The following is a 56,345-nucleotide window of genomic DNA, read 5'->3' as shown; positions in this document are numbered from 1 at the left end:
TCGCACCATCGCGGGCGCCCCGGTCGCCCGTGACGCCGCCCACGGGCTGCTCGCGAACGACCAGGGCACCGGCCTGACCGCCGCCCTCGACCGCCGGCCGGCCCACGGCGCGGTCCGCGTGCAGCCGAACGGCGCGTACGTCTACACCCCCGCCGACGGCTTCACCGGCAAGGACACGTTCACCTACACGGTGACGGACGCCTCGGGGCAGACCACGACCGCCACCGCGACCATCACGGTCGTCGCCGCGGCCGTCGCCGCGGACGACGAGGTGACCGGCAGCGCCGGCAAGCCGGTCAGGGTGCAGCCGCTCGACAACGACCACGGCACCGGCGGCGCCGCCTTCGACACGGCGACGCTCCACCTGCTCGACCCGCGGACGGGCCGGCCGGTCGACCGGGTCACGGTCGACGGCGAGGGCACCTGGACCGTCCGCGACGGCTCGGTCGTCTTCACCCCCGCCGAGGGCCACACCGGCACGCTGTTCATCGGGTACACGGTGACGGACACCGAGGGGCAGTCGGTCCAGGCGACCATCACGGTCACCTACCCGACGGGCATCGCCGCGGTGGTGCACGACGCCGAGCTCGCCTTCACCGGCACCACCGGCCTCGTCGGTCTCGGCCTGGGCGCGCTCGCGCTCGTCCTGGCCGGTGTGCTGCTCGCCTCGCGGCGACGATTCACCGTCGAGCAGGCGCCCGGCATCCGACGCAGCCCGCGACCGTAGGGAGCGAGGGGACGGACAGGAGGCCCGGACCACGTCAGCCGATCGGCGGACGTGGTCCGGGCCTCCTGTCCGTCCGGGGCCGCTGCGCGGCCGCTGCGGCCGCTACGCGACCGGTTCGACGAGGTGCGGTCCGTCGTTGCGCACGTTGTTCACCGTGCGGGCCACCTCGTACTGCTCGAGCCCGGCCGCCACGGTGAGCGACTCGGCGTCGAGCAGCGACAGCAGGTCACCGGCGGGGCGGTCCCCGTCGAGCCAGGTGTCGTAGCCGTCCGGCGTCAGGAACGCGGGCATCCGGTCGTGCACCTCGCCGGGGGCGACGTGTGCGTCGCGGGTGATGATCGCGAGCGACAGCCGCCACTTGTCGGGATCACCCTCGGGCTTCGTCGGGTCCGGCCAGGCGCTCACGACGCCGGCCATCGCCAGGGCACCACCGGGCTCGTGCACGAAGTGCGGTTCCTTGCCGTCCTCGCGCACCACCCACTCGTAGTAGCCCTGCGCGGGGACGATGCAGCGGTTCGACGCGAACGCCCGCCGGAACATGCCGCTCGTCGCCACGGTCTCGATCCGGGCGTTGATCGGCTTCGGCCGCTGCGTCCGGAAGTCCTTCGCCCAGCTCGGCACGAACCCCCAGCTGATCCGGGGGAGCTCGCGCTCGCCGTGACGCTGCCGCACCGCGTACACGGGGTCGGTCGGAGCGACGTTCCAGCTCGGGGCGAGGCCGGGGTGCACCTCGCCGGTGTCCTCGTCGACGTGCTCGGTGCGGTCGGCGAGCTCGCCGATCAGCTCGGGCAACAGATCGGCCGTGGTGTCGGAGACGACGAACCTTCCACACATGCCGTCCAGTGTGCCCCTCGGAGCGGGTGCGGTCCGGTTGCTGGTGCTGGTGCTGGTGCTGGTGCTGGTGCTCCTGTTCAGTGAGCGGTCCGCGCCTCGGGTGGTCCGGCGGGGTCGGAGGCCTCGGCGGCCTCGGCGGCGCGGCGGGCGCGTTCGGAACGCCCGAGTCGCACGAGCGCTTCGGGGACCTGCCCGACCCAGACCGCGGCCCAGGCCAGGTACCACCACCGGAGTTGACCGAGCGCGACGAGCGCACCGACCGCGGCGACCACCGACAGGACGGCCGGGGCCGCGCGGCGCAGCGTGCCGATCAGGCTCCGGCGCAGCAGGACGGTGTCGGTGCGGACGACCTCGCGGTCCTCGGGCCGGACGGGGCGCGGCCGTCGCAGCAGGTACGGTTCCACCGCCGCCCGCACCGCGGCGCGCTCCGTCGGCCACACCTGGCGGCCGTTGATCGTCGACGACGGGTCCGGCGGGCGCCTCGTCGGCAGACAGGCGAACACGATCAGCCCGACGCCGACCGCCAGCAGGGCGACGCCGACCGTGCTGCTGGCCGGACCGGTCCCCGTCCAGCCGAGTCGTACCTGCAGCACCGTCATCACGGCCGCGGCGACCACCGCGGTGCCGGCCGACCACAGGCCCGCCCGGCGGACGCGGCGGCGGTCCAGCACGTCGAAGGCATGCCGGCGGAACACCTGCCACCCGAGCGCGAGCACGGTCACTCCCCGGGCAGCGCGAGCTTGCTGCCGCTCGGCGTACCGGGTCGGCCGCGGGCCGGCGGGGGCGGTGGGACGGGCGGCAGGGCCTCGGCCTCGACGCGCAGCTGCTCCTGCCGGCCGAGCAGGCGGACGCCGCCGATCGCCGGGTACGACGACAGCACGGGTATCAGGAAGTACACCGGGATGAACCCGGTGAAGGTGTCGCCCGCCGAGAGCGTGAACACGTTGAGCAGCACGGTCCCGAGCAACCCGACGCCCCAGCCGGCGAGCAACAGGTTGCCGCGGAAGACCACACGCACGATCATGTCGCGGGTCTCGGGCATGCCCTGCAGCACGGCGTCGCGGTGCTCCGGGGCGACCGGGGGTGGGTTCCTGCGGTGGTAGCGGGCGATCGCCTCCTGCGTGCGCCAACCGATCCGCGGCACCGGCGGCAGTTCCCACCCCTTCGGGCCGATGGGCACCAGCCCTGCTCCGAAGCAGCCGAGCGCCACGGCGAGCAGCAGGGCGACGACGATGCCGGCGACGGGCGGCAGGTCCTCGCCGACGTCGGTCAGCAGGCCGAGCAGGAGCAGGCCGACGAACGCGACCGCACCGACGACGACGCCGACGAGCCGGACCCGGCGACGCATGCGGTCGTCGACGAGCACCGGGAGGCGCTCCCGGTACACCTGCCTGCCGATGGTGAACACACGTCATGTCTAATGGACCGGCCTGGTCGACGCCCTGCTCCCGTCCGGGTACCGCGCCCTGCTCCCGTCCGGGTACCGCGCCCTGCTCCCGTTCGGGTACCGTGCGGACGTGATCACGGACGCGACCCGGTGCCCCTGCCTGAGCGGCAACCCCTACGGCGAGTGCTGCGGGCCCCTGCACACCGGCGCCGCGGCCCCCACGGCCGAACGGCTCATGCGCTCCCGGTTCAGCGCGTTCGCCCTCGGGCTGCCGGAGTACCTGCTGCGCACCTGGCACCCGCGCACACGACCGAGCGACCTCGAGCTCGACCCGCAGCAGCGATGGACCCGGCTCGACGTCCTGTCGACGAGTGCGGGAGGCCCGTTCGACACGACCGGCACCGTCGCGTTCCGCGCGTGGTGGCGGAGCGACGACGACCGCGGCACGCTCGAGGAGACGAGCACGTTCGTGCGCGAACACGGGCGCTGGTCCTACGTCGACGGGGTGGTCGGCTGACCTCGTCCCCTGCTCGGTCCGGTCAGCTGATCGTGGCGGGGAGCCCGACGGCGGTGCGCATCGCACGGCGGACCGTGGCCTCGTCCGGCAGCAGCTCGTCCTCGTCGCCGGTCAGGAAGAAGCGGATCTGGCCGACGGCCTGCTCGGCGAGCATGTCGAGGCCGTTGAGCACCCGCCCGCCCGCCGCCGACCAGCGGGTCGACGCCGCGGTCGGCCAGGGTTCGTAGGCGACGTCGAACAGCACGGCGTCCGGACCCGACGGCACGAGGTCGAGCTCGTCCGCCGCTCCGCCGGGCAGGGTCGAGACGACGAAGCCGTGCCGGGTGCCGGCCAGGTCGTCGAGGGGCAGGACCTCGAGCGAGACGCCGAGCCGCACGGCCAGGTCGACGAGCGGGCCGGCCTTCGCGGTGTCGCGCAGGAACACCCGCACGAGCTCGGCCCCGAGCCGGACCGCGGCCGTCAGGGCGCTCGTCGCGGTCGCACCGCCGCCGAGGACCGTCGCCTCGCCGGGCAGGTGGCCGAGCGCCTCGACCGGGCGCACGAGTCCCTGCACGTCGGTGTTCGCCCCGCAGCGAAGCACCGTGTCGCCGACCGTCCGGAACGCGACCGTGTTCGCCACGCCGAGCTCGTCGACGAGCGGGGTCGTCCGGTCGAGCAGCGGCAGGACCTCGCGCTTGAGTGGCATCGTGAGGCTCAGTCCGCGCCACTCCGGACCCAGCCCCGCGACGAATGCGTCGAGCCCACCGGAGGCGACCTCGTGCCTCCCGTACGTCCAGGACAGGCCGAGTGCGTCGTAGGCCGCAGCGTGCAACGTGGGCGAGAGCGAGTGTGCGATGGGGGAGCCGAGCACCGCGAGGTGCGTGCGGCCGGGATCAGTGGGCGCCACGTGCTCGAGGGTACTCGGTGGTGCTGTTTAGGTTAGGCTACCCTTCGTGAATCGTTCTCCCCTCCGCTTCCGACGCGTGCTCGCCGCGGCCGGCGCCGTCGTCGCCGCGTCCCTCGTCCTCGCCGGGTGCGCCTCCGGCTCCGACTCGTCGACGGACACCTCGTCGTCGGGCTCGTCCGACGCGGCCTTCCCCGTGTCCATCACCACCGCCCTCGGGACGACGACCATCGAGTCGCAGCCGAAGCGTGTCGTCGCGCTCGGCTGGGGTGACGCCGAGACGGCGCTCGAGCTCGGCGTGCAGCCCGTCGGTGCGAGCGACTGGCTCGCGTTCGGCGGCGACGGCGTCGGCCCGTGGCTCAAGGGTGCGTACACGAAGTCGCCGAAGATCATCCAGACGCTCGAGCCGAGCTACGAGGACATCCTCAAGCTCGACCCGGACCTGATCCTCGACGTGAAGTCGTCGGGCGACAAGGACCGCTACGACAAGCTGTCCGCCATCGCGCCGACCGTGGCGATCCCGAAGGGTGGCGAGAACTACCTGACGACGACCGAGCAGCAGACCACGATGATCGCGAAGGCGCTCGGCAAGGAGTCCGAGGGCAAGAAGCTGCTCACCGGTCTCGACGACGCGTACGCAGCCGCCCGCAAGGCGCACCCGGACTTCGAGGGCAAGACCGCCGTCGTCGGCGCCTACACGTCCGAGGGCTTCGGTGCCTACGCCTCGGCCGACAGCCGCTCGCAGTTCATGGAGAACCTCGGCTTCACGATCCCGTCGGCGATCGACGATGAGGCCGGCAAGGCCTTCTCGGTCTCGCTGTCCGACGAGAACCTCGACCTGCTCGACGCCGACCTCACGCTGATCCTGCCGATCTACGTCGACGCGTCGAAGGCGGAGTCCGACAAGCTCTTCCAGAAGGTGCCGTCGGTCGAGGCCGGCCACTCGATCGTCTTCGACGACGCGGACGTGTCCTCGGCGTTCTCGATGGGCACCACGGCCGCGATCGAGTGGGCGCTCGACAAGCTGCCCGCCCAGTTCGAGGAGAAGCTCGGCTAGGACGAGCTCGCCTGCGACGAGCCTGCCTGCTCCGAGCCTGCCTGCTCCGAGCCTGCTTGCTCCGAGCCTGCCTGCTCCGACGACGAACGCGCACGGCCGACCGGGAGACCGGTCGGCCGTGCGCGTTCGTGTGGGTGCGTGCGCTCGCGCGCCGGCGTCAGACGCCGATCGTCGAGCCGAGCAGCGCGAACACCAGGGCGATGAACGGCAGCGTGCCCTGCTTGAACGCCGAGTTGAGGTACCGACGACCGGTGCCCGCCAGGATCACCGCGGCGCCGAGCATGCTCGCCGTCGAGAACACCACGAGCGTCCACCCGCTCGTCGTGCTGCCCGCGACGACGAGCACGACACCGAGCAGCGCGCCGATCGCCAGGAACAGGTTGTAGAAGCCCTGGTTGAACGCGAGGGTGCGCGTGGCCTGCAGGTCGTTCTCCGACGCGATGCCGAACGTCCGGCGTGCCCGCGGACTGGTCCACGCCACCGATTCCAGGAAGAAGATGTACACGTGGACGAGGCCGGCGAGCACCGCGAACACGCCCGAGATCACGAGCAGGACTGACATGCACTCATTCTCGCAGGCGCGCGGGGCAGCCGGGCACGCCCGCGACGCGACGCGCGGTCCCTGGTGCGCTGAGACGGGGCTGAGACGGGCGCTGGGACGTGCGCTGACACGTGCGGTGTGCGGGTGCGCCGCGGCCCGTCGGGCGTGCTGCGGGCGGCCAGTGTGCGCCAGTAGGCTCGGGCCATGAACGACGACGTCTCCACGCCTTCGGCCACGACTCCGCCATCGCCCGCGAGCGACGCGTCGGCGGCCGCGGTCGCCGAACTGCGGAGCATCCGGCAGAGCATCGACAACATCGACGCCGCCGTGATCCACATGCTCGCGGAGCGGTTCAAGTACACGCAGCGGGTGGGGCACCTCAAGGCCGAGTCGGGCATGCCCGCCGCCGACCCGGAGCGCGAGCAGATCCAGGTCGCGCGACTCCGGTCGCTCGCCGGTGAGTCCCATCTCGACCCGGCCTTCGCGGAGAAGTTCCTGAACTTCATCGTCGCCGAGGTGATCCACCACCACGAGCGCATCGCCGGGCGCGACGAGTGAGCGTCGACCTGCCGACCCTGCTCGTCGGCTCCTACACCGCGACCGGTGGCGGCACCGCGACCGGCATCTCGATCGTCGACGACGGAGCGGCCCGCACGGTCGCCGTGCTCGACGACCCCTCGTTCCTCGCGGTCGACGGTGACCGGGTCTACGCCGTCTCGGAGGTCGCCGACGGCAGCGTCTCGGCGTTCCGCCTGGAGCACGGCGCCCTCGAGCACCTCTGGGACGCCCCGGCCGGCGGGGACGCCCCGTGCCACGTCCGGGTCGACCCCTCCGGCACGATCGTCGTCACGAACTACGTCTCCGGCACGGTCACGGCCGTCGGGCTGGCCGCCGCCGAGGCGGGAACCGGCGCTGCCGTCCCGGACGACGCGGTCGCCGTCGCGGTGCTGCCGGACACCACCGGCCCGGTCGAGGACCGGCAGGAGGGTCCGCACGCCCACCAGTCGATCGGCACCCCGGACGGCACCGTGCTCGTCGCCGACCTCGGCGGGGACGCCCTGCACGAGTTCCGCGTCGCCGTCTCGACCGACGGCACACCGACCATCGACCCCCTGCACGTGCACCACGTCGCACCCGGCGTCGGACCGCGGCACATGGCGTGGCACGACGGCGACCTCATCGTCGCCGGCGAGCTCGACGGCCAGGTGCACCGCCTCCGCCGCGACGACACCGGGTCCTTCCGGGTCATCGCGTCCACGCCCACCTTCGACGGCGCGGTCGGCGAGTCCCTGCTGAGCCACCTCGAGGTCGACGACGCCGGACGCGTCGTCGTCGCCGTCCGTGGTCGTGACGTCGTCGTCGTGCTCGACGCCGCCGACGGCGGCCTGACGGTCATCGGCTCGGCGCCCTGCGGCGGGGTCTGGCCGCGACACTTCGCCCGGGTTCCTGGCTACCTGCTCGTCGCGAACCAGATGTCGGACGCGATCGCGGTCCTGCCGCTCGGCGACGACGGCGTGCCCGGCCCTGCGGTGGAACAGATCGCGGTCGGCACGCCGGCCTGCATCGTCGCGGTCTGACGCTCGTCCTGGCGCTCGTCCTCGCGACGGCTGGCCATGGCCGTGCCGCCGTTTGTCCCGCGGAAGCGTCCGTGTGCCGCCGATGGTTCGCGGGACAGTGACGCTTTCGCGCCCTGGCGACCGGACCGCGGTCGGGTCGCGCCCGACCGTACGGTCACAAGTCGATCAGGTTCTCGAACGGGCGACCCTCGGCCAGCGCGGCGACCTGCCGGCGCATCAGGTCGACGGACCGCGGGACGCTCAGGTCCGTGTTGCCCCCGACGTGCGGCGTGAGCACCGTGTTCGGCGTCGTCCACAGCGGGTGGCCGGAGGGCAGGGGCTCGGGGTCGGTGACGTCGAGTGCCGCGAACAGCCGCTCGGACTGCAGTTCCGCCACCAGCGCGTCGGTGTCGACGACCTTGCCCCGCGCCACGTTCACGACCAGGGCCCCGTCGGGCAGGGCGGCGAGCAGTCCGGCGTCCACCAGCCCCTCGGTCTCGTCGGTGAGCGGTGCGATGAGCACGAGCACGTCGGTGGTCGCCGCGAGCTCGCGCAGCGCACCGAAGGCATGCACCTGGCGCCCGTCCTGCTCGCGAGCGGTCCGGGCCACCACGGTCACCTCGGTGCGGAACGCCTCGAACCGGGTGGCGATCGCCGAACCGATCGCGCCGTAGCCGACGACCGTGACGCGTCGGTCGGCGAGCGAGCGGGTTTCACGCGCGTCCCAGACGCCGTTCGCCCGGTCGGCCTGGAACGCCGCGATCTCGCGGAGCGAGGTCAGCGCCAGGCCGACCGCCAGCTCGGCGGTCTCGTCGTCGTGGATCCCGCGACCGTTCGCGAGCTTCGCGTGCCCGGGGACGTGCGGCACCGCGTGCTCGTAGCCGGCGCTCGGCAGCTGCAGGAGCTCGAGCGCCGGCAGGTCGTGCACGAACTGCCACCGGTGCCGTCCGGCGAAGTAGAACGGCAGGAACGTGATGGCGACGTCGTCGGGCCGTCCGTACGGCGCCTCGACGTCCCAGACGTCCAGCTCGATGCCGTCCGGCACGGGGCCGAACCGGTCGACGAGCTCGGCGAAGGGCAGGGTGACGATCGGCATCCCGGGTCGCTCGCGGGGCCTAGGCGTCCGTGCGCGGCGAGAACGCGCCGTCGGAGTCGAGCGGCCCGCGGCCGACGTACCCCTCGGTGACGTCCTCGACGATCACGTCGCCGAAGCGGGACGGCAGCGTGGCACGGTGCGTGCCCCGGAGCTCGTCCACCGACGCCTCGAACGCGCCCTGGACCTCGAGCGCGTCCGACGTGGCGTCGGTCACGCCGATGCGCAGCACCGGGAAGCCCCGGCCGTCGCACAGACCCTGGAACCGGACGTCGTCCTCGCGACGGACGGTCACGATCACACGACCCGTCGACTCCGAGAACAACGCCGTGGCGGTGTCGACACCGTCGCGGGACTCGAGCTCGTCCAGCACCACGCGCGCGCCGATGCCGAAGCGCAGCACTGACTCGGCGAGGGACTGGCCGAGGCCGCCGTCCGCCAGGTCGTGGGCGCTCGTCAGGAGCTGCTCGCTCGTCGCGGCCTGCAGCAGGTCGGCGAGCGCCTTCTCGCGGCCCAGGTCGACCGCCGGCGGACGGCCACCGAGGTGGCCGTGCACGGTGCCGGCCCACGCCGACCCGTCGAGCTCGAGCGAGGTGGTGCCGAGCAGGTAGATGTTGTGGCCGTCGTCCTGCCAGCCCGAGGGGACGCGCTTCGCGACGTCGTCGATGATGCCGAGCACGCCGACGACGGGCGTCGGGTGGATCGGGGTCGTGCCCGTCTGGTTGTAGAACGAGACGTTGCCGCCGGTGACCGGGATGCCGAGCTCCATGCAGCCGTCGGCGAGCCCCTCGACCGCCTCGGAGAACTGCCACATGACCTCGGGGTTCTCGGGGGAGCCGAAGTTCAGGCAGTCGGTGACCGCGGCGGGGACGGCGCCGGTGACGGCGACGTTGCGGTACGCCTCGGCGAGGGCCAGGCGGGCACCCTGCTTCGGGTCGAGCTGGCAGTAGCGGCCGTTGGCGTCGGTGGCGATCGCGACACCGAGGCCGGTCTCCTCGTCGACGCGGATCATGCCGCCGTCGTCGGGGAACGAGAGCGCGGTGTTGCCGAGCACGTAGGTGTCGTACTGGTTCGTGACCCAGTTCTTCGACGCCAGGTTCGGCGAGCCGAGCAGGCTGAGGAACTGCGCCTTGATCGCCGGGCCGTCGACCGGTCGGTCGAGCGAAGCGGCGGTGTCGGCCTGCAGCGCGTCGATCCACGTCGGGTAGGCGACCGGGCGGTCGTAGACCGGGCCGTCGACGGCGACGGTGCGCGGGTCGACGTTCACGATCTCCTGGCCCTGCCAGTCGATGACGAGCCGGCCGGTGCCGGTGACCTCGCCGAGGACGCTGGTCTCGACCTCCCACTTGCCGACGACGCGCAGGAACTCGTCGAGCTTGTCGGGGCGGACGACCGCCATCATGCGCTCCTGGCTCTCCGACATCAGGATCTCTTCGGCGGTGAGCGTGGGGTCGCGCAGCAGGACGTCGTCGAGCGAGATGTGCATGCCGCCGTCGCCGTTGCTCGCCAGCTCGGACGTCGCGCAGGAGATGCCCGCGGCGCCGAGGTCCTGGATGCCCTCGACGAGTTCCTGCTGGAACAGCTCGAGGCAGCACTCGATGAGGACCTTCTCGGCGAAGGGGTCGCCGACCTGCACGGCGGGGCGCTTGGTCGGGCCGCCCTCGGTGAAGGTGTCCGACGCCAGGATCGAGGCGCCGCCGATGCCGTCGCCACCGGTGCGGGCACCGAACAGGACGACCTTGTTGCCGGCACCGGACGCGTTGGCCAGGTGCAGGTCCTCGTGGCGCAGGACGCCCACTGCCAGGGCGTTCACCAGCGGGTTGCCCTGGTACACCGGGTCGAAGTAGGTCTCGCCGCCGATGTTCGGCAGGCCGAGGCAGTTGCCGTAGAACGAGATGCCGCCGACGACACCGTGCACGACGCGCGCGGTGTCCTCGTGGTCGATCGCACCGAAGCGCAGCTGGTCCATCACGGCGACCGGACGGGCGCCCATCGAGATGATGTCGCGGACGATGCCGCCGACACCGGTGGCCGCGCCCTGGTAGGGCTCGACGTAGGACGGGTGGTTGTGCGACTCGACCTTGAAGGTGACGGCCCACCCGTTGCCGACGTCGACGACCCCGGCGTTCTCGCCCATGCCGACCATCAGGTTCTTCGTCATCTCCGGCGTGACCTTCTTGCCGAACTGACGGAGGTAGTTCTTCGAGGACTTGTAGGAGCAGTGCTCGCTCCACATCACCGAGTACATCGCCAGCTCGCCCGAGGTGGGGCGGCGGCCGAGGATCTCCTTGATGCGGGCGTACTCGTCGGGCTTCAGCCCCAGCGCGTCGTACGGCTGTTCCTTGTCGGGGGTCGCTGCCGCGTCCTGCACGGTGTCGGGCTTCGGGCGAACGGAGGTCGTCACGGTGTCGTTGTTCCCTGTCACTGGAGTCGCGGTCACTTGACCAGCGTGGACTCGATCACGGAGGTGAAGAAGGTGAGGCCGTCGGTGCCGGAGGCCATCGCGGCGGGGGTGTCCGGACCGAAGCCGGCCTCCGTCGCGTGCTCGGGGTGCGGCATGAGCCCGACGACGTTGCCGCGCTCGTTCGAGACGCCGGCGATGTCGTCGATCGACCCGTTCGGGTTGACGCCCACGTACCGGAACACGACCTGGCCGTTGTCCTCGATGCGCTTGATCTCGTCGGCGTCGGCGACGAAGCGGCCGTCGGCGTTCTTGAGCGGGATCGTGATCTCCTGTTCGGGCGCGAAGCCCGAGGTCCACGCCGTCGAGGTGGTCTCGACCCGGAGCTTCTGGTCGCGGCGGATGAACTGCTGGTGCGCGTTGCGGGTGTGCGCGCCGGGGACCAGACGGGCCTCGGCCAGCATCTGGAACCCGTTGCAGATGCCGAGGACGGGCATGCCCTTGCCGGCGGCGTCGATGACCTCGGCCATGATCGGGGCCTTGGCCGCGATGGCACCGGCCCGCAGGTAGTCGCCGTACGAGAACCCGCCGGGCAGCACGATCGCGTCGACGCCCTGCAGGTCGTGGTCGCCGTGCCAGAGGGCGACGGGGTCGGCGCCGGCGAGACGGACGGCGCGCTGGGCGTCGCGGTCGTCGAGCGAGCCGGGGAAGGTGATGACGCCGATGCGCATCCGGGTCACTGGCCTTCGACCGTCACGGAGACGACGTCCTCGATCACGGCGTTCGAGAAGACGTCGACCGCGATGTCGCGGACCTCGGCGAGCTTCGCGTCGTCGACGGGGCCGTCGACGGTCACCTCGAAACGCTTGCCGATGCGGACGTTGGTCAGGTCGGACTTGCCGAGCCGCGCGAGGGCGTTGCCCACCGCCTTGCCCTGGGGGTCGAGGATCTCGGCCTTCGGCATGACCTCGACGACGATCGTTGGCACGTGTTCTCTCCAGCACTTCAGGGGTGGGGGGACGCGACCAGTCTACGGGGCGGCGGCGGCCCGCCGGGCCGGACCCGGGCCTCCTGTGGAGAGTGTGCTGTGCGTTTGCTCACCTGTGTTCCACTCCGTATATTCGAAGTCGAATAGTCCAGTCGGAACATCATCGCCATCGATCGGTCAGGAGGCCCGGGTGACGCCGCTCACGCCGCTCGCGTTCGCCGCGCTCGACCTGCTCAACGAGGCACCGATGCACCCGTACGAGATGTTCCAGACGATGGTCCACCGGCAGCAGGAACGGAACGTCAAGGTCCGGCCGGGCACCCTGTACCACCAGGTCGGCCGGCTGGCCGAGCTGGGCTTCGCCGAGGTCGTCGGCACCGACCGCGACGGCAACCGACCGGAGCGCACGACCTACACGATCACCGACGCCGGTCGTGCGGCGCTGGCCGACGGCCTCCGCGGCATGGTCGCCGAACCCGCCGACGAGTACCCGCAGTTCCACCTGGCGCTCTCGGTGGTCGAGAACCTGTCGCGGACCGAGGCGGTCGATGCCGTCCGGGCCCGGATCGTCGCGCTCGAGCAGGAGCGCGACGACTACGACGCAGCCGTCGGGCGCGTGCACGCCAAGCAGTTGGCCGAGCGGTACTGGCTCGACGTGTCGTACGTCCGTGCGATGCTCACCGCGCAGATCGAGTGGCTCAGCACCACGGTCGACCGCATCGAGAGCGGCGACCTCACCTGGGACGGCCCGGCCGTCCCCGCAGACACCCCCACGAACAGCAAGGAACCCACTCGATGACCACCGCAACGCCCCCGCGGACGACCGAGAAGAAGCCCTGGCCCGCACTCTGGGCCCTCGTCGTCGGCTTCTTCATGATCCTCGTCGACTCCACGATCGTCTCGGTCGCGACGCCCACCATCGCGCAGGCGCTCGACGCCGACATCAACGCGGTGATCTGGGTCACGAGCGCCTACCTGCTCGCCTACGCCGTGCCGCTGCTCATCACGGGCCGCCTCGGTGACCGCTTCGGCCCGAAGGTCATGTACCAGATCGGCCTCGTCGTCTTCACGCTCGCCAGCCTGTGGTGCGGTCTCGCCGGTTCGATCGAGGTGCTCATCGTGGCCCGCGTCGTGCAGGGCCTCGGCGCCGCGATGATGAGCCCGCAGACGATGTCCGTCATCACGCGCATCTTCCCGCCGCAGAAGCGCGGCGCGGCCATGGGCCTCTGGGGCGCCGTCGCCGGTGTCGCCTCGCTCGTCGGCCCGATCGTCGGCGGCCTGCTCGTCGACGGCTTCGGCTGGGAGTGGATCTTCTTCGTGAACGTCCCCGTCGGCGTCGTCGCGTTCGTCCTCGCGCAGCGCTTCGTGCCCTCGTTCGACCGCCACGGCCACCGCTTCGACTACCTCGGCATCTTCCTGTCGGCTGCCGGGCTGTTCCTGCTCGTCTTCGGCATCCAGGAGGGCGAGACCTACGACTGGGGCACCATCACGGGGATCATCTCGGTCTGGATGCTCATCATCGTCGGCCTCGTCGTGCTGGCCGCCTTCGTGGTCTGGCAGGGCGTGCAGAAGGGGGAGCCGCTCCTGCCGCTCGGCCTGTTCAAGGACCGCAACTTCACGCTCGCCAACGTCGCCATCACGGCCGTCGGTGTCGCCATCGCCTCGTTCGCGCTGCCGATCATGCTCTGGGCGCAGGACGTCCTGCGCTTCTCGCCGACCCAGGCGGCGCTGCTCCTCGTGCCGCAGGCCGTGCTGTCCGCGGCGCTCGCCCCGCTCGTGGGCAAGAACCTGAACCGCTGGAACCCGCGCTGGGTGGCCGCCTTCGGGCTCGCGTGCTTCTCGGGCGGGCTGTTCTGGTTCGGCGGCCTGCTGTCGACCGGTGCCGACTGGGGGTGGGTGCTCCTGCCGAGCGCGCTGCTCGGGCTCGCGAACGCCTGCATGTGGGGCCCGCTGTCCGTCTCGGCGACGCGCAACCTGCCGCCGAAGCTCGCCGGTGCCGGCTCGGGTGTCTACAACACCACGCGTCAGATCGGTGCGGTCCTCGGTTCGGCCGGCATCGCGGCCCTGATGGAGGCCCGGATCACGGCGAACTTCCCGTCCTCGAGCGGGGGCGTGTCCGCCGGCGGCGCGGAGCAGCAGGTCGGTGCGCTGCCCGGCCCCCTGCTCGAGCCGTTCTCGCGCGCCATGGGCGAGTCGCTCTTCCTGCCGGCGATCGTGCTCGTCGCCGCGATCGTGGCGGCGCTGTTCCTGGCGAAGCCGAAGCAGACCGTGCAGTGGGAGAAGACCGGCGACGTGACCACGCAGCCCGGCGGCGAGGGGCAGTCGTCCGACCAGGGCACGGAGCCGACCGAGCAGGGCGCGAAGGCGTCCGAGCACGGTGTGCACGCCGCGGCTGCCGCTCCGGCGACGCCCGAGGACGAGCTCGCGGCGATCGACCACCACGGCAAGCACGCCGACGCCTGACCAGCGCCGTCCACCCGGGCCCCGGGCTGCTCACACGAGCGGCCCGGGGCCCGGGTGCGTCCGGGGCGGTGGTGCAGGCGTCGCGTCCGCGGGGGAGCGACACGACGGGTGCGGCCGACGACGTGCGACGTCATCGACGTCGTACGACCGCGACGATGTCGACTCACGTCGGCGACGTTGCCCGCAGGCCCCGGTCCCCGCCGCCGGCCCCTCCGCGGCCCGCTCAGCCCCGGCGCTCCAGGTGGGCGCGGGTCATCGCCTCCACCTGCTCGTCCGTCAGGGCGTCGACGTCCCGGGCCTCGCGGCGGTCGGTCCGCTGCCACCGCACGAAGAGGGCGATGAGCACGGGGACGTCCGCGACCTCGGCGATGAACCACAGCAGGTCGCCGGCCAGGTGCTGGTCCTGCAGCGGCGACGGTGACCACGGTCTGCCGGTCACCGCCACCACCGACCCGTCGAGGACGTGGTTCGTGATCCGGAGCACGATCCCGGGGACCGCGTCGAGGACGAGTTCCACGAAGGCGAGCAGGAACTCGGCGGTGACGAACGTCGACGAGCGGAGCACCCCCGGCTCGGACAGGGGTGCGAGCAGTGCGAACCCCAGCGCCGGCAGTCCTGCGGTGAGCGCGACGGCCCAGCCCTCGGAGCCGCGGACGACCGCCGACAGCGGGGTGATCAGGACGCCGAACAGCACGAGGGCGACCACCGGCGCGACGATCGCGTTCCCGAGCAGTCGCACCGGACGCGAGCGCATCGTCGCGTCGGCGGCGCGTGCGAGGCGAGCCGGGCCTCCTGTCCGGAGCAACGGGACGGGCGCGCCCAGCGCAGCGAACGCGGGGACCGCGAAGAAGAGCAGGGCCGCGCGCAGGACGAACGCCCACCGGAGCTGCTGGTCGTACACGCCGACGATGCCGAACTGCAGGACGACGAACAGTCCGAGCGCCAGGGCGAAGGCCAGTGTGCGCCACCACGGCCACCGGGTCCCGCGCCTGGCGGCACCGACCACCCACCGCCCGTAGGCCACGGCGGCGACCAGGACGAGGACCGCGGCGAGAGGATCGAACCGCCAGGTGCTCCAGAACTCGGGTGTCGACGGCGTCGGGTGCCTCCTGCGGCGGTGGGACCGACGTGGACCGTCCGGCTGGCGGTCATCGTGCGGCGCTCCTCATCCTCCGCCCGTCGCCCCTCCGTGCAGGGCGTCTGCCGGTGAGAACCGGTTCAGATCTGCCGGACGCTCCGCGCCGGGGCCGTGCGGGAGAGCAGCCACACCCCGATCGGCACGCCCACCGCGCCGACGACGGCGACGCCGAACGACAGGTGCGCCTGCATCACCAGGAAGGCCGGACCGATCGTGCACACCGCCGCCACCGCGACGACCGGCCACGCCGGCCGGTCGGTGGTCGGCACGAGGCGGGGGAGCGGGCGGTCGAACCAGCGGAGCGCGCGGGCGATGCCGAGCGACACGGCGAGCAGCACCACCAGGGCGACCGGTCGTGTCGCCCACCACACGCCGGATCCCGGTTCGGGGAAGGGGGCGCCGAGGAGCAGGGCGACACCGTTCAGGGCGATGAAGAGCGGCAGGTGCCAGAGGTAGATCGTCATGCCGTCGCGGCCGAGCACGAAGACGGTGCCGAGTGCCGCCCTCGTGCGCATGAGCCGGGTGAGCGGAGCGTGCACGAGCTGGACCAGGCACGCCTGCGCGATCGCGAGGAACGCCAGCGGCAGCATCGGCGGGTTGAGGTCCTGCAGCATGTCCGGCGCCCACAGCCCGATCGAGGTCATCGGCACGAGCAGTGCGTAGGCCGCAGCCGCGACCGCGAGGAGCAGCGCCTTCGGACGGCGGGCGAACCAGCCGTCGGCCCACAGGAACCCGAGCTGCTGCGCGAACAGCCAGACCGGACCGAGGTTGAGCAGCCCGACCTCGGCGGTGCCGGTGGCGAGGCGCACGGCGTCGACCGCGCCGGCCAGCAGGAGCAGGACGCCGAGGGTCCGCCACGGGGCCCGCTCGTGCAGGCGCACCATGAAGGGGACGCAGCACTGCGTGATGCCGTAGGCGGCGAGGAACCAGAGGGGCGAACCGATGCCGAAGGCGACCTCGGCGAGCAGCTCCGGCGGGGTGCCGACGGCGGTGGCGACGCCGAGGCCGAGGGCGAGCACCACGAAGAGGGGGACGGCGGGGCGGTACAGCCGGACCAGTCGGGTCGCGACCCAGTCTCGGGCAGGACTGCCGTCGGCGCCGCTGCGCGCCACGGTGCTGCGCCACCCCACGGCGCTCGCGAAGCCGCCGACCACGAAGAACAGCGGCATCACCTGGCCGATCCACGTGGCGGCCACGTACCAGGGGAGCTCCTGCAGCGGGCTCGTCACCCGGAGACCGCCCTCGTCGGCGGCGACGCCGACCATCGTGATGTGCACGAAGACGACGAGGACGACGCAGGCCGTCCGGATGAGGTCGACGACCAGGTCCCGCTTCGCGATGATCCCCCGGACGTCCGCTGCTGTGGGTGCCTGCTCGGGCAGGCCCTGGTGCGTGGACATGTCCGGACGCTAGCGCGCGATCGGCCCGGATCAGGAGCGTCCCCGCGGATCGCGACCGGATCGTGACATGACGTATTCCGGTAGCGGCATGCGCACGGGTCGGTGACGGTCCACTCGACTCGTGTAGTGTTGCTCTTGTCTTGATCGCTGCAAAAGAAAGGCTCAGCATGGACGCCGACGCCGATCTGCTCCGGGGAGCGGGGCTGCGGGTCACCACCCCGCGACTCGCCGTGCTGCGCGCGACCGGGGCGATGCCGCACGCCACAGCAGACGACATCGTGACCGCGCTCACCGCCGAGCTCCCGACCACCAGTCACCAGGCCGTGTACGGCGTGCTCGCCGCCCTGACCGGGGTCGGCCTCGTGCGCCGGATCGAACCGGCCGGCAGTCCGGCGCGGTACGAACGCCGCACCGGCGACAACCACCACCACGTCATGTGCACCCTCTGCGGCGCGATCGAGGACGTCGACTGCGCCGTCGGTCACGCCCCCTGCCTGACGCCCTCCGAGACCCACGGCTTCGCCGTGACGACCGCCGAGGTCACCTACTGGGGCATCTGCGAGCGGTGCGCCGCCGCCGAGCGCGACGACGCCACCGCGCCCGTCGACGCGACCGGTGCCCCCGCGGTGGCCGCGGTCCCCGGTGACGCCGCCGCCGACGCCCCGCGCGTCCCCTGAACCACCCGAGCATCCCTGACCGAACCAACCGTTCCACCCAAGGAGGAACCGTGTCCGACCAGAACACGACCGGCACCCCGTCCGGCACCCCCACCACCACGACGAACAGCGGCGCGCCCGTCTCGAGCGACCAGCACTCCATGGGTGTCGGGGCCGACGGCCCCCTCGCCCTGCACGACCACTACCTGGTCGAGAAGCTCGCCCAGTTCAACCGCGAGCGCGTGCCGGAGCGCGTCGTCCACGCCAAGGGTGGTGGCGCGTTCGGTACCTTCACCGTCACGCAGGACATCAGCCGCTACACCCGCGCCGCGTTCCTGCAGCCGGGGCAGCAGACCGAGATGCTCGCGCGCTTCTCCAGCGTCGCCGGCGAGCAGGGTTCGCCCGACACCTGGCGCGACCCCCGCGGCTTCGCGCTGAAGTTCTACACGTCCGAGGGCAACTACGACCTCGTCGGCAACAACACCCCCGTCTTCTTCATCCGCGACGGCATCAAGTTCCCCGACTTCATCCGTTCGCAGAAGCGTCTGCCCGGGTCGCACCTGCGCGACCACGACATGCAGTGGGACTTCTGGACCCTGTCGCCCGAGTCCGCGCACCAGGTCACCTGGCTCATGGGCGACCGTGGCCTGCCGGCGAGCTGGCGCGAGATGGACGGCTTCGGCTCGCACACCTACCAGTGGATCAACGCCGAGGGCGAGCGCTTCTGGGTGAAGTACCACTTCCTGACGGAGCAGGGCCACAAGACCCTCACGCAGGAGGACGCCGACCGCATCGCCGGCGAGGACGCTGACTTCCACATCCGCGACCTGCACGCCGCGATCGAGCGTGGCGACCACCCGCGCTGGACGCTCAAGGTGCAGATCATGCCCTACGCGGACGCCGAGTCGTACCGGTTCAACCCGTTCGACCTGACGAAGGTCTGGCCGCACGCCGACTACCCGCTCATCGAGGTCGGCACCATGGAGCTCAACCGCAACCCGGAGAACTACTTCGCGCAGATCGAGCAGGCGACCTTCGCCCCCTCGAACTTCGTGCCCGGCATCGCCGCGAGCCCGGACAAGATGCTCCTCGCGCGCATCTTCAGCTACGCGGACGCGCACCGCTACCGCGTCGGCACCAACCACGCGCAGCTGCCGGTGAACGCCCCGAAGAACGAGGTCCACTCGTACTCGAAGGACGGCGCCATGCGCTTCGACTTCCAGAAGTCCGAGGTGCCGGTCTACGCTCCGAACTCGCTCGGTGGCGCGCACGCCGACGCGGACGCGACCGACGAGACCCCGGGCTGGGAGTCGGACGGCGCGCTGCAGCGTTCCGCCGCGACCCTGCACCCCGAGGACGACGACTTCGGCCAGGCCGGCACGATGGTCCGCGAGGTCCTCGACGACGCCGCCCGTGAGCGCCTGGTCGGCAACATCGCCGGTCACGTCTCGAAGGTGACCCGCGACGACCTGCGTGAGCGCGTGTTCGCCTACTGGACGAACGTGGACGCCGACCTCGGCGCGCGCGTGCGCGCGGCCGTCGTGCCGAGCGCACCGGGCTCGAACGAGGACCCGGAGACGGTGGCGGTCGAGGCGTAAGCCCCACTGCTGACGGACGGGAGGCGCGGTGCGGGTCGGACCCGCACCGCGCCTCCCGTCCGTTCTCACGTTCCGGACCGGTGGCCCGTCGAGCAGGATCGCGCCCGGTCCTCGTCCTGGACCTAGACCTGCTGGCCGTTGAGCAGGATCGGACCGTCCGGCCAGTCCTCCAGCCGCTCCGCCACCGGCAGGACCATCCAGCCGCCCTGGTCGGTCATCGGCATGCCGGCGCCCTCGGCAGTGAAGGCCGTGTAGTCCCCGACGACGTCGTCGAAGTGGTGCCAGCCGAGGTTCGCGTAGAACGGGATGCGGTTCTCTCCGGCGCCGAGGAAGCCGTACGGCACCGCGAGGCCCTCGAGCACGGCGTGCGCGCGCTCCATCAGCTCGCGGCCCTTGCCCGTGCCCTGCAGTCGCGGTGCGACAGCGACCAACCCGGTGTCGCCGACCAGCACATCACGGCCGCCCACCGAGATGTACATCCGGCGGATGCCGACGTGGGCGAGCACGACACCGTCGGCGTCGCGGGCGATCACCCGCCGTTCGGGCTGCATGCCCGCCCAGCTCCGGCCGCCCACGTACCAGTGGGACCAGTCCGGGAAGGCCTGCGCCAGCAGTGCGGTGATGGCCTCGTGGTCGGGGAGCGTGAGGGTGCTCTCCTCGAGCACCTCCCAGCGGATGTCGTCAGTCACGCATCCATCCTGCACGGATGCCCCACCGACGGTTGCGCCGTAACTCACCCTTGTTGTACGTTAGCGGTGATACATCACTAGCGACGAGCGAAGGGGCCTGATGTCGATCAAGAACGTGGTGTTGGGGATGGCTGTGCTGGGAAGCGTCATGGGCGGTGGGCTCGCGGTCGACGCGGCCACGGCTCCGGAGGCGAACGCGGCTTGCTACGGGTCGGTCTCGACGTTCAAGGGCAAGAACAACTCCTGTTCCCGAGGCGCTCGCCATTGGGACGTGATCAAGGGCAAGGACACGGCCTACGGGAACTGGGCCGATCGCGGCTCATGGTCCAGCCAGAGGGCCTGCTGGATCAACGTCGTGTCATACGGGATGACGGCACGTTGAATGGCCGCCGGTCGCTGGGGACACGGAGCACACGTGTGCGTACTCGTGGTCACGATCGCGTTGGCAAGCACTGGGTGTGCCACCATCCCGGCTGAGCCGGGTAGGCCGTCGGCTCGGACCGACGTGACACTCGAACACGCCGGCCCCTGGTCGGACGAGTTCAAGGCAGCCCTGGATGACGGTGCGTCCGATTACGAGGCATCGATCCTGGCCGACGGCCGGATCACAACCGAGGAGGTCGAGGGGGCGCACGAACAGGTGCGTCGGTGCCTGGCCGACTCCAGCCTGGGCATCACCTACGACCCGGACGGTGGTTTCCGACTGCATCCCTTCGACAGGGAGGTCGACGAGGGCTTCTTCGGTTGGTCGGACCCGATCCTGCGGGCCTGCGAGAAACGGTACGACGAGTACGTGACCTACCTGTACGAGCAGACGCGACGGAACCCGGAGCGTCTGGACGATGCGGAGATCACCGTGCCGTGCTTGCGGAAGGCCGGTCTTGTCGGACGGGACTACACCGAGCAGCAGTGGCGGGAGGACCTCGACGCGGACACGCTCCCGTACTTCGAGTTGGACGACAAGGCGCGGCAGTGCATGCTCGATCCGCTCGGCCTCTGGCGGGCGCCGTGAGGCGCGTTGGAGCGGGAGCTGCTCTCCTCACGCTCGTGGCACTGCTCACGTCCGGCTGTGCGGCTGCCCCTGTCATCCCGGGCCATGCGTCGTCGAGTCGGACGGCGTCGCTCGAGCACGCCGGCCCCTGGGCCGACGAGTTCCGATCGGCTCTGGACCACGGAGTCTCCGACTCCGAGGCGTCGATGCTCGCCGACGGAAAGGTCACGGCCGCAGAGCTCGAGGAGGCGCACGAAGGCGTCCGGCGGTGTCTCGCCGACTCCGGTCTCGGGATCGAGTACGACCCGGACGGCGGGTTCTCGCTCCCATCGCTGGACGGGAAGTATCCGAATGACTACTTCGAGCGGTCGGACCCGGTCCTCCGCGCGTGTGAGAAGCGGTACGACGAGTACGTGACCTTCCTCTTCGAGCAGACTCGCCGGAACCCCGAGCGACTCGACGAGGCCGAGATCACCGTCCCGTGCCTGCAGCGAGCGGGGCTCGTCGGTCGGGGGTACACCGAGGAGCAGTGGCGGAAGGACTACGACGACGACACGCTGCCGTTCGACTGGATGGACGAGAAGGCGCGGCAGTGTCAGCTCGATCCGCTCGGGCTGTGGCGGGACGGCTGATGCAGCGCCCGTACGGAGCGCTCCTCGGCCTCGGCGCGATGCTCGTCGCGGCCGGCAGCGCCGCCGCGGTCGTGGTGGCGGTGCCGGCCGAGCCGCCGGCTGCGCTCCGGACCGCGTCGCCCGCCAGGACCGTCGCGGTCACCGAGCGCACCGACGCCGACGAGCGGCAGGTGCAACTCGCCCTCGAGACCGGGGCACCCAGAGCCGTGGTGACGACCCGGACCGGGACGGTGACAGCGTCGTCGTGCTCGACCGGCGCCCCGCTCGTCAGCGGTGACGTGATCGCCGGCGTCGACGGTCAGCCGGTGGTCGCGCTGGCGACGGGGGAACCGCTCTGGCGGGACCTCGAACCGGGTGACCGCGGCGACGACGTCTCCGGGCTGCAGGCCGAGCTCACGCGCCTCGGCGCGGGACTCGCGGTCGACGGACTCGTCGGCCCCGGGACCCTCCTTGCCGCACGGCAGTTCCTGGTCGACCGCGGCGTGACGGCGGACGACCTGCCCGACGGCGTGGTGCCGCGGGCGCCCTTCGCCTGGGTCCCGGCTGTCGAGAACAGCGTCCGTGCCTGCACGGCGGTCCTCGGCGCCCCCGTCGACGCCGAGGGGACGCTCGTCGAGTTGCCGGCGGAGCTCCGCGGAGCGCGCATCGAGACCCTGTCGGCCGACTCGGCTCCGGGCGACCGGGTGCTGCGGGTCGGCGGCGCCGACGTCCCGGTCGATGCGCGGGGTGTCGTGTCGGCACCCGATGCGCTGGCTGCGGTCGCCGCACTGCCCGAGTACGCGGTGACGGTGTCGTCGGCCGACGGCGTCCCGACGCTCCCGGCGGCCTGGTCGCTCCGCCGTCCCCGGACGGTGCAGGTCGTTCCGCCGACGGCGCTGTGGGACCTCGACGGCGATCAGGCCTGCGTGCAACCGACGTCGGGCCCGGCACTCGAGGTCGAGGTCCTCGGCTCCGAGCTCGGTCAGTCCTTCGTGCGCGGGCCCGAGGGTCGACCACTCGACCGGGTCCGTGCCGATCCCGACCGGTCCCGTCCGTGCCGGTGACGCTGGCCGGGGTCGGCCACACCTGGTCGAACGGCACGGTCCTGTTCCGCCAGGTCGATCGCACCTTCGTCGATGGCACGGTCACTGCGGTCGTCGGGCCGAGCGGCTCGGGGAAGTCGACGCTCCTGGCGGTCCTCGCGGGGATGCTCCGGCCGACCGCCGGCTCCGTGGACCGTCCGGCAGGGTGCCGACCGCTCTGGGTGTTCCAGAACCCGCACGGGGTCGCTCGGCGTCGAGCGCTGGACCACGTGGCGCTGCCGTTCCTCGCGCGCGGTGACGACCGCCGGACTGCCGATCGGCGGGCGGTCGAACTGCTCGGTCGTTTCGGCCTCGACGGGCGGGTGCACGCCCGGTTCGGCGAGCTGTCCGGGGGCGAGGCGCAACGCCTCATGCTGGCGCGGGGCGTGGCGAGCAGCCCGGGACTGATGCTCGTCGACGAGCCGACGGCCCAGCTCGACCGGGCGACGGCGACGGAGGTGAACCGGGCGATCGGGGCGCTCGCCGCGTCGGGGACCGTGGTCGTCGTCGCGACGCACGACGACGACACCCGAGCTGCGTGCGACTCCGTCCTCGACCTCGGGCAGTACCGGTGAGGCGGCCCGACCGGCCCCGGGCCGCTGATGCGTGTCGACGACGGGACATGCGGCTCGGGGAGGTCGCGCGCGAGGCCTGGCGGGACGTCGTGACGGGTGCCGGGTGGGCGGCGACGGGCGCCCTCGTCCTCGCGGTCCTCGTCGGCGGGGTCGTCGGTCTCCGCGCCACGGCGCTCGCCGCGGACGTCCGTGGTGCCGCCGACTACGTGGCGAGCGGGGCGGCCACGACGGTGCAGCGTGCCGAGGGGCGGATCGACGGCCGTGCGTGCGACGCGCTTGCGGCTTCCGAGGGGGTCCGGGCATCCGGGGCGCTCCGGCGGCTCGAGGAGGGCACGGTGCCGGCCGCGCTGCCCGGCTCGGCGGTGCCGACGTACGAGGTCACGGCGGGCTTCCCGGCGGTCGTCGGGTCCGCGGCCGGTGCCACCGGGTCGGTCGGGGTCGTCCTGTCCCCGTCGGTGCAGGAGTCGCTAGGCCTCGCGCCCGGGGACACGCTCGTGACGGCGGCGGGCACGTCGGTCGGGCCCGGGCCGCCGGTGGCAGGTGTGTACCCGTACCCGGACGACGGCCGCGACCCGGACCTCGAGTACGCGCTCCTCGCGCCGACCCCGGACGACGGCCGCGCGTTCGATGCGTGCTGGGTGACGGTGTGGCCGCAACGGGAGGACACCCTCGCGGCGCTCCGGCGGACGGTCCTGCCGGGCACCGGTGCCGACGACGAGGCCCGTCCGACGGTCGGGCAGCTGAACCCCCGCGCCGGGGTGACCTTCACCCCGGCGGCGAACGACCCGGTGGCGGCGTCACTCGGTGCGGCGCTCGCGGCCGGGATGGCGGTCGGTGCTGCGTCCGTCGGGCGTCGGCGCCTCTCGCTGGCGTCCGACCTGCACGTCGGTGTCCCGCGGAGCGCGCAGGCCCTCGGTCTGGTGCTGCAACACGGGCTGTGGGGAGCGGTGGGGTCGTGCGTGGCGGTGGCCGTCGGCGTGGTGGCCGTCCGCGGGCTCGGACCGGCGGACGCCGTGCCGATCGTGGTCGAGGCGGTCGGTGTCGCGGCGATGGGGCTCGTCGGTGTGCTGGTCGGCGGGGCCGCGGCGGCCGCGATGGTCCGTGAGCGGTCCCTGCACCGGTACTTCCGCGCACGCTGACCGCTGGGCCCGTGGCTCCGCGGGCCCGTGGGTCCGTGGCTCCGTGGCTCCGTGCCTCCGAGCGACCCGTTCGCCGCACTGCTTGCATGTGCATCGTCCGACGGACCACGCGTCGATCGTCTCGTGCACGGTCGGAACATGCGCGTGCATCACATGCGTGCGTATCCTCCGACGGAGCACGCGTCGATCGACCCGTGGGTCGTCGCACGATGCGCTCGCATGCAACCCGCCGCCGCGCGACCGCCGCCGCGCGCCCCCGCGACCGCCGCACGCCCGCCGCCGCGCGCCCGCCGCCGCGCGGCCCCGCAACCGCCGCCGCGCCCACCCGGCCCTCAGCCGCGACCCGGCGCGGTCACCTCGATGCGGTTCGCCCACGGGTCCTCGAACGCGACGGTCCGACCGTCGTCCGCGGTCTGCACCCCGGTGTCGTGCATGCGCGCGACGAGGGCCCCGAGGTCGTCCGCCCCCGGTACCTCGATGCGCACGAGGCCGAGCCCGAGCGCGAGCTGCCGACGTCCGGCCCCGCGGGAGTTCCACGTGTTCATCGCCATGTGGTGGTGGTACCCGCCGGCGCTGACGAACAGGGCCTGGTCGCCCATCGCCGCCGTGGTCGCGAAGCCTAGCCGGTCGACGTAGAAGTCGCGGGCCGAGGCGACGTCGCCGACGGACAGGTGCACGTGCCCGACGCGTCCCGGCGCCGACGCTGCCGACTCCAGCGCCGCGGCGCTCAGGTTCTCCTGCAGGAAGGCGTTCGGGTCGACGAAGATGGTGGCCATGTCGACCATGCCGTGCGTCCACGACCACTCGGTCCGGTCGCGGTCCCAGTACAGCTCGACACCGTTGCCCTCGGGGTCGGTGCAGTAGAACGCGTTGCTCACCAGGTGGTCGGCGCTGCCGGTGAAGGTCTGCGGGTACTGCGTCGCGACGGAGTACAACGCGGCCGCCAGGTCGGCCTTCGTGTCGAACAGGATCGCGGTGTGGAAGAGCCCGGCCTCGTGCGCGCCGGCGTGCTGCATCGACGGCGCGTGCTCGAGGACGACGATCGGGGTGGTGCCGCGACCGAGGACGGCGACGCCGCCGTCGTTCGACAGCAGCGCGAGCCGGATGCCGTCGCGGTAGTAGCCGATCATCCGGTCGAGGTCCGCGACGCGGAGCGTGACGGCGCCCATCCCGGTGGTGGCGGCGAGGAGGTCCTGCGTGTGCATGTCCCCAGTGTGCGCCGGTTTGGTTGACGCGTCAACCAAATGAGCGCACACGGTCACCGGGCGCTGAACCCGCCGTCGGTCTTGAGCAGTTGCCCGTTCACCCACCCGCCGTCCGGGCCGCACAGGAACCCGACGAGCGCAGCGGTGTCGCGCGGCGTCGACGGCCGCCCGCCCGGGGTCTGCTCGACCACGGCCTGCCGGATCTCGTCCGTCATCCAGCCCGTGTCGTTCGGCCCCGGGTTCACGACGTTCGCGCTCACGTGGACGTCCGCGAGCTCGTGCGCGGCTGCGATGACGAGCCGGTCGAGCGCCCCCTTGCTCGTGCCGTACGGCAGGTTGAACGCCGTGTGGTCACTCGTCAGGGCGATGACCCGTCGGCGGTCGCGCGGGGCGTCGGCACCCGCACGCAGCCTCGCCGCGTAGGCCTGCACGAGCAGGAACGGGGCGCGGGCGTTGACGGCCATGTGCCGGTCGAACGACTCGACGGTCGTCGTCGCGAAGTCCGAGTCCACCGACTCGCAGTGCGACATCACGAGTGCGGTGACGGGCGCGCCCGCCTCCGCCTCGGCGCGGCCTACGAGCGCGGCCGCCTGGTCCGGGTCCTCCAGGTCGACCGGGAGGCGCGTCACCCGTGCACCCGCGGCCCTGCACTCCTGCACCACGGCGTCGATCCCGTCCGGGTCCGGCCCGCCGCTCACGCGGTCGTCGTACGGGCTCCACCACGAGATGGCCAGGTCCCAGCCGTCGGTCGCCAGCCGGACGGCGAGCGCAGCGCCGATCCCGGCCCTGCGGCCCACGCCGGTCACCAACGCGAGCGGTCGTTCGGACGTCATCCGGGCCTCCCCTCCGGTGCTGCGGTGCACCGGTCGCGAGCCAGTCTGCCGGAACCGGACACGCGGGTGCCATCGCACTCGGTGTCCTGTCGGCGAAGCGGGCGCTGCGGAGGCCAAGATGGACGGATGCCACGCACACGACGACCGGTCCCGCGCGGGCGCGGACCCCGCGGCGGTCGTCCCGACCCTCGCGACCTGCCGATCGAGCACGTCCGCGACCGGATGTCGTCGTACATCTACGGCAACATCACGGTGCTCGCCGCGGCCATCGCGGTCGATCCCGAGGCGATCCGCCACGGGTCCGCCGTCTGGGCGGTCCTGGCCACCGCCGTGCTGACGTACCTGGCGCACGTGCTGTCGCACCTCGTCGCGCACGGACTCGGTGCCGACGAGACCGTGCCCGACGCCGTGCGCCGCGAGTCGGTCGTGACGATCACGCGCAACGCCAACCCGATCGCGACCTCGGGGCTCATCCCCGCGGTGCTCTACGCGGCTGCCTGGCTCGAGTGGGTGCCCGCCGAGTGGGCGCAGACCGCAGCCCTCGTGATCCTGGTGGTCCGCATCGGGCTGGTCGGGGTCTTCATGCAGCGGTTCAGCGGGAAGCAGCCGACGTTCCTCGGGCTCTGGGGCGGCATCGTGCTCGCGGCCCTGGCGTTCGTGATCGGCTTCGTGAAGGTGGTGTTGACGCATTGAGTGCCGTCGAGTCCGAGTCCGAGTCCGAGTCCGAGTCCGAGTCCGGGGCCGGCGCCGAGCAGCGGCCGGGCCGCGCCGGGTGGCGGTTCCTGCGCGACCTGGCGGTGATCGTCGTCGTGGCGCTCCTGGCCTCGTTCCTGGTGAAGGCCTACCTGGTCCGGTCGTTCTACATCCCCTCGGCGTCGATGGAGAACACGCTGCTGGTCGGTGACCGCGTGCTCGTCAACGAACTCGTCCCGGGCCTGGTGCCGCTGCGGCGCGGCGACGTCGTCGTCTTCCAGGACCCAGGCGGGTGGCTCGGCACCGGTCAGGGCGACGACCTCATCAAGCGGGTCATCGGGCTGCCCGGCGACACCGTCTCGTGCTGCGACACGGCCGGACGGCTCTCGGTGAACGGGCACGCCGTCGACGAACCGTACGTGGTGCACGAGCCCGGGTCCGACCGGGTCGCGGCGGACGACTTCACGGTGACCGTCCCCGAGGGGCGGATCTGGGTGATGGGCGACAACCGCTACGACTCCGCCGACTCGCGCGTGCACGGCACGGTGCCGGTGGACGACGTCGTCGGGCGCGCGTTCGTCACCACGTGGCCGGTGTCGCGCTGGACCGTGCTCTCGCGGTACGGCGACGAGTGGGACGCGGTCCCCGCACCCTGACCGCGGCAAGCGGGTGGGGCCGGCGGGGCGTCAGCAGCCGGTCGTCGTCAACGTGACGTGGGCGACGGCGCCGTTCGAGACCTTCGCCGTCCGGGGGCACAGGTCGCCCGCCCGGACGGTGACCGATCCGAGCGGCACGCCCGCGAACGACGCGGTGCCGCCCGGGAACACCCGCTGGTGCTCGGACAGCCCGCCGGTGGACGCGAAGACCTCGACCTCGTAGGGGTGCTCAGCGGCGTTCGACGACACGGTGACCGCGATCTGCCCGGTCGAGTCCTGAGCACCACAGCCCGCCAGCGTCAGGAGCGCTGCGGCAGCGAGGGCGAGCGCGGGGGCGACGGGACGGGGCACCGGTCCAGGCTAGTCCGGCGTCGGCGGGTGCCCGGCCAGCGGTTCCCCGCCTACTGGGGGTGTGCGTCCTCCGATGGGGGGACGCCCTCTGTCCGTTCGGCGCGTTAGCGTGGAGGCATGCACCACACCGATCCAGCGACGACCGCCCTCGGCAGTGCTTCGCCCGAAGCGGTCCGCCGCGCAGCGCTGCTCGCTGCGCTCGACGTCGTCGAGGGCGGCCCCGAGGAACGCTTCGAACGGATCACCCGGATCGCGCGCGAGGCCTTCGGCGTCTCGGGTTCCTTCCTCAACCTCGCCGGCACCTCCACGGTGACGATCAAGTCCCAGCAGAGCGACGCGCACTTCGGGCCGACCATCCCGCTGCTCGACACCTTCTGCGGGCGCACCCTCGGCGAGGACGGTCCGGTGCTGGTGCCGGACGCCCGCGTCGACGCCCGGTACTCCGACATGCCGATGGTCGTCGAGGACCCGAACGTCCGCTTCTACGCCGGGGTGCCGCTGCGGATCGGGGACGACCACGTGAAGGTCGGCACGCTGTGCCTCATCGACCCGGAGCCGCGGACGCTCGACGCCGACGAGGTCTCCCTGCTGCAGGAGCTCGGCACCTGGGCCGAGCGCGAACTCGCCGCCGGCGCCGACGAGGACCGTCTCCGCTCCGTGCTGACGGGCTTCGAACCCGACGCCATCGACGTGCCCGGCTACCGCCTGGCCGGCATGTCCGTGCCGCACGGTGTGGTCTCCGGCGACTTCCACGACTGGCACCGCTCCGGCGACGACTCCGTGCACCTGACCGTGTCGGACGTCATGGGCAAGGGCATGTCGGCCGGGCTGCTCGCCGCCACCATCCGCGGTGGCCTGCTCGCGCGCGGGGACACGGCGCCCGACGTCGCGGTCGCCGAGCTCGAGGCGCAGGTCGCCCCGGAGCTCAGCCGCGCCGAGTCCTTCGCCACGATGTTCCACGGACGCCTGACGCCGTCGACCGGGCGCCTCGACTTCACCGACGCGGGGCACGGGCTCGTGCTGCAGCTCCGCGACGACGGGGCCGAGCGCGTCCTGCGCTCCTCGGACCTGCCGATCGGGCTGCACCCCGTCGGCATCGAGCGGGCGTCGGGTTCGCTCGTGCTCCGGCCGGGCGACGTCCTCATCATCGTGAGCGACGGCGCGCTCGAGCTGTGGGACTCGACCCTGGCGTCGCTCACCGAACTCGGTGCGCTGTACCGGCAGTCGCCGGACATTCCCGCGTTCCTGCAGCGCGTGCGTGAACGGGCCGTCGAGCACGACCCGGGCGACGACCTGACGGTGGTCGTCGTCGCTCGCGACGCCTGACGCCTGCCGCCTGACGTCCGACGCCTGCCGCCGGGGGCCGACCCGTCGGTGACACCCGGGCAGCGCCGGCCGGCGCAGCGCGCCCGCCGTCAGGCCCCGAGACGCTCGATCAGCTCGGCGTACCGCGCCGCGGTCCGTGCCACGATCGCGTCGGGCAGGACCGGCGGGGTGCCCTGCCGGTCCCAGTTGGCGCTGAGCCAGTCGCGCACGATCTGCTTGTCGAACGAGTCCGTGCGGGCGTCGGCGCGGGCGTCCCAGTACCGGCTCGAGTCGCTCGTCAGGACCTCGTCCGCGATGCGGATCCGGCCGTCGGCGTCGCGGCCGAACTCGAACTTCGTGTCGGCGATCACCACACCGCGGTCGAGCGCGATCGCCGCCGCCTCGGTGTAGACGTGCAGCGACAGCTCGCGCAGGGTCGCCGCGACCTCGGCGCCGACCAGGTCGACGGTCTGCTCGTAGGAGATGTTCTCGTCGTGCTCGCCCTGCGGCGCCTTGTACGCCGGGGTGTAGATCGGCTCGGGCAGGCGGTCACCGTTCGACAGCCCCTCGGGCAGGGGCACGCCGCAGACGCTGCCGGTCTCCTGGTACTCGGCCCAGCCGCTGCCGACGAGGTAGCCGCGGACGACGCACTCGACGGGGAACATCTCGAGCGGCATCACGTGCATCGAGCGGGCCTCGACGTCGGCGGGCACCGGGGTGCCGCCCTCGGACGGGCCGATGAGGTGGTTCGGCACGTCGCTCAGCTGCGTGAACCAGAAACGGGACAGCCGGGTGAGCAGCTCGCCCTTGCCGGGGATCGGCGGTTCGAGCGCGAAGTCGTAGGCGCTGACCCGGTCGGACGCGACGAGCAGCAGCTCGGAGGCGCTCGCGATGTCCGGGGTGCCGGTCGGCACGTAGAGCTCGCGGACCTTGCCCGACGAGACGTGGTCCCACCCGGCGACGCGCGGCGCGGCGGTCACCGGGCGACCTTCGCGGCGATGTCGGTGCGGTACTGCGCGCCGGCGAGCGTGATGTCGCCGATGCCGGCGTAGGCGCGTTCGCGGGCCTCGGCGAACGAGGACCCGGTGGCGACGACGCTGAGCACGCGGCCGCCGGTGGCGACGAGCTGGTCGTCGAGCAGGCCGGTGGCGGCGTGCGCGACGGAGACCCCGTCGCGGGCGTCGGCGGCGTCGATGCCGGTGATCGCGCGGCCGGTCTGCGGGTTCTCCGGGTAGCCCTCGCTGGCGAGCACGACCGTGACGGCGGCCTCGTCGCGGAACTCCGGGGCGGGTGCGTTGCCGAGCTGCCCCGTGGCCGCGGCGAGCAGCAGACCGCTCAGCGGCGTGGCCAGGCGGGGGAGCACGACCTGCGTCTCCGGGTCGCCGAACCGGGCGTTGAACTCGATGACCCGGACCCCCTGCTCGGTCACGATCAGCCCGCAGTAGAGCAGTCCGACGAACGGGGTGCCCTCGTGCTCGAGGCGACGGACGGTGGGGAGTGCGACCAGCTCGGTGACCTCGGCGACGAAGGCCTGCTCGCTCCCCCAGCGGTCGGCGAGCCACGGCAGGGGCGAGTAGGCGCCCATCCCGCCGGTGTTCGGGCCGACGTCGCCGTCGCCGAGTCGCTTGTAGTCCTGCGCGGGGCTGAGCGCCCGGACGTCGTGTCCGTCGCTCAGGAAGAAGAGCGAGACCTCTTCGCCGTCCAGGAACTCCTCGACCACGACGTGGCCGTGCTGCAGCCAGTACGTGGCGTGGTCGACGGCGGCCTGCCGGTCCTCGGTCACGAGCACGCCCTTGCCGGCGGCGAGCCCGTCGGCCTTGACGACGTACGGGGCGCCGAGTTCGTCGATCGCGGCCACGGCCTCGTCCACGGTGCCGGCGTACACGGGCCGCCCGGTGGGCACCCCGGCCTCGGACATGATCCGCTTGGCGAAGGTCTTCGAGCCCTCGAGCTGCGCGGCGGCCCTGCCCGGGCCGAACACCGGGATGCCGCGGGTGCGGACGGGGTCGGCGACGCCCGCGATGAGCGGTGCCTCGGGACCGACGACGACGAGTTCGACGCCGTTCTCGATCGCGTACTCGGCGACGAGGGCGCCGTTCGTGGGGTCGAGGGAGACGGTCTCGACGTCGGCGGCGATGCCGGCGTTGCCGGGAGCCGCCGTGATGACGTGACCGGCGCGCTCTGCGAGCAGGGCCGTGATGATCGCGTGCTCGCGGGCACCGGAACCGAGGACGAGGATTCGCACCCGATCACCCTACCGATCCGGGCTCGCCCGCCGCGATGCGACGGCTAGCCTGTGGAGATGCCACCCAGGAGGATCGAGGACGCCGACGGGATCGCGGCACTGCGTGCCGTGCAGCAGGGGGAGACGGCCCGGCCGACGCTCGCGACCGCGGTGCGCTGGACCCTGCAGCGGCTCGCCGAGGACGTCCCCGGGAACAGTGTCGAGGTGCGGGTGCCGCCGTTCGCGGCGGTGCAGGCGGTCCCCGGACCGCGCCACACCCGCGGCACGCCCCCGAACGTGGTCGAGACGGACGCGTCCACGTGGCTCGCCTTGGCCACCGGGGTGCTCACCTGGGACGAGGCGGTCGCGCAGGCGCGCGTCAGCGCGTCCGGCTCGCGCGCGGACCTGACGGCCTTCCTGCCGGTGCACGCTGCGCTCTGAACCGCCGGGTCGACGGACGGGAGGCCCGTGACGGCCCCGCCTCGGGCCTCCCGGCCGTCGTGGCGCGGGTCGACCGACCCGGCCCGGCGGACGACGGGACGTCCGGCCGGCGATGCGACCCGGTCGCGCTCCGTGCCGACCGGTCCGCGCGAATTAGGTAGTCGCTACCGATGCGTATCGTGCAACCGGTTGCCTAGGCTTGAAGTCGCCGGGATTCGGACCCGACCCGAACGGGTCCGAACCCGGCGACAAGCACCAAGGTACGCGACCTTGCACGTCAGGTGTCAACCGGCGCGGCGAGTCGTGCTGCAATCCGCAACGTTCTTGCGCGGCGACGGCCCTCAGAAGAGCTCGCCGAGCTCCGACCGGGCGTGCAGCTGCCACTTCGCGAACACGCGCGACAGGTGCGCGTCGATCGTGCGGGTGGACAGCCCGAGGACCTCGGCGATGCGCCGGTTGCTCAGTCCGCCCGCCGCCAGCTCGGCGACCTCGTACTCGCGCTTCGTCAGCGGTGCCTTCGCCCGGCTCGCCGCGACCGCCATGCCGTGCGACGCGAGGACGCCCTGCGCGGCCACGGTCCGGACGCGGTCCCCGGACCGGAGCGCGTCGGCGTACTCGACGACCGCGGCGGCGAGCGGCCCCTCGATGCGCGCGGCCGCCTCGCGCAGGCGGTCGAGGGACGGTCCCGCCTCGCGTCCCGCGAGCAGGTCGGTCGAGTAGTGCAGGGCCCGTGCGTACATCACCGCGGTCCAGGACCCGGACTCGGTGCTCCGCGCGATGACCTCGTCGGCGTGCAGCGCTCCGGCGGGGTTGCCGATGACGGCCTCGGCCCAGGCGATCGTCGTGGGGATGAGCTCGCCGGTGATGCGCATCGCCCTGAGCGGCGTGGTCCGTGCGCGGTCGAGCGCCCGGGCGGCGTCCTCCGCCCGCCCGGCGAAGCCGTACGCCATCGCGAGGCGCGCCCACGGGTACGCCGCGAACCCGCCGTGGTCGGCGACGTCGTACCGTTCGCACGCCGCCGTGAACGCCGTGATCGCGTCGTCCCAGCGGCGCTGCCCGATCGCCAGGTTGCCCTCGCCGATGAGCTCGAGCGTGAAGTCGTACTTCAGGTAGGGGCTCGAGCGTCGGACCGGCACCTCGGTGAACAGGTCGGCGAGGTCGCCCCGCCAGACCTGCACCTGGTGGAGCACCGAGATGATCTCCCCGACGCTCCACGGGGAGTCCTCGAGGTGCTCGACCGCGGTGGCGAGCGCCCGGCGTCCGAACGCCGAGGCGTCGTCGAGTCGACCCTCCGTCGCCAGGGCCATCACGGCGCAGGCGGCGAGGCACAGGAAGGACGCCGGCACGGTCGGTGCGTGCACGATCCCGCTCCGCTCGACCTCGGCCCGGACCTCGGCGAACCGTCCGCCCCAGCCGAGGTGGCTCAACCGCAGCAGGCGCAGCCGTTCGACGGCGTCGCCGGACACGAGCGGGACGGCGGCGTCGGTCAGGGCCACCGCGGCGTCGACGTCGTCGTCGTGGAACTGCCGGGTGTTCGCCAGGGTCTCGCACGCCTGGATCACGGCGTCGTCGGAGACCTCGTCGCTCGACGCCTGTGCGACGGCCCAGGCCGCCTCGGCGTCGGCGCGTCCGGCCTCGCGCCCGACCGAGTAGGCGTACGCCAGCGACCGGAGGCACAGCGCCGTGACCCGTTCCGTCGGGTGCAGCGTCGTGCGGAGCGCCGCCGAGGTCAGCGACAGCGTGCTCTCGTGCTCCTGCAGCCGTGCGGCGACCTGCGCGCCGTCCAGCAGCTGCTCGACCGAGGGCAGCACGCCGCACTCGAGCGACCAGAGCGCGGCCCGGAGCCGCGCCGCGGGCGGGGCGCCCTCCGGCCGGTCGGCGCGGAAGGCGTTCGCACGCGCGAACAGCGCCGAGCGCCGGGCGACCGGCACCAGGCCGCGGATGACCTCGCCGACGAGCGGGTGCGACGGCCGGACGACCGCGGCGCCGTCCTCGACCGTGTCGATGCGGACCAGTCCGAGCGCGACGACGCGGTCGACGTCACCGCCGCTCACGAGTCCGAGCAGGCGCGCCAACGGGATCGGGTCCGCGAGGGCGACGATGTCGACGACGTCGCGCAGGTCCTCCGGCAGCGAGCCGAGTTCGGTCCGGTACATGTCGGCGAGGCTGTTCGACGCCGTCACCCGGCCGCGCCAGTACCAGCCGGAGGCCGTGTGCTCCAGGGCGCCGGACGTCCGCGCCGCACGCACCACCTCGCGCAGGTAGAGCGGGTTGCCGGCCGTCGCACGCTGCACCCGTTCGACCGAGGCCGTCTCGAGCTGCGCACCGAGCGCCTCGGCGATGAGCGCCGCCGTCTCGTGCAGCGCGAGCGGCTGCAGGTCGATCCGTTCGAGCAGGTCCTCCTGCCAGAGCGCGCGCAGGGGTTCCGGCAGCGCGGTGAAGTCGCGGCACGTCAGCACGATCCGGGCGCCCTGCTCGCGGACGAGCCAGGCGACGTAGCGCGCCGAGATCGCGTCGAGGTGGTCGGCGTCGTCGACGCGGATGAGGACGTCACGGTCCCGCAGCTCGGCGATCGCGCGCAGCCGGGCCTCGGCACCGGCGCGGTCCGCGAGCTCGGACAGGGTCGTGGGCAGCTCGCCGAACCGCTCCGCGGCGGCGCTGAACGGCATCGACCGGCTCGCGGCGACGGCCGTGATCGGCACGACCACGGTGCGGTCGGTCGGGTCGCGCTCGACGACCCGGTCGGTCACCCGTGCGGCGACGGTGGTCTTGCCGAGTCCGGGCGCGCCGACGAGCGCGACGCTCCAGCGGTGCTGGGCGACGACGGCGACGGCGCGGTCCTCCTCGCGGCGACGCAACAGGGGCCACGGAACGCGCGCGGGCGGGCGCGGCGGGCGGCCGTGGCCGGGGACCGTCCGTTCGGGCACCCGCACCACCTCCTGCGATCGTTCGACGACGGGTTCGGACCATCCTGCACCGGATCGCCCCGTGGACACCGGCCGGAGCACGTCCCACAGTGGGGGACAATGGGATCGTGAGCACCCCCGATCGCCCCGACGACCAGCCGCCCGTGGCCCCGGCGCCGAACGCCGTCGCCTCCTCGGACGAGGTCACGATCCGCCGCGCGCCGAAGTTCGGCGTGTTCATCGTCGGCGGCGCGGTCCTCGGGTTCATCGCGACACTCGTCGTCGTGTCGCTCACCATGAACCTCGGCGGCCAGCAGGAGCAGTCGAGCTTCGGCAGCCTCGTCGGCTACTTCAGCCTGTGGGGCGTCACCATCGGTGCCTTCGTCGGCGCGGTGGTCGCGGTCGTGCTCGACCGGGTCTACGCGCGGCGGGCTGCCCGCCTGACGGCGGAGCGCGTCGAGGTCGAACTCCCGCCCGAGACGGTCGACGGCGAACTCGACGAGCACGGCGACCAGCGGCCGTAGCCGCGACCACCTGACGGACGGGAGGCCCGTGGCGGTGTCGCCACGGGCCTCCCGTCCGTCTGCTGGTCGCGTCCTGGACGCGACCTAGCTGAGCTGGTTCGCCTCGACCCAGGACAGGTACTCCGGCGACACCGTGCCGGTGACGTACTCGCCCGTGAAGCAGCTCATCTCGAGGTCGGTCACGTCGGAGCCCTCGATGATGGCGTCCCGCATGTCACCGATCTCCTGGTAGATCAGGTGGTCGCTGCCGAGCACCCGGTTGATCTCGGGGATCTTGCGGTCGTGTGCGATGAGCTCGGCCCGCGTCGGCATGTTGATGCCGTACACGTGCGGGTACCGGACCGGGGGAGCGGCGCTCGTGAACGTGACCTCGTTCGCGCCGGCGGCCCGCGCCATCTCGACGATCTCGCGGCTGGTGGTGCCGCGGACGATCGAGTCGTCGACGATGAGGATGTTCTTGCCCTTGAACTCGGACGACATCGCGTTGAGCTTCTGGCGCACGGAGCGCTTGCGCTCCGCCTGCCCCGGCATGATGAACGTGCGGCCGACGTAGCGGTTCTTGTAGAAGCCCTCGCGGTACTCGATGCCGAGCTTCTGCGCCACCTGCATCGCGGCCGGCCGGCTCGAGTCCGGGATCGGCATGACGACGTCGATGTCACCGGTCGGCGCGTACTGCTCGATGGTGTCGGCGAGGCGGTTGCCGAGGCGCAGACGCGCGTCGTAGACCGAGATGCCGTTCATCACCGAGTCGGGACGGGCCAGGTAGACGTACTCGAACGAGCAGGGCACCAGGCGCGGGTTCTTCGCACACTGCCGAGCGTGCATCTGGCCGTTCATCTCGATGAACACGGCCTCGCCCGGGGCGATGTCGCGGACGATCTCGTAGCCGCCGGACTCGAGCACGAGCGACTCGCTCGCGACGACCCACTCCGGCTGCCCGGCCTCGTCGAACTTGTGCCCGAGGATGAGCGGGCGGATGCCGAACGGGTCGCGGAAGGCGAGCAGCCCGTGCCCGGCGATCGTCGCGATCGTCGCGTACGAGCCCTCGACACGCTCGTGCACGCGCTCGACGGCGTCGAAGACCTGACCCGGGTCGAGGTTCGCGCCGCGGACCTGCCCCTGCAGCTCGTGCGCCAGCACGTTCACCAGGAGCTCGGTGTCCGACGTGGTGTTGAGGTGTCGACGGTCGATGTCGAACAGCTCACGCGTGAGTTCCCGCGTGTTGGTGAGGTTGCCGTTGTGGACGAGGACGATGCCGTACGGCGCGTTCACGTAGAACGGCTGGGCTTCTTCCTCGTTCGTCGCGGCGCCCTTGGTGGCGTAGCGGACGTGTCCGAGGCCCATGGTGCCGAGGAGGGCACGCATGTCGCGGGTCCGGAACGCCTCGCGCACGTGCCCGCGGGTCTTGTGCATGTGGTGCACGTGACCCTCGACCGTGGCGATGCCCGTCGAGTCCTGCCCGCGGTGCTGCAGGAGGAGCAGTGCGTCGTAGATGGATTGGTTGGCGGGGCCCTGTGCAACGAGGCCGACGATGCCGCACATTCGCGGGTGTGCTCCAGATCAGTAGAATCGGGGGGTACCGCACAAGTCTGCCATGTCACCGCGAAGGACTCAGCATGCCCAACCCGTACGCCGAAGCCGGAGTGGACACCGCCGCCGGTGACCTGGCCGTCGAACTCATGAAGTCCGCGGTCGCGGCCACCCACACCACCTCGGTGCTCGGCGGCGTCGGCGGCTTCGCCGGGCTCTACGACGTCTCCTTCCTGCACGCCTACGACAAGCCGCTGCTCGCCACGTCGACGGACGGCGTCGGCACGAAGGTCGCCATCGCGCAGGCGATCGACAAGCACGACACCATCGGCCAGGACCTCGTCGGCATGGTCGTCGACGACATCGTCGTGGTCGGTGCGAAGCCGCTGTTCATGACCGACTACATCGCCTGCGGGCGCGTCGTGCCGAACCGCATCGCGGACATCGTCGCCGGCATCGCCCGCGGCTGCTCGGCCACGGGCACCGCCCTGGTCGGCGGCGAGACCGCGGAGCACCCGGGCCTGCTCGGTCCGGACGACTACGACGTGGCCGGCGCCGCGACCGGTGTCGTCGAGGCCTCCGCGGTGTTGGGCGCGGACCGGGTCGAGGACGGCGACGTCGTCCTGGCGATCGAGTCCTCGGGGCTGCACTCGAACGGCTACTCGCTCGTGCGCCACATCCTGGCGTCACGCGGCATCGGCTTCACCGACCAGCTGCCCGAGTTCACCGGGCCGGAGTTCGGCGGTCAGGTCTCGGTGGGCGAGGCCCTGCTCGAGCCCACCCGCCTGTACACGTCCCCCCTGCTCGACCTGCTGTCGTCGCACCCCGGCGCCGTGCACTCGCTGTCGCACGTCACCGGCGGCGGCATCGCGGCGAACCTGGCGCGTGTGCTGCCCGTCGGCTCCTGGGTCGAGGTCGACCGGTCCACCTGGCAGCCGCTCCCGGTCTTCCGCGTGCTCGCCGACATGGCCGGGACGCCCATCGAGGACACCGAGGGCACCTGGAACCTCGGCATCGGCATGTTCGCCGTCGTCTCGGCCGCCGCGGCCACCGACGTCATCGCCACGCTCGGCGCCGCCGGGCTGCCCACGTGGCCGGTCGGCACCATCGCCACGAGCGCGCGCGACCTGGACGGCTTCGAGCAGGGCGCCAAGGGCGTCGACGGCGGCGCCGTGCGGCTCGTCGGGAGCTACGCGGTCTGAGGCGCGTCGGGGCCGTCCGGCCTGTCTTGGCCGGTCTGGCCGCCTGGCCGGTCCGGCTTGGCCGGTCTGGCCGCCGAGGTCGCAGGAAGTGCCGCTCGGGCGCGTCCGGCCCGGCAGCTCGTGCGACCCCGGCGTCCGGCCGACGGCACGTCGTGCGACCCCGCGGGGTCGGGCCCGGCCGGGGCGGGGCGCCGGTGACATCGCACTTCGTGCCGGAACCGGTCCGCCGATGCGGTCCGGAGTGCGATCTCAGCGGACGTCGTGCGTCGCGCGGGCGCGAGCCGGGGCGTCCCGGGTCGACATCGGGCGGTGAGGTCGCACTTCGTCCGAGAACCTGTTCGCGGATGCGGGCCGGAGTGCGATCTCAGCGCGTGGCGACGGCACGGCACGCGCACGCAGAAACGCCGCGCTCCCCGAGGGTGCGCGGCGTGACGGCATTCGACGTCAGGCGGACTTGTTCTGGTCCTGCTCTGCGTCGTACTCGTCGACGTCGTCCTGGTCGGAACCGTACTGGTCCGCCCAGCGGTCGACGAGTTCGTCATCGGAGTGTTGTCCGGCGGAGAGCTCCTGCTCGAGTGCACCGTAGTTCGTCTGCGGGCTGAAGTACTTCAGCTCACGGGCGACCTTGGTGTGCTTCGCCTTCTGACGGCCGCGCCCCATGCGTGACCCCCTCGTTCGGCTCTGGTCCGGTCCTGGCGAATGACGGAGGATCACTCGGGGAACCAGACGGTTCGTGGTTTGAAATCTGCCGATGACTCTACCATGTACCTCGATCTGGACGTCGCGGCGACTGCTGGCGTGCACAGGAGAATCGAAGTGATGACCGAACCTCGCGACAACCCAGTCGACCAGCGTGCCCGCGTGGTCGTGATCGGCGCGGGGCAGGCGGGTCTCTCGGTGGGGTACCACCTGCGCCGCCTCGGTCTCGTGCCGGGCGACGACCTGGTCATCACCGACCGCGCGCCGAGCACGGGCGGCGCGTGGCAGTTCCGGTGGGAGGCCCTCCGCCTCGGTGCCGCGCACCGCGTGCACGACCTGCCGGGCATGCGGGCGATGGGGCTGCAGTTCGACGACGCCGACCGGTCCCGACCGGCGCGGGACGTCGTCGCCGAGTACTACCGGCGGTTCGAGCAGCACTACGACCTGCGGGTGCGGCGTCCGGTTTCGGTGACGTCCGTCGAGCGCGCGGGCGCGGACGACGGCCTCTGCGTGACGACCCGCAGCGCGGACGGCTCGGTCACCCGCATCGTCGCCGACGTCGTGGTGAACGCCTCGGGCACGTGGGGAACCCCGTTCGTGCCCTGGTACCCGGGGCGCGACGTCTTCCGCGGTCGCCAGCTCGACACGACCGAGTACCGCTCCGCGGGTGAGTTCGCGCGGCAGGACGTCCTCGTGGTGGGCGGCGGCACGAGCGCGATCGGGTTCCTGCTCGAACTCGACGGCGTGGCGCGGTCGACACGGTGGTTCACGCGGCGCCCGGTCGTCTGGGCGGAGTCGGCCGCGCTCGACCTCGAGTCCGCGGTCGCCGCGGTCGACGAGCAGGACCGTGCGGCGCGCGCCGGCGAGGTCCTGCCGAGCATCGTCAGCGGGACCGGCGTCCCCGTGTCGCGGCGGATCCGGGCCGGCATCGACCGCGGGGTGCTCCGCGACGAACGGGTGTTCAGCCGGATGGACGAGACCGGGGTGGTGACGGCCGACGGCGAGCACGTGCACGCGGACGCCGTGGTCTGGGCGACCGGGTTCCGCGCGGACCTGCGCCACCTCGCACCGCTGCGGCTGCGCACCGCGGCCGGCGGTGTCGTCGTGGAGCAGGGGCGGTCGGTCGACGAGCCGCGCCTCTTCCTGGCGGGCTACGGGCCGCAGGCGTCGACGATCGGGGCGAACCGTGCCGGTCGCGTGATCGCCCGGCAGGTCGTGGACGCGCTGGCTGCCCTGCCGGGAGCCTGAAGCGCCCAGCCCAGCGCCCAGCGCCCAGCGCCCAGCGCCCAGCGGCGAGCGGCCCGCGGCCGGCGGACGGCTGCGAGCGGCCAGCGGCAACCGATCAAGCGATCGAGCGCAGCAGCGAGCAGCGAGCGGCAAGCAGCAAGCAGCAACCGGCCAGCGGCCAGCAGCGGCCAGCAGCGGGCGGTCGGCAGCGGGCGGTCGGCATCAGGCAGCCGGCGGCGACCGGCAACCGGCGCCCGTCCTGCGGTGGCCCGGCCCCCGACCAGCAGCGGCCAGGAGCGCCACCGGCCGCCGCAGCACGCGAGCGCGCAGCCCGGCCGGCCCGCCCCGACGGGCTCAGGCGGGCAGGGGCTCCTCGACGCCACGGCGGCGGCGGGAGGCCCGCAGGACCACGGCGTCGAGCGAGAACCGGCCCGGCCCGGTGAGGGCCACGGCGAGCGAGGCGACGGCCAGCACGAGCACGTACTCGAACCCGCCGTCCTGCGACCAGAACCCGGAGGACGCGTGGGCGAGCAGCCCGGCGACGACCATGTCGACCGCGAGCAGGACGCCGATGACCCGGGTCGCGACGCCGAGCACCAGGAGTGCCCCGCCGACGAGCTCGAGCCCGGCCACGAGCGGTGCGGCCAGGTCGGCGAGGGGGACGCCCATGCCGGCGAAGCCCTGGGCGACGTTCGGGATGCCCTGGGCGAACTTCTGGGCACCGTGGGCGATGAACACCACGCCGAGGACGATGCGGAGCGCGGTCAGGCCGATGGAGGTCGATGTCGTTCGCATGGGGACGACGGTAACCGGTGACGCGTCATCGATGCCCCTCGTCCGGGGGTCTGTCCGGACTTCACCAGAACACCCCCAGACAACGGTCCGCCGAACGGCGGACCGGCCCGTGGACCGGTCCACCGGAGGAAGGGTCGATCAGGAGTCGGTGCCGCGGCCCGTCTCCTGCTGCAGGCGGTCGATGTTCTCCGACGCCTCGGCCTTGGTGAGGTCGGCGGGGAGTTCCTCGCCGGCCTCGCGCGCCAGGGTGTCGAGGTAGCTGCGCTGCGGACCCGTCATGGGCTCGTCGCCGGTGACCCACTGCTCGGGGTCCTTGCTCGCGGTGGTGGACGGGTCCGGGCGGGCCCCGCCGATGGTCTCTTCTGCGTCACTCATGCCCGGGACGCTACGCCGCACCTCCGACGCCGCACGCAGCCCCACGTCCCCCCGCGTCCCCCGGTGTGCGGGCCGGGCGCGGGGTCTCAGACCGGGACGGCGGTGTAGCGCACCAGGTCGGGGCCGACGGCGCTCGTCGCGATCGGGACGACGCTGCCCTGCCGGAGGATCCAGATCGTGGCGGCGCGCTCGTCGATGCGATCGACGGGGTGCAGGGCGCCGTCGAGCAGCACGGTGGCGGAGACCGCGACCCGGCCGCTGGCGGGCCGTGGCGGCAGGCCGGGCACGTCGTCGTCGTACGCTGCGTACTCGCCGGGCTGCAGGAAGGGGGACACCGGGGCGGTGACGACCTCGAGTCCCTCGTCCACCTCGGACACCGCGACCAGGCGGACCGCCTGGTCGGTCGGCAGCGGCACGTCCACCACGGGTGCGTCGTCGGGGCCGGCCAGTGCGCGGAAGGCGGGCCGACCGTCGGGGGCGAGCCGTGCCTCCAGTCCGTCGATGCGGACGCGGCCGCGTCCCCGCGAATCGGCGTACAGGCCGGGCGTGATGCCGGACTGCCGTGCCTCCGGCCGGGACACGACCACGCGGTCCGGGCGGTACCAGTCGCGGAGCGTCGCGGGGTCCACCCACCCGACGCTCGGGACGCCCCGCGTGAGTGCCGCCGACTCGTCGGCGGCACGTTCGTCCAGGGCGCCGAGCGGGTGCTCGCCCCGCACCGCGACGAGGCCCTCGTGCGGGCTGCCCGCCGGCGGCTCGTGGTCGAGCACCTCGACACGCTTCGAGACCTTGCCGCCGTGGCCGTCGAACGTGGCGAAGGTGCGCAGGTCGGTGATCGTCATGACGTCAGATGCTACGACTCGTCGCCCGCACGGCGCGGGTGTGCGGGGACGAGGGCCCGGATCTCGCCGGTGGACAGTGCGGGGTCCGCGCCCTCGGCGGGACCGGCCGGACGCGTCGCCCGGCGCGGCTGCAGGCTGTTCCGCTGGGCCGAGCGGAGCAGGCGGTCCTGCGGTGCGTCGGACGACGTCCTGCGCAGCGGCGGCCGCACGGGCTCGCCGCGGCGTTCCTGCCCGGGCAGCGGACGGGACCGGCGGCCGTACAGCAGCTCCGAGGAGTCGAGCAGCCACGGCACGAGGGCGACCGTCACGCCGTGCACGAGCAGCAGCTTCTTGCGGATGCGGCGGCCCCGGTGGTTGTGGAGCAGCCCCTCCCACCAGTGCCCGACGACGAAGACGGGCGTGTAGACCGTCACGACCTCGGAGCCGTGCTCGAGGCGGTGCGCCTTGATGTACTTGATGAGCGGCATCGAGATGTCGCGGTACGGGCTCGGCACGATGGTGAGCGGGACCTCGAGGCCGAACTCCGCCCACTGCGCCCGCAGCCGCTGCGCGTCCGCGTCGTCGATCGCGACGTGGAGCGCCTCGATGCTCGCGTGCTCGGCGGCGACCGCGTAGTCGAGCGCCTTGAGCACCGGCTTCTGCAGCTTGTTCACCAGCACGATCGCGTGGTCGCCGGTGGCGCCGAACCGCGTCTCGACGTCCGCCTCGATCTCGTGCGAGACGTCGCGGTAGTAGCGGTTCACACCGAGCATCAGCACGTAGAGCACCGGCATGATGAGGAAGACGAGCCAGGCGCCGTGCGTGAACTTCGTGATCGTGACGATGACGAGCACGACGAACGTGAAGCTCGCGCCGACGGTGTTGATGAGCCGGGAGCGCACGACCTGGCCGCGGTGCACGGGTTCCGTGGCCGTGCCCGCCCGGTCGGCCCGCAGCAGTCGTGTCCAGTGCACGACCATGCCCGTCTGGCCGAGCGTGAACGACACGAAGACGCCGATGATGTAGAGCTGGATGAGGCTCGTGACGTTCGCCCGGTAGACCACGAGCAGCGCCGCGGCGACCAGGGCCAGCACGATGACGCCGTTCGAGTAGATGAGCCGGTCGCCGCGGGTCGACAGCGCCTTCGGGGCGTAGGAGTCGCGCGCCAGGATCGAGCCGAGCAGCGGGAACCCGTTGAAGGCCGTGTTGGCCGCGAGGAGCAGGACCGCCGCGGTCGTCGCCTGGATGACGAAGAACAGGACCGAGTCGTTGCCGAAGGTCGCCGCCGCGATCTGCGCGATGAGCGAGCGCTGCGGCGTGGTGGCGCAGTCCGCGAAGCCCTGCAGGTCGCAGGCGCGCTCGGCGTAGTGCACGTGCGACACGAGCGCCAGCGTGATGAGCCCGACGAACAGGACGATCGCGATGCCGCCCATGGCGACCAGGGTGGCCTGCGCGTTCCGGATCTTCGGACGGCGGAACGCCTGCACGCCGTTCGCGATGGCCTCGACGCCGGTCAGCGCCGAGCAGCCCGAGGCGAAGGCGCGCAGGAGCAGCAGGACGAACGCCGCCTGCGTGGTGTGCTCGACGTTGTCGACGGTGTACCCGGCCGACTCGGCGACCGGCGCGTGGCCGGCGGCGACGCGGACGAGCCCGGTGACGACCATCACGAACACGCTCGCCACGAACAGGTAGGTGGGGACGGCGAAGGCCTTGCTCGACTCGCGGACCCCGCGCAGGTTGGTGGCGGCGAGGAGCACGACGAACACCAGGGCGAGCTCGACGCGGACGCCGTTGAGCACCGGCAGTGCCGAGATGATGTTGTCGACGCCCGAGGCCACCGACACCGCGACCGTCATCACGTAGTCGACGAGCAGGGCGCTCGCCACCACGAGCCCGGCCTTCTCGCCGAGGTTCCGGTGGGCGACCTCGTAGTCGCCGCCGCCGGACGGGTACGCCTTGATGAGCTGCCGGTAGGACGCGACGACCACCACGAGCAGCAGCACGACGAGCGCGGCGACCCACGGGGCGAACGTCAGGAACGCCATGCCCCCGAGCAGCAGGATCATGAGCAGTTCCTGCGGCGCGTACGCCACCGAGGACAGCGGGTCGCTCGCGAAGATCGGCAGGGCCAGGTGCTTCGGGAGGAGCTGTCCTTCGAGCTTCTCGGAGGGGAGGGGATCCCCGATCAGTCGCGCTTTCAACGACCGGATCTCGTTCGTCACGAGCGGCAAACCTACTCAGTTCCGGGCGCGAGTCAACACGGGCCGCAGGGCACGTATTCCCGGATCGGCGCAGCGGTTCCGCCGACGGTGCACGGTCGGGTTCGTCGTTGACGCAGGGGCAACCCCTAGCGTGTCCTGCATGAGCGATCCGTCAGACATGGACGACGTTGCTGCGAAAGCGCCGCACGGCATCGCCACGGTGGCGCGTTCCGCCGGGGTGTCGAGCCGCACCCTGCGGCACTACGAAGCCGTCGGTCTGCTGCCGCCGACCGCGATCGGCGACGGTGGCGTCCGGCGCTACGACGGCCGCGCGCTCGTGCGGCTGCAGCGCATCCTGCTGCTGCGGGAGCAGGGACTCGGTCTGCCCGCGATCCGGGCGCTGCTGGACGAGGCCCCGGACGACGCCGCCGCCGTGCTCGCCACGCACGTCGCGTGGCTCGAACGGGAGCGGGACCGGCTCGCCCGGCAGCTCGCCGCCGTGCGCACGACCGTCGCCCGGCTCGAGCGCGGCGAGGCGCTCGATCCCGCAGGCGTCTTCTACGGGTTCGCGCCGCTGCGGTAGCCGGGTGCGGCGCGCGTGCGCGCTGTGCGCTGGTGCCGCTGCCGGTCGCGTCCGGCAGGTCGCGGAACGTGGCTCCGACGCGGCGGACGGGAGGCTCGGCTCCTGTCCGCCGCGTCGGCCGGCGGTCTCAGAGGGACTTGCGCAGGGCCTCCAGGCCGTCGCGCAGGCGCGTCACGGTGTCCGGACCGAGCGTGCCGCGGGTCGCACGGCGTCGCAGGTCGGCGCGGACCTGCTGCCGGAACGACGACAGCGCCATCTCGAGTTCACGCAGGGCACGGGCGCCGTCCGACGGGACCGACTCAGGCTCGGCGGCCGGGGTCGCCGGGTCGGGGGTCTCGGCCGAGGCCGCCAGGTCCGCGCGCAGTGACCGCATCGCCTCGCCGACCGAGGCGCGGACGCCGTCCGCCAGGGACTTCACCGAGTCGGCGACGCCGGACTGCACCGCGGTGACCTCGTCGGCGCGGGCGTCGAGCTCGGCACGGCCGGCGTCGGTGATCGCGTAGACGGTCTTGCGGCCGTCGGCGGTCTTCGTGACGAGGCCGTCCTCCTCGAGCTTGGCCAGCCGCGGGTAGACCGTGCCGGCGCTCGGCACGTAGGTGCCGCCGAACCGGTCGCCGAGGGCCTGGATGAGCTCGTACCCGTGCATCGGGTGGTCGGCGAGCAGGACGAGCAGGTAGAGGCGCAGGTGGCCGTGCGCGAAGACGGGGCTCATTCGTGCACCGCCGTCGGGTCCTGCGCCTGGTCGGCGGCGCCGTCGGAGGGCAGGCCGGCCGGAGCGGGGACCGGCGGTGCGTGCACCACCGCGATGTCGCCCGACACGGACTTCACGCGGAGCTCGAGCCAGCGGCCGGAGAGCTCCCCGCCCTGCTCGACGTGGGTGCCGCGCACGCCGCGGAGCTCGGCGTCGTCGAACTGCAGCCTGCCGGTGGCCGTGCTCACGGTGGCCTGGTACGCGACGCCGTCCTCGAGGCGGACGCTCACGCGGCCGGACACGGTGTTCACCCGGGCGGACTCGGGCACGCCGTGCAGGTCGAGCACGACGTCGGCGGAGACGCCGTCCGCCGAGAAGCGGGAGATCGGGCCGGTCGCGACGACGTCACCGGAGACGGTGCGGACCGTCAGTGCGCCGTCGAGCTCGCGGACCGTGGTGGTGCCGGACACCGCGTTGACGGCGACGTCACCCGCGACGCCGTCGACCACGAGGTCACCGGTCGCCGAGTTGAGGTTCGCACCGCGGTTCGTCCCGGACAGCAGCGCGCCGGCGGACACGACCCCGAGCGTCACCGCGACGTCGCGCGGGACCAGTATGCTGACGTCCGCGGTGGGCTTGCCGCTGAAGGACCGGACGAAGCCGACCGGGTCGTCCCACCGGATCTGGGGGTGGTCGACCGTCAGCGTGTCGCCGTCGACCTCGATCTTGAGGGCCTTGCCGGACACGCGGTGCACCTCGACCCGTGCCGTGGGCTCGTCGTGTGCGACGACGTCCACCTGACCGGCGACGAGCCCGACGCGCAGGCGTCGGACGATGCCGGTGTCGATGACCTTGGGCTCCTCGACGAGCCACTTCTCCTGTGCCATGTTGTCTCCTCGAACTCGCGATGTATCGCGTCGTGGAGCACACGCTATGTCGCGTTCCTGGGAGCCGCTCGGGTGCCGGCCCGGTCACGGGCCAGGAGCAGGAGCGGGCGCGGCGGTCGCACCGGGCGCGGCTGCTGTGCGGGCCTGCCGCTCGGGGCTCCAGGGGAACCGACGGAACAACGGCATGATCGGCTGCACCATCGGGCCGATCGCGAACGCGGCGACGACGGTCCCCACCCCGACGTCGCCGCCGAGCACCCATCCCACGACGACGACCGTGACCTCGACCAGGGTCCGGGCGAACCAGATCGGCCAGCCGAGCCGTTCGTGCAGGCCGACCATCAACCCGTCACGGGCCCCGGTGCCGAAGCCGGCACCGATGTAGAAGGCGGTGGCGACCGCGAGCAGCACGAGGCCCGCGGTGAACAGCGCGATCCGGGGGAGGAGCCCGTCCGGCTCCGGTACGGCCCAGAGCACGAGGTCGGCGCTCGGGCCGATGGCGAGCGCGTTGAGCAGCGTGCCGATCCCCGGCTTCTGCCGCAGCGGGATCCAGAACAGCAGGACCACCCCGCTCGACACGATCGTGATGACGCCGAACGACCACGGCACCACGTGCTCGAGCCCCTGCGTCAGGACCGTCCACGAGCTGACGCCCACGACGGCCCGGACCTGGAGCGCGGTCGCGGCGCCGTAGAGGAACAGGCCGACGAGGAGCTGCACGAACCGGAGGGTCAGGGACATGGCTCCATCGTGGCGACGGATTGGACTGCTGGTCGAGAGCCAATCGGGCTACGGTGGACCCGTGACCCCCGTCCTGCTGAGCGCCCGCTCCGCCGCCCTCCTGCTCACCGACTGGCGGGTCGCCACCGACGCGCCGGCGTACGAGGCGCTGTCCGACGCGCTCCGCGTGCTCGTCATCGACGGTCGGGTCCCGCTCGGAGCGCGGCTGCCCGCCGAGCGCGGGCTCGCGGACGCCCTCGGGGTGTCCCGCACGACGGTCGCGAACGCCTACGCCCGGCTGCGGTCCGACGGGTTCCTCACCTCGGTCCGGGGCTCCGGCAGCGTGGTCCGCCTGCCCCGGGAGCTCGCCGGGCGACCGGACCCCGAACGGCTCGGCGGCGTGGTCGACGGCGGACTCCTCGACCTGCGCAAGGCGGCCCTGCACGCGGCACCGGGGGTCGCCGAGGCGATCGACCGTGCGGTGCGCCACGTCCCCGCGGCGCTCGCCGGGATCGGCTACGACACCGTCGGCGACCCGGGTCTCCGCGCCGCCGTCGCCGCGCGCTACACGGAACGGGGCCTGCCGACCGACCCGTCGCAGATCGTCGTCACCATCGGCGCGCAGCACGCGATCGCGCTGCTCGCCCGTGTGCTCGTCCGCCGCGGCGACGCCGTGCTCGTCGAGTCGCCGACCTACCCGCACGCGCACGAGGCCTTCCGCGAGGCCGGCGGACGTCTGGTCGGCGTCCCCGTGGACGCACGGACCGGGTGGGACGCGACCGCGCTCGAGACGACGCTGCGTCGCGCCGCCCCGGCCGTCGCCTACGTCATGCCGGAGCTGCACAACCCGACCGGCGCGACGATGTCGGCGGAGACCCGCCGCCTGCTGCTGTCCGTCGCGGCGTCGGTCGGCACCGTCGTCGTCGCCGACGAGACCATGGGCGAGCTGCGGATCGACGGCGAGGCGTCCGCCCCGCTCGCCGCCGCGGACCCCGACGGCACGTCGGTCGTGATGATCGGCTCGGCGGCCAAGGTCTTCTGGGGCGGCCTGCGGATCGGCTGGGTCCGCGCGGCACCCGCACTGCTGCAGCGGCTGCTCCGCGCCCGCCCGACGGGCGACCTCGGCACCCCCGTGCTCGACCAGCTGGTCGCGCGCGAGCTGGTGCCGCGGACGGCGGCCGTCCTGGAGGCGCGGCGTGCGACCCTGTGCGACGGTCGCGACGAGGTCGTGGCCGCGCTCCGGACGCGGCTGCCGGAGTGGGACGTCCCGTCACCGGCGGGCGGGTTGACGACGTGGGTGGGGCTCGGCCGTCCGGTCTCCAGCGCGCTCGTGCTCGCCGCGCGGGCCGAGGGCGTCGTGCTCGCCTCGGGCGGGGTCTTCGGTCCGGACGGCGGGTTCGAACGCTTCCTGCGGGTGCCGTTCACGATGGGACCCTCGGACCGGGGGCGTCTCGTCGACGTCCTCGGACGGGCGTGGGCGCGCGTCGGCGGCGAGGCGACCGGCACGCGGGGATCGCTGGCCGCCGTGGTCTGAGCGTCTCATCCGGACGGTTGACCCGCGGGGAACGGACTCGACCCCGCGGATGATGTGCGGCGGGTGCCGGGCGGCGATCCTGGAGCCGTGGACGCGACCCTGACCTCCGGCACCCGACCGACGACCTCCGGGGACCCCGTGCCGTCCGGGTGCCCGGCGGTCCCGGCCGCCGCCCGGGTCACGATGGCGCTGAGCGGCGCGCTGTTGGCCGGGGTGGGCACGTCGTTCGGGCAGGCCGTGCCGGCGTTGTCGTCGGCGTCGAACTCGGCCGGCCCGTGGTTCGTCGTCGCCGCGGCGCTCTGCCTGGCCGCCGGTGTCCGGGCCGGTCGGTCCGCACTGCCCCTCGCCATGGTGCTCGGTGTGGTGCTGCTCGAGCTCATGCACGTCGGCTACTGGGCCACCTCGAACCTGCGCGGGTACCCGGACTCCCTGTCGATCACGAACCCGTGGGTCCTGCTCGGGGTGCCGGCCGGCCTGCTCGCGGGGGCCGTCGCCGTGTCCGTCCGGTCCCGCGACGAGCGCTGGCGGGCGGGGGCGCTCGGCGTCAGCGCCGCCGTGCTCGTCGGCGAGGGCATCCGGGCACTGCTCCAGGTCGCCGCCACGACCGGCCACGCCACGTGGGTCGTCGAGGTCGTCGTCGGGGTCGCGCTGCTCCTGCTCGGGGTGGGCACCGCCCGCACGCCGCTCGGCCGGGTCGTCGCACTCGGCACCGGGGTGCTCGGGACGCTCGGGGTCCTCGGTGCGTACCTGCTGATCAGCGGCTGAAGCGCGCGGCTGTCGGCTGCGCCTGCGAGGATCGGACCGTGCACCTCCTCTCGGTCTTCAGCCTCCGCAACCGTGCCCTCATCGCGCTCGTCACCATCGTCGTCGCTGTGTTCGGTGGGATCTCGCTGACGAGCCTCAAGCAGGAGCTCATCCCGAGCGTCGAGTTCCCCCAGGTGGCGATCGTCAGCGCCTACCCCGGGGCGACGCCGGAGGTCGTCTCGAACGACGTCGCGACGAAGATCGAGCAGGCGATCCAGGTCGTCCCGGACCTCGAGTCGACGACCGCGACCTCGTCGACCGGGCAGAGCGTCGTGTCGGCCTCGTTCGACTACGGGTCGAACCTGGCCAGCGCCGAGGACAAGATCCAGACCGCGGTGAACGCGCTGTCGCTGCCCGACTCGGTGCAGACGCAGATCGTCACGGGCTCGTTCGACGACCTGCCCGTGCTCCAGCTCGCCGTCACCGGCGAGGGCGACCAGGAGCAGCTCGTCGACCGCCTCAACGCGACCGCCGTCCCCGACCTCGAGAAGCTCGACGGGGTGCGTCAGGCCGACGTCTTCGGCAACCCGGGCCGTCGCGTCGTCATCACCCCGGACGAGGACGAGCTCGCCGCACGCGGGCTCACCACGCAGTCGATCTCCGACGCGCTCGACGACAACGGCACGCTCATCCCCGGCGGCACCATCACGCAGGACGGCTCGACCCTGTCCGTGCAGACGGGCGAGCGGATCGCCTCGGTCGCCGACATCGAGGCACTGCCCCTGACGTCGTCGTCCTCGTCGTCGTCCTCCGACTCCACCGGGGCCGGGAGCGGCTCGACCGACGCGACGGGCACGTCGGGCGCGACCGGCGCCCCGGGCGCGACCGGCACGGCGGACGGCAGCGGCGTGACGGGCGCGGGCAGTGCCTCCAGTCCGGCCACCGGCACCGGGACCACCGCGAGCGGCACGTCGGACGCGACGACCACGACCACGACGCCGACGTCGCTCGGCGACGTCGCGAAGGTCGCGATCGAGGAGTCGCCGCGCACCTCGATCAGCCGCGTCGACGGCGAGACCGCCCTGACCATCGCCATCACGAAGACGCAGGACGCGAACACCGTCGACGTCTCCGAGACCGTGAAGCAGGCACTGCCCGGCATCACCGCCAAGGTCGCGGGCGACCCGCGCTTCACCGTCGTCTTCGACCAGGCGCCCTACATCCAGCAGTCCATCGACTCGCTCGCCGAAGAGGGCCTGCTCGGCCTCGGCTTCGCCGTCCTCGTGATCCTGGTGTTCCTGTTGTCGGTCCGGTCGACCCTGGTCACGGCCATCTCGATCCCGACGTCGGTGCTGCTCGCGGCCATCGGCATGCGCGCCGCCGGCTACACCCTCAACATCATCACGCTCGCGGCCCTCACCATCGCGATCGGCCGCGTCGTCGACGACTCGATCGTCGTCATCGAGAACATCAAGCGACACCTGCAACCCGGGGTCGACCGGGCGCAGGCCGTCCGCGAGGCCGTCCGCGAGGTCGCCGGTGCGGTCACCGCCTCGACCCTCACCACGGTCGCCGTGTTCCTGCCGGTGGCGTTCGTCGCCGAGCTCGTCGGCGAGCTGTTCCGTCCGTTCGCGCTCACCGTCACGATGGCGCTCGTGGCGTCGCTCCTCGTGTCGCTCACCATCGTCCCGGTGCTCGCGTACTGGTTCCTCCGCGCACCGAAGGCGCACCGGCACGCGGTGGCGGAGGGCGACGGCGACGACGCCGTGACGGCGGCTGCGCCCGCCACCGGGTCCGCGTCGCCCGGCGAGCTCGGGTCCGCCGCGGACCTGCACGACGCCGGACGGCCCGACCGGCTGCAGCGCGGCTACCAGCCCGTGCTCCGCTGGGTCATGCGGCGGCCGGCGGTCGTCCTCGTCCTGGCCGTCCTCGTGCTCGGCGGCACGGCCGCCGCGGTGCCGTTCGTGAAGACGAACTACCTCGGCGACTCCGGCCAGAACACGTTCACGGTCACGCAGGACCTGACGCCGGGCACCAGCCTGGCCGTGCAGTCCGACGCCGCGCGGAAGGTCGAGCGGGTACTGCAGGACGTCTCCGGCGTCGAGACCGTGCAGACCACCATCGGGTCGAGCGGCCAGTCGATCCAGGCGGCCTTCGGCGGGGGAGCGTCGGCGTCCGTGCAGTACAACGTCACCACCGACGCGGGTGCCGACCAGACCACCGTGCAGTCCACGGCGCGCGACCGCATCGAGGCGATCGACGACGTCGGCGAGGTCTCGCTGTCGTCGGCCGGCGGCGGCTTCGGCGGCTCGAGCGACATCGAGGTCGACGTCACCGCGCCGACCCAGTCCGAGCTCCGCACCGCGGCGCAGCAGGTCCTGCGCGAGATGCGCGGCGTCGACGGCACCACCGGCGCGACGAGCAACCTGTCCGCCGCCGAGCCGTTCCTGGCCGTCAAGGTGGACCGCGAGAAGGCCGCCGCGAAGGGGCTGACCGAGACCCAGGTCGGCGGGATCGTCGCCGCGGCGATCTCCCCGCGCGACACCGGCAGCGTCGAGATCGAGGACGCCACCCTCGACGTCTACATCGCCGCCCCCGAGCCGCCCACCACGGCGAAGGCGCTCCGGGCGCTGTCGATCCCGACGGCCTCGGGCGACGTGCCGCTGTCCGACCTGGCGACCGTCGAACGGTCCGAGGGGCCGACCACGATCACGACGTCGAACGCGGCCCGCACCGCCACGATCACGGTCACGCCGGACTCGACGAACCTCGGTGCGGCCGTGCAGAACGTCACCGCAGCGGTCGACCGCCTCGACCTGCCGCGGGGCGCGTCGGCGTCGATCGGCGGCGTCGCGTCCAGCCAGTCGTCCGCGTTCAGCCAGCTGCTGCTCGCCGCGCTCGTCGCGATCCTCATCGTCTACGTGATCATGGTGGCGACCTTCCGGAGCCTGCTCCAGCCGCTGCTGCTGCTCGTGTCGGTGCCGTTCGCGGCGACCGGTGCGCTGCTGCTGCAGATCATCACGGGCATCCCGCTCGGGGTGGCCTCGCTCATCGGCCTGCTCATGCTCGTCGGCATCGTCGTGACGAACGCCATCGTGCTCATCGACCTCGTGAACCAGTACCGCCGCAGGGGCCTGCGCGTCGCCGAGGCCCTGGTCGAGGGCGCCACCCGGCGTCTCCGCCCCATCCTCATGACGGCGCTCGCGACGATCTTCGCGCTCGTGCCGATGGCGATCGGGCTGACCGGCAAGTCCGGCTTCATCTCGCAGCCGCTCGCCCTCGTGGTGATCGGCGGCCTGGTCTCGTCGACGCTGCTCACCCTCGTGGTGCTGCCGGCGCTGTACTTCGTCGTCGAGCGGCGCGCGGAACGCCGGGCTGACCGCATCGCTGCCGGTCGCACCCGCAAGGAGGACCGCGCGCTGCGCAAGCAGGAGCGCGCCGAGCGCCGGCAGGAGCGCGCCCGGGCGAAGGCGGCGGCGTAGCCACGGCCCGGGTGTCCGTCGTCGGCGGACTCGCCGTCGAGGTCGCACGAAGTCGGCGGACTCGCCGTCGAGGTCGCACGAACTGCCGTTCGGCGGGGCCGCGGGCGAACGGTCGTGCGACCTCGCCGGCCGTCGTGCGGCGGGTCGTGCGACCTCGGAGCGGGCCGGCTGGCGCGAGCCCGTCCGGTGCCCGGTCAGTGGGCGCCGGGGCGGCCGAGGTGTCCGCCGTCGAGGTCGCAGGAACTGCCGTTCGGCGGGGCCGCAGGCGACAGAACGTGCGACGTCGGCGGCGGTCGTGCGGCGGGTCGTGCGACCTCGGTGCCGCGCCGGTCGGAGCTCGAGCCGGGTCGGCTAGCGCCGGTACTCGGCGTCGACGAGCGCGATGACGTCGGTCGGGACCGCGGGAACGCCGGCAGGCGTCCTACGCGTGCGCTCGGTTCGTTCGTCCTGCTCGACCGCGCGGAACCAGGAGACCAGCACGCAGGTCAGCGCGACCAGGAACAGCACGCCGGCGACCTGCGACACCACACGGAGCTGCCCGCCGGACGCAGCCGCGTAGCCGCCGAACGCCACCGCGGCGGTGAAGGTCAGTCCGAGGGACAGCTCGACGACCGTCCGCAGCGCGGAGTGCTCCCAGCGGGCGGCATCGGCGCGGGTAGGGCTCGTCGAGGTGTCGGTCACCCCCGGAGTCTGACCCCGCCCGCGCCCGGAGGGCAGTCCCGAGTCCGGGTGCCACCCAGACGGGGCGACCGTGCGGGGGCGGTCGAGCGGGGCCGTCCGGCGCCCGCGCGGTCAGCCCAGCTCGGCGCGCAGGAAGGTCACCACGCGGCGGCTCATGGCCTCGTCCAGCTGCGCGATCGAGTGCGCCGAGCCCTCCACCGCGATGAAGGTCACCGGCACGTCGTGCTCGCGGAGCGTCGCTGCGAACTCCTGCGACTCCCACAGCGGGATGAACTCGTCGGTCGAGTGCCCGATGAAGAACGGCGCCGTGTCCGACGTCACGTGGTACTCGGGCGACGCCCGCACCGCCGCCGGGCACGCCGTGTAGTTCCGGCAGCCCAGGTACAGCAGCTGCTTCCGCTGGAACGAGGCGGAGACCCCGTCCGGCTCCGTGGAACGGCGCGTCAGGTTGGTCGGCCCGCTCAGGTCGACCACGGCGCGGATCCGGTCGCCCTCGGCGAAGGCGCTCGACTCGTGGTCGGTGACGGCGAGCATCGCGGCGAGGTTCCCGCCGGCGCTGCCGCCGAACAGGCCGACGCGTTGCGGGTCGACGTCGTAGGTCTCGAGCGTCGCTGGTCGGAAGACGTAGTCGAGCGCGCGACGGACGTCGTCGAGGCCGGCCGGGAACGGGTCGGTCGGCGCGAGCCGGTAGTCCACGTTGAAGGTGACGAAGCCCTCGGAGGCGAGGTACTGGCAGACGGACCGGTACGCCGCGGTCGCCTTGTCGCCGTGCGACCAGCTGCCGCCGTGGATCATCATCACGGCCGGACGCCCGGTGCCCGGACCGGCGGCGGCCGCTGCTGCGGCGTCGTCCGGTGCTGCGGAGGCACCGGCCGTGGGGGTCGCGGTCGGGGTCGCCGACGTCTCCGGCTCGCTGTCCGCGGGCAGGCACACGTCCATGCGCTGGAGCGGGTCGGCTCCGTAGGGGACGTCGGCGACCACGTCGATGCCGTGGTACTGCAACGACAGCGGGTAGATGACGCTGTCCGCGGTGACCGTCGTGTTCCCGTCGCCGAGCGGGTCCGTGCTGCACCCGGTCGCCACCCCGAGCGCCACGACCGCTGCGACGAGTGCGAGCACTGTGCGGCGGCCGGGGTTCACCGGATCAACGGTAGCCGCAGGCAGCGCGCCGGACGTCACCCGAGCGGAGGAGGGACAGTTGTCCACAGGCGGACGAGCGGGGCCACTGCTCGTCACCACGGTGGTGCAGGATGAGGGGCGACGCCGGACCGCAGGAGGACCCATGAGCAGTCGCAAGTCGTGGAACGCCGACCCCGAGCCGCTGTTGCGGCTCGAGCCCGGGTTCCGCCTCGACCAGGTCGACCCCGACGCGACGCCGGGTTTCCCCGGCCGCAAGATCGACGGCCTCGAGGCGCTCGCCGCCGGCTCCTCGCGGCTCGCCGCCCTGCAGGAGCGCCTGTACGCGGCCTCCACCGGTGGGGACGAGCGACGCGTCCTGCTCGTCCTGCAGGCGATGGACACCGCGGGCAAGGGCGGCATCGTCTCGCACGTCGTCGGTGCGGTCGACCCGAACGGTGTGCACTACGCCGGCTTCAAGGTCCCGACCGCCGAGGAACGCCAGCACGACTTCCTGTGGCGCATCGAGCGGCAGCTGCCGGAAGCGGGGCAGCTCGGCGTGTTCGACCGGTCCCACTACGAGGACGTCCTCATCCAGCGCGTTCGGTCGTTCGCCGAGCCGGACGAGATCGAACGTCGCTACGGCGCGATCGTCGACTTCGAGCAGCGCCTCGTCGAGCAGGGCACGACGGTCGTCAAGGTCATGCTGCACATCTCGAAGGACGAACAGCGCGAACGGCTCGGCGATCGGCTCGACCGCCCGGACAAGCACTGGAAGTTCAACCCCGCCGACATCGACGAGCGGCTGCGCTGGGACGAGTACCAGGAGGCCTACCAGATCGTGTTCGACCGGACCTCGACGCCGCAGGCGCCCTGGTACGTCGTGCCGGCGAACCGCAAGTGGTACGCCCGGCTCGCCGTGCAGCAGCTGCTGCTCCGCGCGCTCGAGGACATGCACCTGTCGTGGCCCGCGGCCGACTTCGACGTCGCCGAGCAGCGGCAGCGGCTCGCCGAGTCCTGAGGGGCGCGAGCGCGTCGTCGAAGGCCGGTCAGGAGGCCCGGATCACCCCGCGCGGACGGCCGCCGGTCCCGGCGGGGCTGGTACCGGGGCGTCCGGTCGCGTAGGATCGTCCGGTCGGCCTTCGACACCGTGACATCGTGATCACGGACTTCTGCTGGGTGTGTGTTGCTCGAGGGCTGGAATCACGTCGAATCGCGACGGGATGAACCCCCTCTCCGCAAGCAGCCCCCGCCGATGTCGCTGTCGGGCGCTGCGGTACGTTGCGCACCCGAGAAAGCAGTCATGGCCCCGTACAACAAGGGCGGCGCGGACAACCGCGCCTCCGACCGTGTCCGTCACCCGAACGGCACCCCCGCCGCTCGCAGCAGCAAGCACCGCGGCTTCCGCGCCGCCGACCCGTCGCAGCCGCGCCAGAAGCAGCGCTGGGACGCCGAGGAGCGTCGCGGCCGCTCGGCGCAGGGCGACCGCCCGGCCCGTCCGAACTGGGAGCCGCGCGACGCCGGCCAGCGCCGCGACGACCGTGCTCCGCGTCGCTTCGACCGGGACGACCGTGCCCCGCGTCGCTTCGACCG

The 56,345-nt window shown here is 72.7% G+C and carries 56 protein-coding genes and 1 pseudogene (1 of these 57 running past the window's edge); 28 read left to right on the top strand and 29 right to left on the bottom strand.

What is annotated here, in order from left to right; all coding sequences use genetic code 11:
- On the top strand, window positions 1-727 hold the end of the coding sequence (locus BIU94_RS07730) for an Ig-like domain-containing protein (RefSeq protein ID WP_175472164.1). The gene continues 4,727 nt to the left of window position 1, outside the view; 727 of the gene's 5,454 nt are visible here — the last part of the coding sequence; the start codon falls outside the window, past its left edge; the stop codon is at window positions 725-727.
- A 102-nt stretch (window positions 728-829) separates the two neighbouring features.
- Here BIU94_RS07730 and BIU94_RS07725 read toward each other — a convergent pair whose 3' ends face one another.
- The 3 genes from BIU94_RS07725 to BIU94_RS07715 all read right to left on the bottom strand — a co-directional run bounded on the left by BIU94_RS07725 (window position 830) and on the right by BIU94_RS07715 (window position 2,969).
- Window positions 830-1,561, bottom strand: coding sequence for an SOS response-associated peptidase (locus tag BIU94_RS07725; protein WP_071256819.1), 732 nt, complete (start codon window positions 1,559-1,561; stop codon window positions 830-832).
- 77 nt (window positions 1,562-1,638) lie between these two features.
- On the bottom strand, window positions 1,639-2,277 hold the full coding sequence (locus BIU94_RS07720; RefSeq protein ID WP_139196350.1) for a hypothetical protein: 639 nt from the start codon (window positions 2,275-2,277) through the stop codon (window positions 1,639-1,641).
- A gap of 2 nt (window positions 2,278-2,279) precedes the next feature.
- A complete protein-coding gene (locus tag BIU94_RS07715; protein ID WP_071256815.1) occupies window positions 2,280-2,969 on the bottom strand; it encodes a hypothetical protein in 690 nt (229 codons plus the stop codon).
- 109 nt (window positions 2,970-3,078) lie between these two features.
- Between BIU94_RS07715 and BIU94_RS07710 the strand changes: the two genes are divergently transcribed.
- Window positions 3,079-3,465, top strand: a complete 387-nt coding sequence (locus tag BIU94_RS07710; RefSeq protein ID WP_071256814.1) for a YchJ family protein — start codon at window positions 3,079-3,081, stop codon at window positions 3,463-3,465.
- 22 nt (window positions 3,466-3,487) lie between these two features.
- Here BIU94_RS07710 and BIU94_RS07705 read toward each other — a convergent pair whose 3' ends face one another.
- Window positions 3,488-4,351, bottom strand: a complete 864-nt coding sequence (locus tag BIU94_RS07705) for a shikimate dehydrogenase (protein WP_071256810.1) — start codon at window positions 4,349-4,351, stop codon at window positions 3,488-3,490.
- 46 nt (window positions 4,352-4,397) lie between these two features.
- On the opposite strand from BIU94_RS07705, the gene BIU94_RS07700 reads away from it, so the two are divergent.
- Entirely contained in the window at window positions 4,398-5,405 is a 1,008-nt protein-coding gene (locus tag BIU94_RS07700; RefSeq protein WP_071256808.1) for an iron-siderophore ABC transporter substrate-binding protein, read from the top strand.
- 157 nt (window positions 5,406-5,562) lie between these two features.
- On the opposite strand, the gene BIU94_RS07695 is transcribed toward BIU94_RS07700, so the two are convergent.
- A complete protein-coding gene (locus BIU94_RS07695; protein ID WP_175472131.1) occupies window positions 5,563-5,967 on the bottom strand; it encodes a DUF1304 domain-containing protein in 405 nt (134 codons plus the stop codon).
- A gap of 183 nt (window positions 5,968-6,150) precedes the next feature.
- On the opposite strand from BIU94_RS07695, the gene BIU94_RS07690 reads away from it, so the two are divergent.
- Window positions 6,151-6,504, top strand: a complete 354-nt coding sequence (locus BIU94_RS07690) for a chorismate mutase (RefSeq protein ID WP_071256806.1) — start codon at window positions 6,151-6,153, stop codon at window positions 6,502-6,504.
- Entirely contained in the window at window positions 6,501-7,523 is a 1,023-nt protein-coding gene (locus tag BIU94_RS07685) for a beta-propeller fold lactonase family protein (protein WP_071256803.1), read from the top strand. Before BIU94_RS07690 ends, BIU94_RS07685 begins: the two co-directional genes overlap by 4 nt.
- Window positions 7,524-7,677: 154 nt before the next feature.
- Here BIU94_RS07685 and BIU94_RS07680 read toward each other — a convergent pair whose 3' ends face one another.
- The 4 genes from BIU94_RS07680 to purS are packed head-to-tail and all read right to left on the bottom strand — an operon-like array spanning window position 7,678 to window position 11,984.
- Window positions 7,678-8,598, bottom strand: a complete 921-nt coding sequence (locus BIU94_RS07680; RefSeq protein ID WP_071256800.1) for a 2-hydroxyacid dehydrogenase — start codon at window positions 8,596-8,598, stop codon at window positions 7,678-7,680.
- Between the two features lie 19 nt (window positions 8,599-8,617).
- The gene (purL, locus tag BIU94_RS07675; RefSeq protein ID WP_254782827.1) at window positions 8,618-10,999 is read right to left on the bottom strand and encodes a phosphoribosylformylglycinamidine synthase subunit PurL; all 2,382 of its coding nucleotides are present in this window, start codon (window positions 10,997-10,999) and stop codon (window positions 8,618-8,620) included.
- A 32-nt stretch (window positions 11,000-11,031) separates the two neighbouring features.
- Complete coding sequence (purQ, locus tag BIU94_RS07670) at window positions 11,032-11,727, bottom strand: phosphoribosylformylglycinamidine synthase subunit PurQ (protein WP_071256977.1); 696 nt, start codon at window positions 11,725-11,727, stop codon at window positions 11,032-11,034.
- A gap of 5 nt (window positions 11,728-11,732) precedes the next feature.
- A complete protein-coding gene (purS, locus tag BIU94_RS07665; protein WP_071256793.1) occupies window positions 11,733-11,984 on the bottom strand; it encodes a phosphoribosylformylglycinamidine synthase subunit PurS in 252 nt (83 codons plus the stop codon).
- 190 nt (window positions 11,985-12,174) lie between these two features.
- Here purS and BIU94_RS07660 point away from each other — a divergent pair, with 190 nt between their 5' ends.
- Window positions 12,175-12,783, top strand: coding sequence for a PadR family transcriptional regulator (locus tag BIU94_RS07660; protein ID WP_175472130.1), 609 nt, complete (start codon window positions 12,175-12,177; stop codon window positions 12,781-12,783).
- Complete coding sequence (locus BIU94_RS07655; protein ID WP_083404664.1) at window positions 12,780-14,447, top strand: DHA2 family efflux MFS transporter permease subunit; 1,668 nt, start codon at window positions 12,780-12,782, stop codon at window positions 14,445-14,447. The genes BIU94_RS07660 and BIU94_RS07655 overlap by 4 nt, the downstream gene beginning before the upstream one ends.
- A 223-nt stretch (window positions 14,448-14,670) precedes the next feature.
- Here the strand turns inward: BIU94_RS07655 and BIU94_RS07650 are convergent, their stop codons facing one another.
- Window positions 14,671-15,471 (bottom strand): cytochrome c oxidase assembly protein, encoded by an 801-nt coding sequence (locus BIU94_RS07650; RefSeq protein WP_083404663.1) that lies wholly within the window; start codon window positions 15,469-15,471, stop codon window positions 14,671-14,673.
- A gap of 194 nt (window positions 15,472-15,665) precedes the next feature.
- Window positions 15,666-16,985 (bottom strand): acyltransferase, encoded by a 1,320-nt coding sequence (locus tag BIU94_RS07645; protein ID WP_071256791.1) that lies wholly within the window; start codon window positions 16,983-16,985, stop codon window positions 15,666-15,668.
- 167 nt (window positions 16,986-17,152) lie between these two features.
- Here BIU94_RS07645 and BIU94_RS07640 point away from each other — a divergent pair, with 167 nt between their 5' ends.
- The gene (locus BIU94_RS07640) at window positions 17,153-17,662 is read left to right on the top strand and encodes a Fur family transcriptional regulator (RefSeq protein ID WP_217639486.1); all 510 of its coding nucleotides are present in this window, start codon (window positions 17,153-17,155) and stop codon (window positions 17,660-17,662) included.
- 50 nt (window positions 17,663-17,712) lie between these two features.
- Window positions 17,713-19,239 carry a catalase gene (locus BIU94_RS07635; RefSeq protein ID WP_071256788.1) on the top strand — a complete coding sequence of 509 codons (1,527 nt, stop codon included), beginning with the start codon at window positions 17,713-17,715 and terminating at the stop codon, window positions 19,237-19,239.
- A 122-nt stretch (window positions 19,240-19,361) separates the two neighbouring features.
- Here BIU94_RS07635 and BIU94_RS07630 read toward each other — a convergent pair whose 3' ends face one another.
- Window positions 19,362-19,928 (bottom strand): GNAT family N-acetyltransferase, encoded by a 567-nt coding sequence (locus tag BIU94_RS07630; protein WP_175472129.1) that lies wholly within the window; start codon window positions 19,926-19,928, stop codon window positions 19,362-19,364.
- A gap of 100 nt (window positions 19,929-20,028) precedes the next feature.
- Between BIU94_RS07630 and BIU94_RS07625 the strand changes: the two genes are divergently transcribed.
- The 6 genes from BIU94_RS07625 to BIU94_RS07600 all read left to right on the top strand — a co-directional run bounded on the left by BIU94_RS07625 (window position 20,029) and on the right by BIU94_RS07600 (window position 24,326).
- A complete protein-coding gene (locus tag BIU94_RS07625; RefSeq protein WP_071256785.1) occupies window positions 20,029-20,310 on the top strand; it encodes a hypothetical protein in 282 nt (93 codons plus the stop codon).
- A gap of 123 nt (window positions 20,311-20,433) precedes the next feature.
- Window positions 20,434-20,940: a hypothetical protein gene (locus BIU94_RS07620; RefSeq protein WP_071290536.1), complete on the top strand. Its 507-nt coding sequence runs from the start codon at window positions 20,434-20,436 to the stop codon at window positions 20,938-20,940.
- Between the two features lie 35 nt (window positions 20,941-20,975).
- A complete protein-coding gene (locus BIU94_RS07615; RefSeq protein ID WP_071296891.1) occupies window positions 20,976-21,551 on the top strand; it encodes a hypothetical protein in 576 nt (191 codons plus the stop codon).
- On the top strand, window positions 21,551-22,594 hold the full coding sequence (locus BIU94_RS07610; protein WP_139195849.1) for a peptidoglycan-binding protein: 1,044 nt from the start codon (window positions 21,551-21,553) through the stop codon (window positions 22,592-22,594). The genes BIU94_RS07615 and BIU94_RS07610 overlap by 1 nt, the downstream gene beginning before the upstream one ends.
- Complete coding sequence (locus tag BIU94_RS07605; protein ID WP_071256774.1) at window positions 22,585-23,187, top strand: ATP-binding cassette domain-containing protein; 603 nt, start codon at window positions 22,585-22,587, stop codon at window positions 23,185-23,187. Before BIU94_RS07610 ends, BIU94_RS07605 begins: the two co-directional genes overlap by 10 nt.
- Before the next feature lie 47 nt (window positions 23,188-23,234).
- Window positions 23,235-24,326 carry a hypothetical protein gene (locus BIU94_RS07600; protein ID WP_071256767.1) on the top strand — a complete coding sequence of 364 codons (1,092 nt, stop codon included), beginning with the start codon at window positions 23,235-23,237 and terminating at the stop codon, window positions 24,324-24,326.
- Between the two features lie 332 nt (window positions 24,327-24,658).
- Here the strand turns inward: BIU94_RS07600 and BIU94_RS07595 are convergent, their stop codons facing one another.
- On the bottom strand, window positions 24,659-25,531 hold the full coding sequence (locus tag BIU94_RS07595) for a VOC family protein (RefSeq protein WP_071256764.1): 873 nt from the start codon (window positions 25,529-25,531) through the stop codon (window positions 24,659-24,661).
- Window positions 25,532-25,584: 53 nt separating this feature from the next.
- Window positions 25,585-26,364 (bottom strand): SDR family oxidoreductase, encoded by a 780-nt coding sequence (locus tag BIU94_RS07590; RefSeq protein ID WP_071256762.1) that lies wholly within the window; start codon window positions 26,362-26,364, stop codon window positions 25,585-25,587.
- Between the two features lie 126 nt (window positions 26,365-26,490).
- Between BIU94_RS07590 and BIU94_RS07585 the strand changes: the two genes are divergently transcribed.
- The gene (locus BIU94_RS07585) at window positions 26,491-27,057 is read left to right on the top strand and encodes a hypothetical protein (protein WP_071256760.1); all 567 of its coding nucleotides are present in this window, start codon (window positions 26,491-26,493) and stop codon (window positions 27,055-27,057) included.
- A gap of 89 nt (window positions 27,058-27,146) precedes the next feature.
- Complete coding sequence (lepB, locus tag BIU94_RS07580; RefSeq protein ID WP_254784789.1) at window positions 27,147-27,713, top strand: signal peptidase I; 567 nt, start codon at window positions 27,147-27,149, stop codon at window positions 27,711-27,713.
- A gap of 30 nt (window positions 27,714-27,743) precedes the next feature.
- Here lepB and BIU94_RS07575 read toward each other — a convergent pair whose 3' ends face one another.
- Window positions 27,744-28,064 carry a hypothetical protein gene (locus BIU94_RS07575; protein WP_071256755.1) on the bottom strand — a complete coding sequence of 107 codons (321 nt, stop codon included), beginning with the start codon at window positions 28,062-28,064 and terminating at the stop codon, window positions 27,744-27,746.
- A gap of 117 nt (window positions 28,065-28,181) precedes the next feature.
- On the opposite strand from BIU94_RS07575, the gene BIU94_RS07570 reads away from it, so the two are divergent.
- The gene (locus tag BIU94_RS07570) at window positions 28,182-29,390 is read left to right on the top strand and encodes a PP2C family protein-serine/threonine phosphatase (protein WP_071256753.1); all 1,209 of its coding nucleotides are present in this window, start codon (window positions 28,182-28,184) and stop codon (window positions 29,388-29,390) included.
- A gap of 89 nt (window positions 29,391-29,479) precedes the next feature.
- Here the strand turns inward: BIU94_RS07570 and BIU94_RS07565 are convergent, their stop codons facing one another.
- Both BIU94_RS07565 and purD read right to left on the bottom strand, forming a co-directional pair.
- Window positions 29,480-30,349 carry a phosphoribosylaminoimidazolesuccinocarboxamide synthase gene (locus BIU94_RS07565; protein WP_071256751.1) on the bottom strand — a complete coding sequence of 290 codons (870 nt, stop codon included), beginning with the start codon at window positions 30,347-30,349 and terminating at the stop codon, window positions 29,480-29,482.
- Window positions 30,346-31,614, bottom strand: a complete 1,269-nt coding sequence (gene purD / locus BIU94_RS07560) for a phosphoribosylamine--glycine ligase (protein WP_071256749.1) — start codon at window positions 31,612-31,614, stop codon at window positions 30,346-30,348. Before purD ends, BIU94_RS07565 begins: the two co-directional genes overlap by 4 nt.
- A gap of 57 nt (window positions 31,615-31,671) precedes the next feature.
- On the opposite strand from purD, the gene BIU94_RS07555 reads away from it, so the two are divergent.
- Window positions 31,672-32,034, top strand: a complete 363-nt coding sequence (locus BIU94_RS07555) for a sterol carrier family protein (RefSeq protein WP_071256972.1) — start codon at window positions 31,672-31,674, stop codon at window positions 32,032-32,034.
- Window positions 32,035-32,375: 341 nt separating this feature from the next.
- On the opposite strand, the gene BIU94_RS07550 is transcribed toward BIU94_RS07555, so the two are convergent.
- Window positions 32,376-34,892, bottom strand: coding sequence for a LuxR C-terminal-related transcriptional regulator (locus tag BIU94_RS07550; protein WP_139195850.1), 2,517 nt, complete (start codon window positions 34,890-34,892; stop codon window positions 32,376-32,378).
- Window positions 34,893-35,068: 176 nt separating this feature from the next.
- Between BIU94_RS07550 and BIU94_RS07545 the strand changes: the two genes are divergently transcribed.
- Window positions 35,069-35,464: a hypothetical protein gene (locus tag BIU94_RS07545; RefSeq protein ID WP_139195851.1), complete on the top strand. Its 396-nt coding sequence runs from the start codon at window positions 35,069-35,071 to the stop codon at window positions 35,462-35,464.
- A gap of 84 nt (window positions 35,465-35,548) precedes the next feature.
- Here the strand turns inward: BIU94_RS07545 and purF are convergent, their stop codons facing one another.
- Window positions 35,549-37,006 (bottom strand): amidophosphoribosyltransferase, encoded by a 1,458-nt coding sequence (gene purF, locus BIU94_RS07540; RefSeq protein ID WP_071256743.1) that lies wholly within the window; start codon window positions 37,004-37,006, stop codon window positions 35,549-35,551.
- A gap of 74 nt (window positions 37,007-37,080) precedes the next feature.
- On the opposite strand from purF, the gene purM reads away from it, so the two are divergent.
- Window positions 37,081-38,196, top strand: coding sequence for a phosphoribosylformylglycinamidine cyclo-ligase (gene purM, locus BIU94_RS07535; protein WP_071256727.1), 1,116 nt, complete (start codon window positions 37,081-37,083; stop codon window positions 38,194-38,196).
- A 444-nt stretch (window positions 38,197-38,640) separates the two neighbouring features.
- Here the strand turns inward: purM and BIU94_RS07530 are convergent, their stop codons facing one another.
- Window positions 38,641-38,856 carry a DUF3073 domain-containing protein gene (locus BIU94_RS07530; RefSeq protein WP_071256724.1) on the bottom strand — a complete coding sequence of 72 codons (216 nt, stop codon included), beginning with the start codon at window positions 38,854-38,856 and terminating at the stop codon, window positions 38,641-38,643.
- Window positions 38,857-39,015: 159 nt separating this feature from the next.
- Between BIU94_RS07530 and BIU94_RS07525 the strand changes: the two genes are divergently transcribed.
- Window positions 39,016-40,143, top strand: coding sequence for an NAD(P)-binding domain-containing protein (locus tag BIU94_RS07525; RefSeq protein WP_071256708.1), 1,128 nt, complete (start codon window positions 39,016-39,018; stop codon window positions 40,141-40,143).
- Window positions 40,144-40,476: 333 nt separating this feature from the next.
- Here BIU94_RS07525 and BIU94_RS07520 read toward each other — a convergent pair whose 3' ends face one another.
- The 4 genes from BIU94_RS07520 to BIU94_RS07505 all read right to left on the bottom strand — a co-directional run bounded on the left by BIU94_RS07520 (window position 40,477) and on the right by BIU94_RS07505 (window position 44,344).
- On the bottom strand, window positions 40,477-40,917 hold the full coding sequence (locus tag BIU94_RS07520; protein WP_071256706.1) for a DoxX family protein: 441 nt from the start codon (window positions 40,915-40,917) through the stop codon (window positions 40,477-40,479).
- 138 nt (window positions 40,918-41,055) lie between these two features.
- The gene (locus BIU94_RS07515; protein ID WP_071256703.1) at window positions 41,056-41,292 is read right to left on the bottom strand and encodes a DUF3072 domain-containing protein; all 237 of its coding nucleotides are present in this window, start codon (window positions 41,290-41,292) and stop codon (window positions 41,056-41,058) included.
- Between the two features lie 86 nt (window positions 41,293-41,378).
- Entirely contained in the window at window positions 41,379-42,134 is a 756-nt protein-coding gene (locus tag BIU94_RS07510; RefSeq protein WP_071256698.1) for a hypothetical protein, read from the bottom strand.
- Window positions 42,135-42,145: 11 nt separating this feature from the next.
- Complete coding sequence (locus tag BIU94_RS07505; RefSeq protein WP_071256695.1) at window positions 42,146-44,344, bottom strand: APC family permease; 2,199 nt, start codon at window positions 44,342-44,344, stop codon at window positions 42,146-42,148.
- 130 nt (window positions 44,345-44,474) lie between these two features.
- Here BIU94_RS07505 and BIU94_RS07500 point away from each other — a divergent pair, with 130 nt between their 5' ends.
- The gene (locus BIU94_RS07500; RefSeq protein WP_254784786.1) at window positions 44,475-44,897 is read left to right on the top strand and encodes a MerR family transcriptional regulator; all 423 of its coding nucleotides are present in this window, start codon (window positions 44,475-44,477) and stop codon (window positions 44,895-44,897) included.
- Between the two features lie 127 nt (window positions 44,898-45,024).
- Here the strand turns inward: BIU94_RS07500 and BIU94_RS07495 are convergent, their stop codons facing one another.
- From BIU94_RS07495 to BIU94_RS07485, 3 genes are all read right to left on the bottom strand, one after another.
- Complete coding sequence (locus tag BIU94_RS07495; protein WP_071256691.1) at window positions 45,025-45,609, bottom strand: PadR family transcriptional regulator; 585 nt, start codon at window positions 45,607-45,609, stop codon at window positions 45,025-45,027.
- Window positions 45,606-46,475 carry a DUF4097 family beta strand repeat-containing protein gene (locus BIU94_RS07490; RefSeq protein ID WP_071256689.1) on the bottom strand — a complete coding sequence of 290 codons (870 nt, stop codon included), beginning with the start codon at window positions 46,473-46,475 and terminating at the stop codon, window positions 45,606-45,608. The genes BIU94_RS07495 and BIU94_RS07490 overlap by 4 nt, the downstream gene beginning before the upstream one ends.
- A gap of 84 nt (window positions 46,476-46,559) precedes the next feature.
- Window positions 46,560-47,216, bottom strand: a complete 657-nt coding sequence (locus tag BIU94_RS07485) for a YitT family protein (protein ID WP_071256687.1) — start codon at window positions 47,214-47,216, stop codon at window positions 46,560-46,562.
- A 61-nt stretch (window positions 47,217-47,277) separates the two neighbouring features.
- Here BIU94_RS07485 and BIU94_RS07480 point away from each other — a divergent pair, with 61 nt between their 5' ends.
- From BIU94_RS07480 to BIU94_RS07470, 3 genes are all read left to right on the top strand, one after another.
- On the top strand, window positions 47,278-48,729 hold the full coding sequence (locus tag BIU94_RS07480; RefSeq protein WP_071256683.1) for a PLP-dependent aminotransferase family protein: 1,452 nt from the start codon (window positions 47,278-47,280) through the stop codon (window positions 48,727-48,729).
- Between the two features lie 87 nt (window positions 48,730-48,816).
- Window positions 48,817-49,494 carry a DUF6518 family protein gene (locus BIU94_RS07475; RefSeq protein ID WP_071256681.1) on the top strand — a complete coding sequence of 226 codons (678 nt, stop codon included), beginning with the start codon at window positions 48,817-48,819 and terminating at the stop codon, window positions 49,492-49,494.
- A gap of 38 nt (window positions 49,495-49,532) precedes the next feature.
- Window positions 49,533-52,955, top strand: a complete 3,423-nt coding sequence (locus BIU94_RS07470) for an efflux RND transporter permease subunit (RefSeq protein WP_071256678.1) — start codon at window positions 49,533-49,535, stop codon at window positions 52,953-52,955.
- A gap of 351 nt (window positions 52,956-53,306) precedes the next feature.
- Here BIU94_RS07470 and BIU94_RS07465 read toward each other — a convergent pair whose 3' ends face one another.
- The gene (locus tag BIU94_RS07465; protein ID WP_071256671.1) at window positions 53,307-53,636 is read right to left on the bottom strand and encodes a hypothetical protein; all 330 of its coding nucleotides are present in this window, start codon (window positions 53,634-53,636) and stop codon (window positions 53,307-53,309) included.
- A 111-nt stretch (window positions 53,637-53,747) separates the two neighbouring features.
- On the bottom strand, window positions 53,748-54,776 hold the full coding sequence (locus BIU94_RS07460; RefSeq protein ID WP_139195852.1) for an alpha/beta hydrolase: 1,029 nt from the start codon (window positions 54,774-54,776) through the stop codon (window positions 53,748-53,750).
- 142 nt (window positions 54,777-54,918) lie between these two features.
- Between BIU94_RS07460 and BIU94_RS07455 the strand changes: the two genes are divergently transcribed.
- Both BIU94_RS07455 and BIU94_RS07450 read left to right on the top strand, forming a co-directional pair.
- Window positions 54,919-55,773, top strand: coding sequence for a polyphosphate kinase 2 family protein (locus BIU94_RS07455; protein ID WP_071256667.1), 855 nt, complete (start codon window positions 54,919-54,921; stop codon window positions 55,771-55,773).
- 282 nt (window positions 55,774-56,055) lie between these two features.
- A pseudogene (locus BIU94_RS07450) lies at window positions 56,056-56,345 on the top strand (ATP-dependent helicase); the annotation flags it as partial.

It is taken from the genome of Curtobacterium sp. MMLR14_006, from assembly GCF_001864985.1.
Classification (GTDB): Bacteria; Actinomycetota; Actinomycetes; order Actinomycetales; family Microbacteriaceae; genus Curtobacterium.
Note: the sequence above shows the minus strand (reverse complement) of the source record. Positions and strands in the feature narration are given on the sequence as shown.

Bases quoted from the DNA above. Each gene is read 5' to 3' on its own strand.
- BIU94_RS07725 (WP_071256819.1), bottom strand. From the start codon at position 1,561: ATGTGTGGAAGGTTCGTCGTCTCCGACACCACGGCCGATCTGTTGCCC.
- BIU94_RS07695 (WP_175472131.1), bottom strand. From the start codon at position 5,967: ATGTCAGTCCTGCTCGTGATCTCGGGCGTGTTCGCGGTGCTCGCCGGC.
- BIU94_RS07690 (WP_071256806.1), top strand. From the start codon at position 6,151: ATGAACGACGACGTCTCCACGCCTTCGGCCACGACTCCGCCATCGCCC.
- BIU94_RS07680 (WP_071256800.1), bottom strand. From the start codon at position 8,598: ATGCCGATCGTCACCCTGCCCTTCGCCGAGCTCGTCGACCGGTTCGGC.
- purQ (WP_071256977.1), bottom strand. From the start codon at position 11,727: ATGCGCATCGGCGTCATCACCTTCCCCGGCTCGCTCGACGACCGCGAC.
- BIU94_RS07655 (WP_083404664.1), top strand. From the start codon at position 12,780: ATGACCACCGCAACGCCCCCGCGGACGACCGAGAAGAAGCCCTGGCCC.
- BIU94_RS07645 (WP_071256791.1), bottom strand. From the start codon at position 16,985: ATGTCCACGCACCAGGGCCTGCCCGAGCAGGCACCCACAGCAGCGGAC.
- BIU94_RS07640 (WP_217639486.1), top strand. From the start codon at position 17,153: ATGGACGCCGACGCCGATCTGCTCCGGGGAGCGGGGCTGCGGGTCACC.
- BIU94_RS07625 (WP_071256785.1), top strand. From the start codon at position 20,029: ATGTCGATCAAGAACGTGGTGTTGGGGATGGCTGTGCTGGGAAGCGTC.
- BIU94_RS07610 (WP_139195849.1), top strand. From the start codon at position 21,551: ATGCAGCGCCCGTACGGAGCGCTCCTCGGCCTCGGCGCGATGCTCGTC.
- BIU94_RS07600 (WP_071256767.1), top strand. From the start codon at position 23,235: ATGCGGCTCGGGGAGGTCGCGCGCGAGGCCTGGCGGGACGTCGTGACG.
- BIU94_RS07595 (WP_071256764.1), bottom strand. From the start codon at position 25,531: ATGCACACGCAGGACCTCCTCGCCGCCACCACCGGGATGGGCGCCGTC.
- BIU94_RS07590 (WP_071256762.1), bottom strand. From the start codon at position 26,364: ATGACGTCCGAACGACCGCTCGCGTTGGTGACCGGCGTGGGCCGCAGG.
- BIU94_RS07585 (WP_071256760.1), top strand. From the start codon at position 26,491: ATGCCACGCACACGACGACCGGTCCCGCGCGGGCGCGGACCCCGCGGC.
- BIU94_RS07570 (WP_071256753.1), top strand. From the start codon at position 28,182: ATGCACCACACCGATCCAGCGACGACCGCCCTCGGCAGTGCTTCGCCC.
- BIU94_RS07555 (WP_071256972.1), top strand. From the start codon at position 31,672: ATGCCACCCAGGAGGATCGAGGACGCCGACGGGATCGCGGCACTGCGT.
- purF (WP_071256743.1), bottom strand. From the start codon at position 37,006: ATGTGCGGCATCGTCGGCCTCGTTGCACAGGGCCCCGCCAACCAATCC.
- purM (WP_071256727.1), top strand. From the start codon at position 37,081: ATGCCCAACCCGTACGCCGAAGCCGGAGTGGACACCGCCGCCGGTGAC.
- BIU94_RS07530 (WP_071256724.1), bottom strand. From the start codon at position 38,856: ATGGGGCGCGGCCGTCAGAAGGCGAAGCACACCAAGGTCGCCCGTGAG.
- BIU94_RS07525 (WP_071256708.1), top strand. From the start codon at position 39,016: ATGACCGAACCTCGCGACAACCCAGTCGACCAGCGTGCCCGCGTGGTC.
- BIU94_RS07520 (WP_071256706.1), bottom strand. From the start codon at position 40,917: ATGCGAACGACATCGACCTCCATCGGCCTGACCGCGCTCCGCATCGTC.
- BIU94_RS07515 (WP_071256703.1), bottom strand. From the start codon at position 41,292: ATGAGTGACGCAGAAGAGACCATCGGCGGGGCCCGCCCGGACCCGTCC.
- BIU94_RS07510 (WP_071256698.1), bottom strand. From the start codon at position 42,134: ATGACGATCACCGACCTGCGCACCTTCGCCACGTTCGACGGCCACGGC.
- BIU94_RS07500 (WP_254784786.1), top strand. From the start codon at position 44,475: ATGAGCGATCCGTCAGACATGGACGACGTTGCTGCGAAAGCGCCGCAC.
- BIU94_RS07495 (WP_071256691.1), bottom strand. From the start codon at position 45,609: ATGAGCCCCGTCTTCGCGCACGGCCACCTGCGCCTCTACCTGCTCGTC.
- BIU94_RS07490 (WP_071256689.1), bottom strand. From the start codon at position 46,475: ATGGCACAGGAGAAGTGGCTCGTCGAGGAGCCCAAGGTCATCGACACC.
- BIU94_RS07485 (WP_071256687.1), bottom strand. From the start codon at position 47,216: ATGTCCCTGACCCTCCGGTTCGTGCAGCTCCTCGTCGGCCTGTTCCTC.
- BIU94_RS07455 (WP_071256667.1), top strand. From the start codon at position 54,919: ATGAGCAGTCGCAAGTCGTGGAACGCCGACCCCGAGCCGCTGTTGCGG.